The following is a 57,671-nucleotide window of genomic DNA, read 5'->3' on the forward strand; positions in this document are numbered from 1 at the left end:
TGGCCGCAAAAGAGGAAGTGTTAAATCCGAAGAGAAAACGCCCAAAGATAATCAGCAAGCCTGCTGACAACGTGGGCAAAAAACCTCCATAGTAAGCCATAATAATAATGGGAATATGACGTAAATCAATGATCGTGTTGCCGATATTCATGCTGTATTGCATCAATATATTACTCAAGAGTCCACCGAATAACCCTATAATAATTTTTCTGGTTCGACTCGAGCTCCGACTCAGCGGTGAGGTACTTGTTACTTGCGTATAAAGAAATAACAGAGAAGACAAAATCGCTAAGTCGGAGAGCAGTTCTTTCATAATAATCACTTGCATCACCATTGTTAAAATAGCATACAATTCCCCAAATAGAAATAAGAATGTTAACAATTTCACAGAGGGACTGACCCCAATAAGGGGTGGGGTCAGTCCCTAACACGTAGTTCCCTTACTGTTCGGGGACTGTCTCCGGGGAATTTACTTAACTGCTTTCCAAATTGTCCAGCGGTCTTTTTCAGTTATGGGCTGATTGGATGGTAAGGATTGATCCACGTAGGTAACAAGTTGGTTTAACTCCTGTCTATCGAGTTCGTGCAAGATACTTCTCCCTGTTCTATTACGCAAATCATCCAGTAGCTGATGTTTGGAGGCATACTCTTGTCTTGTTTCCCACAATTTTACTTCTTCAATAGAATGAAATCCAGCATCAATTAGACTGCTTGTGACTTTCTGGGTTGAGTGACGCCGCTTCCCCTCTAAATCCTGCAACCAGGGAAATAACTCAAACAAATAGCCTCTGACATGGTATGCACTGCCTATTTGAAAACAGTCTTCTGGTGTTCGGTCTTGGACAACTATATAGCCATTTGGCTCTAGAATACGATAAGCCTCTTGAAAACAAGCATCTAAATCCGTTAAATGATGGATCAATGCCCTCTCAAGCACCAAATCACATAGTTCGCTTTGTAATCCAGTTTGTAAAGCGTCTCCCTTTCGAAAAGCCAAATTAGAATACGCTCCACAATTTTCCCTTGCTCCTTCCAACATGGCTTCCGAGGAATCAACCCCGATGACGAAATTCACCCCCAAGTCAACAAGCGCCTGACTATAAATCCCGCCACCACATCCTATATCCGCTGCTAGTGAAACACTTTCAATGGGTACAAGACTCTCCACCGTTTTTCTCCAAGAAGAATCAGCATGTCTTGTGGTGTAAGCATGTCGATTACTACTGTCGTGAAAATCAATCCCCATCCTGCCTCATCCTTCCCTATATGTGTTTTTAATCCTAAATATTCTTGAAAAATTCAGTTATTTCTGCTTTGTCGCCAGCCTGTTTATAATCCATCCTTTGATAAAAAGCTTTCGTTCCGCTCCAGGCTTTATTTGTTTCCAGTACAATTTTTTTATAATCAAGAAGTCTAGCCCTTTTCTCCAGGAAAGCAACCATTTCCCTGCCGAATCCTTTACCCCAGAATTTATCCAGTACCGATATTCTGACGATTCTGCCAATCCTTGTTTCCTCCTCGACTAATCCACCAGTACATACAATCAACCCTCGATATATACCAATAAACAGGGTTCTGTCATTTCCTTGATAATAATCAATCGGACAAAATAAGTCTTCATTGAGCCCGTGATCGACATATCCAAAATAGTCATACAACCCTTCAAGGATAACTTGCTTGGCCATGAACTGGGTTTGCAGATTAATAGGAACTATTTTAAGATCACTTGTTCTCACTCACATACCCCCTTCAGCCATTCAATTCATTTTTTAAAGCTTCGATCGCCTCCATGGCTTCCGCATGGTTCTCTTCACTGTTCCGCTCATTGCGGGCGTAAAGGAGCACCGGTCTGACCGATTCGACAGAGCGGCCGAATGCATCCATCCATGGATAACGCGGCACCATCCAAGTATGGAAATGATGGGTGGTATCTTCGTTGTAAAAATAATATACAAAGTCAATTCCCAGTATGTCTCTCTGTGCTTTACGAATTCTGGCAAGCAAGTGAATATAATCCAGTTGCTCCTTTTCCGTCAGTTCATCCAGGCCCTTGATATGCCGCTTGGAAGCCAGGATAATTAATCCCTTGATCGGATAGGCCACATCCTGGTGCGCATGGAAAAATTCTGTTTCGACAATAACGCCCCCGTCTGGTTCAATTGCTCCACTGGTCAAGGCGCAGCTGAGACATTCCACTTCCACTGTCTTTCCGTTCGATAACGTGATGGTTGGCATGACACGTTTCCCCTTTTTAAAAATACATATTAAATTTCTGGCTGCTTACGCAAGGAAGGGATGATTGTTTTCAATTCCCCTAAACCGTCAATGACAACATCGGCTTGCGCCAGTTCTTCCTCACGAGCAAAATCGAAATCACACCCCACCGATAGCAATCCATTTTGCTTTGCAGCTTTAAAATCGGATAGCCTGTCACCAATTACCACTCCATCCTCTATCCCATATTTATCGACGATCTGTTTGACTAGTTCCCCCTTATTCAACGAGTCAATTTGTTGAATACTGCATGTCTCGGTCACCCAGCGATCAAGCTGATAAAATTCTATGATAGCGTGAAGATACTCTTTCAAGCCATTGCTTGCTATGTAAATACTGCAGCCCTCTTCCACTAATTGATGAAACACTTCCTCGACGTCTGGATACAAAGCTCCTTTGCCGCTTTTGATGTTGCTTATCAATTGACTGAGAAAGAAGGCATCTGTTTGCTCCCTGACAGGCTCAGGGTGGTTCGGCAATAAAGTCCTCCATACTTCTGGAAGCGGCACTCCCATAATGCTACGATACTTTTCAAGCGGTGTTTCCCCATTCCATAATGCCCTGCTCCGTAAATCCTGAAAAGTCTCTTCCAATGAAAGTGCCAAAATTCTCTCCGTTTGAAAAAGCGTACCATCCATATCGAAAATAACATGTTTAATCATCATTCCCCCTCCTCGCTCCCACCATTATAACATGTTTATCCTCTCACAGAGGGACTGACCCCAACCCGGGGTCAGTCCCCAAATAAATAAAGGGACAGTCCCCGAAACACGATCGGGGACTGTCCCTTGTCTGGTGGTTCTGTTTATGCTGGATTGGAGACGACGGTGAAGCGTTCGTTTGGATGTACTGGGTTTTCGATTTCGTCCAGCACTGCAATCGCAAAATCAGGGTAGCTGACGTAGCTGTCACCGTTTGCATTTTGAATAACTTGATCTTTTCCTTTTTGGTAAGTTCCAGTACGCTTTCCGTCCGGGTCAAAGAATGCTGCCGGGCTTAGGTAAGTCCATTGAATACTGCTGGTACTCTCTAAATCTTCTAGATTCCGACCTGCGTTTTTAGCTGTCGGCAAATAAGCGGCAGGGAAATCAGGTGTATCGAATAAGCGAGTTGTTTTCTCTTCGTCCACAAACAAGCTTCCTGCTCCTCCTACAACGAAAAGTTTTGTATCTGGAGCGCCTTTTGCTGCCTCGATTAGCACCCTTCCTGCTTCTACATGGTGATGTTCTTCGCCAGGAGCCGCGTTGAATGCATTGACCACCACATCAAATGGCTTGAAGTCATCTGCTGTTATATCAAAAATGTTTTTTTCGAGGACGGTAACCTCCGAATTGTTGATTTTTGCTGCATTTCTCACAATCGCTGTTACCTCATGCCCTCTGTCCAGCGCCTCCTTTAAGATCAAACCGCCTGCTTTACCGCTTGCACCAATAATTCCTATTTTCATACGAACCCCTCCTGTTTCTCTGAATTGCCATACATGTAATATAATCGATTACATGTAATAATTTTAGTTACATGTACTATTCAAGTCAACAAAAAGGGATTCTTCCCATGTTTGTCCGCTTTACGCTATAATGTAGGTGTAATCATCCTCATTACATGATCTATCTATTTTTTCCGTTCAAGGAAGGTGACGAGAAATGTCCATCAGCAGCCGTTTTGCTGTAGGTGTCCATATATTAGCACTGCTGGAAGTCAATAAAGGGGAAGCAAACTCTTCGGAATTTATTGCTGCCAGTGTCAATACCAATCCCGCGGTTATCCGGAAAATCATCGGGATGTTAAAAAAAGCAGGACTGGTTAACGTCCGTCCAGGAATTGCCGGCGCACAACCGGCAAGGGACCTTTCGGAAATCACCCTGCATGATGTTTATAAAGCTGTCCAGGTCGTACAGGAAAAAGAACTTTTCAGCGTTCATGATAACCCGAACCCAGATTGTGCGGTGGGCAGAAACATTCAGGATACGATTACACCGATGTTCTCCGCAGCCGAACAGGCCATGGAAAAAGCCCTTGGCAATGTCACCATTGCTGATGTAGTAGACGATATTCTAAGTAAAGAAGCTGCACAATAAAAGTGTCCAACGAAGCGTATCTCCACATTTGGTGAGATACGCTTCGTTTTTACTGGCGAGGTGCAAACAACGTCACCGAAACCCCGATCAAGCATATGCCAGCTCCCAGCCAATCATAGAGATCCGGTGTTTTCTATCGATACCCCCTCCCCATAAAACAGAAAGGACGATAAAAACACCTCCATTTGCAGCGTACACCCTGCCGAATGTCGGCAAGTTTTGAAAGTTAGCAATGATCCCATACAGAGCCAAAGCAATTCCGCCGCCTATGCCCAGTAGTAAGGCTTCCCTTCTCTTAACCATAACCAGATGAAATGTCCTCCCACGATTTCCGCTATGCCGGCAAACATAAATAATAAAAATTATTTTTAGCACTCTTGAAAAATCCCATGAAAGTTTTAAACAAATCAAATAGAAAAGTTGACGGAAAACCATACAATGCAATAACCAATAAACAGAAGGAAATAGGAGATACTGATAGTCCAAAACTGAAAATAGAATGTCCACTGATAAACACTTCGCTGCCCTTTTTTATCATCCATTGCCTTTGCAGCCAGTAAATTAATAAAGATAAACCCTGCAGAAAATAACAGTGCGGAAAAGAAAGGAAATAGAATGGGAGCAGCAAGTGGCAAAGCACCGCTTATGTAATAAAAGGGTAATCCTAACCAAAAAGGATAAAGAAAGACCATCAAAATGATTATCGCGATTACCAAAAATGAATTGTGCTTCGCTACCTTCAGCCAAATGAACAATGGTTTTTCCATCCCAGCCACCTCCCCGCTTAATCTAACTTAACACTACTTCCATTCTTCATCTATCCTTTTACCAAACAATAAAGTTAGTTTATTCAATGTACAAAGTAACAATTTTCCGCTATACTACTAGTGAAAGCATTTACATTAGATGGAGGGATAAAGCATGACGGAAAACGTTAAACCCAATCAACCTTTGGTGACGCATATTTTTACTGCAGACCCTTCTGCACACGTTTTTGAGGGAAAGGTATATATTTATCCTTCACACGATTTGGACCATAACGAACCTTCCAACGATAATGGTGATCAATATAAGATGAAGGATTACCATGTACTGTCCTTGGAAGATATGAACAGTCCGTGTGTAGATCACGGCCAAGTGCTCCACGTAGATGACATCCCTTGGGCAAGTCGGCAGCTTTGGGCACCAGATGCGGCTTATAAAAACAACACCTATTATTTGTTTTTTCCCGCGAGAGATCACGATGGCATCTTCCGCATCGGTGTTGCGACAAGTTCCAATCCTGCAGGCCCTTTCAAAGCCGAGAAAAACTACATACCTGGAAGCTTCAGCATCGACCCCGCTGTTTTCGTTGATGACGACGACAAGGCGTTTATCTATTTCGGCGGGCTTTGGGGAGGACAGCTAGAAAAATGGCAGACCGGTACATTCAAGCCGGATGCTGAGGGTCCCGCCCCATCTGAACCCGCATTGGGACCAATTGTCGCAGAATTAAGCGACGATATGCTCACCTTTAAACGGGAGCCAAAAGAAATTTCCATCGTGGACGAAAATGGCAATCCGATTCTCGCACGTGATGAAGACCGCAGGTATTTCGAAGGTCCATGGGTTCATAAATACAATGGACTTTACTACCTTTCCTATTCCACTGGAACGACGCACAAAATCGTGTATGCTGTAAGTGAAAATCCAGAGGGACCGTTCGAATTCAAAGGTACGATCCTGAAACCGGTCACTGGATGGACAACCCACCATTCGATTGTGCAGTTCCAGAATAAATGGTATTTGTTTTATCATGATTGTTCGTTGTCTGATGGCGTAGACCATAAGCGCTCCGTTAAGTTTACAGAATTGAAATACAACGAGGATGGAACGATTCAAACGATTGATCCTTACAGTGATCAGATTTAGAAAGCAACCGGCTTCTTCCAAGGAGCCGGTTGTTTTTTTGCATTTTTTTATTCAACCGTCTTGAAACAACGTCAGTCAGCAAACAGCCCTCTCCTGATCAAGTTTGCAGTAACAGGTTGCCTTCCTAATTCTCTCGACCAAATGGATAACTGACCTATATGGTGTATTTCATGGGCAATGACATGCCGCATAATCTCACCATGCGTAAAGCTTACTGTGTTCCCATCGACATCCATTTCCGAAAAAAGACGTGTCTCCATTTCGTATGTCCAGTTAGTTACGAATGGCTCGACTTCCCTGTGAAGTTTTTCCGAAAGCTCTCTAACTTTCTTTAAACTGTTATACCTCTCAAATGATAGATTCTCCTGCTCCCGATCGCCTTTCAAGTCTAAAATAAGCCAGCTGTGTTCGACTTCTATGATATGAAACAGAGTGTACAGGATACTGCCTACCCCGCCGACTCGATTCTTCAACAACTCTTCTTCCGGAACATTTTCACACCAATTAAACCAGTCATCACGAACTTGCCAGTTGTATTGAAAAAGTTTTTTCATAGCGAGGCCTCCCTAACATCTATCTGATTTAGAATAATCTTTATACCTACTGTGTAACTTCACGGAAAACAACACATTTTGCACTAATCCTTCAGTTTTCTAACTTTTTATTCGAGTTTCCTTCGTAACCTACTCCCCCTTTAATTCTTCATAAAGGGAGGTCAATCCTGCTTTTCAGGGTATCTCCAGCAAAGTGAATCTTGTTTTTGCGGGGCATTTGATCATCTTCTCTCGTAAATTGATCTTCTTTCTAATGTATTTGATCTTCTTCCCTCGTTAGTTGATCTTCTTTTCGGTAAAAATGATCATCTTTCATCTTCTTTCTCTCCCAGTTAAACCACCTCGTCAAGACACCAGCTTCAACCCAATCACAGCCCCCAAAATCATAATGATGAACAGGACCCGCTTCCAGTGTTTTGATTCTCCATATAAAACCATGCCAGTAATCGCACCACCTGCTGCGCCTATCCCTGTCCAGATAGCGTAAGCGGTACCCATCGGCAAAGCTTGCAAAGCATAAGCAAGGAAAAGAAAGCTTCCGGCAAACCCGACTAACAACAAGACAAATGGCTGCCAGCTATGATCTTTGTGCAATTTGTTGATCATGGTGACGCCAAACATTTCAAAAAGTCCTGCTACTACCAATGCTATCCATGCCATCAGGCTTCCTCTCCTTTCTTTTCATCTTCTACCAACTTCAAACCAATGACGCCTGCTAACAGAACGGCGATTAACAAAATCTTTTCCAGTTTAAACGGTTCGCCAAAAAAGACGATATCGGATAACACGGTCCCGGCAGTGCCAAGACCCACAAAGACGGCATAAGCGCTGCCAACCGGAAGCTTCTCCCCTGACTTCACTAGCAGATAAAAACTAATGACGATCGCTAAAACAGTCCCTGTCCAGGTCCATAGATCATCGGCGTGTTTCAAGCCTACCACCCAGCAAACTTCAAAAAATGCTGCGATGATTACTTTCATCCATTCATGATTCAATGCGATTCCTCCTAGCTGCGTATTTCCCTTCTCAAAACAAATAGCCCGGGAGATAACTGAACTGACAGTACCTCCCGGGCTTTTATCCCTCCGTGTCACAGCAAGGATGCTGTGTGTTTTCTCTCGGACCAGACCGGCAACCCTGCCGCGGAACCCTAGAAAACGAATCGTTATAATATTGCATTCATTTTACCAGAATTGTTTCATGAAAACAAAGCAACGGCAATGATGAAGGACGGTATTCCTGTTCTGAGAAAATGAACGAACCTACCGTTTTTCATCGGGATCTTCTCCTTCTTCCTCTATATACTCTAAAATATCTCCAGGCTGGCAATCCAGGGCTCTGCAAATCCCTTCCAACGTGGAAAAGCGGACTGCTTTTGCCTTTCCATTCTTCAGGATGGAAAGATTCGCCATGGTAATGCCCACTTTTTCGGAAAGCTCTGTGACACTCATTTTCCGTTTCGCCAGCATCACATCGATGCGAATGACAATCGCCATCTTTTCACCTCAAATCGTCAATTCGTTTTCTTTTTTAATTTGGAGCGCACTTGCCAACAATTCTTGTAATACGGCAGAGAAAACAGATATAACGAATGAAGCAAAAACGATCAATAACCCTATCAAAGCAATTCCCGGATGCAATGCATGTTGAGTAATAAGAAAAAGCATGCCAGCTATGTAGATGCAACCGATCACGATACCACAACCTTTAATTCGCTTCAAGGCTACAACCGCCCATCGGGAAAAAGCCTGTTTATGCTCGATATAGTGTAAAAGCTTCCACGCCTGATATAAAGCGATAAAAAACGGGATAACCGGGATATAAATGCCGATCAAAACAGGATATCTGAGATAAGCATATTCTGGATTCATTTCTGCCGCTTCTTTTGCCATGGTCGGGGCCCAAACACATAATGCAAGGATAATCAATCCAATGACGATGACTGCCAATTTTAAAAAGATGGTCGTTCCTTTTTTCATACAGCACCTCAATTGTTTTTTATACCTTTATATTAATACACCATTTATCGATTATCAATAAAAGTTTATTATATGTCATCTTTGCAACCCAATATTAAAACTTTAGCTATAAGCAACAGAAAGATCTAACTCAAGCATCATTAAATCTTGCCATTAAAATGGTGTCGTAAAACGCACCATCAGAGAGGAGCTTGTCTTTTTTCAAAATACCCTCCACTTCGAAACCAAGCTTTTGATAAAGCTGGATGGCCGCTGAATTGGTTTCCAGTACGCGTAACGTCATTTTGACGATTTTGTTCGCATCTGCCCAAGAAATCGATTCCTTCAAAAGATTTTTTCCGATTCCATGCCCCCAAAATTCCTTTCGTACTCCTACCCCAAACTCGACTTGATGTGCCATGCGCTTCAAATGGCTGCCAGCGCACCTGGAGAAACCGACGATATCCGGACCCACCTCTGCGACTAAAAAAAGATTGTGATTTGCTTCTCCATCCGCCTTGATGAGCTCCTTGAACCCAAGCGGATCGATAGAATCTTCCCCTTGCTCCCGATCCATATTTTCTGTTTCTCCATCAATTCGCAGCCTGACTTTCGCCAGTTTTTCCGCATCGGCTTCCTCTGCTTGCCTTATCCGGTATTGCAAGTATCGTGCGGAAAAATACTTTTCGCCTCTCATCCCATCCCCCCCTTATAAATACTTCCATTCTCACGACAAAAAGAAGAAGAAGCGATGTCTAACACCATCGCTCTAATAACTTTACTTCTTTCTGCAATTTATGAATTATATCACTTAAGAACGGAATATCGTAGCTAGGTATAGATAGCCTACGTTATTGAAAAAGGCAATCAGTGTCCTGCCACTTTTCTCTTCTCCATCAACCCCAATCCGACACCAGTAGGATCCACTAAATAGGCAAGAAAGAAAGAATCAAACTCCATCTTCTCCCTGACCACCATCGCCCCACACTGTTGGGCCAAAACCAGTGTCTCATCAATGGACTCCACCTCAATCTGAATCCTTGTCCCATGTGGAAAATCATTCGGCCCTTTACTGATCCCTCCGTTTATTCCGCTGTCATCCGTACCGATTTCAAAAGCTACCGGCCAATATTCCCAGTTGGGTTCGGCTATTTCCCAGCCAAATACCTTCCTATAAAATTCCACTGCTTTTTCCGGATCCTGACTGCTTATTTCAAATCCGACCACCTTCGCCATTCACTTCGCCCCCACTCTATAGACTAATTTCGTATTTACTGTGCTGCCCGTACACATTTGCTATACCAACCCGCCGGTACCTCTTTTGATAATAATGGTTCAACCCGCTATTGCTTGCCAGACAGTCAAAACGAATGCACTTTTTTTCTTTTTCTTTTGCAACTTCCCTGGCCCATTCGATCATCCGTCCGCCGATTTCTTTTCCGGCATAATCACGGTGTACCACCATACGATGCAAATAGAATGCAGGTGCTTCTCCTGCCTCCTCTCCCCATATGGAAAAATCCCACTCGCTTGGCGAATCTTCTAATGTAATCGAGGCTATTGCTTGCCCGTCACTCTCCAGAACATATGTATGATGGTTATCAATAGAATCTTTCACCTCTGCGGTATTTCCCTGCAAATCTGTTACATAGTAATCCCACTGTGTTGTATTTTTTGTCTGCAGCCACCGGCCAGCCTGTTGAAGCAGAGACAAAACGCCATTCAAATCACTTGTTTCCGCCTTCCTCCATAAAAAGTCCTGCTCATCTATCGTCCACTTCACCTTCCCCGCTCCTTTCATTTCCTTATTATCATTTCGATAATTTTTGTTCCATTCCTGCTTTGACTGCTTTGTTACAATAGAAAGAAAGATGACTTAGAAGGAGTTTGAAAAATGGGCGGCACGGATGGTTATTGGAAATTTCAAGTTGGCTATAACATCCTTATTCTGTTTGTAGCAGTTGGCATCACCATTAGTTATGGATGGTATGACTTTCATTTTTCCTACTTGTTTCTTGGTTCAGCTATACTGCTTGGCAGCGGGTGGCGATTGTTCAGACTATGGAAGCATGCCGTATCTGCCAGCTGACAGCTATATATACCATAAAAAAGCAGCTTGATCTATCGGGAAAGATACCCGGATCAAGCTGCTTTTGCCTATATAACATGCTGGTTTAACGCTGTTCCAAACGTGCAATTCGCTCATCCAAATCCGGATGGGAAGAAAACAGCTTGGCCATTCCGCTTTTTCCGTTGATTTTCATTGTCTGGATTGCCGCATCATCGGTGCGGTCATTATCAAGATGCGCTCTGTCTACATAGGACTTCAGCGAGCGTAAAGCATGGGCCATTTTGTCACGGCCTGCCAAATCGGCTCCACCTCGGTCGGCTCGATACTCCCGCCAGCGAGAGAACGCACTGACCACAATACTTCCGAGAATCGAGAACAAAATTTGAAATACGATAATCGCCGCAAACCGTACGACCATTTGCATTTCCGAACGGACCAAACGGGATACAACGATGGCCACGATTCTCGACAAAAATACGACAAAGGTATTGACTACCCCTTGCAGCAAAGTCATCGTCACCATGTCTCCATTGGAAACGTGCGCGATTTCGTGGGCAATGACACCTTCAACGGCATCGTCGTCCATTGTTTGCAATAATCCGGATGATACAGCGACAAGCGAGCGTTTTTTAGTCGGTCCGGTTGCAAAAGCATTCACTTCTGCCGACCGATAAATGCCCACTTCCGGCATATGGGCCAAGCCTGCAGCACGAGCCAGCCGGTGTACCTTTTCCACGACGGCACGCTCTTGCGGTGCCAAGGAACCGTCCGGGTCGAGAACTTTGACCTTCATCATTTTTTTCGCTACCCAGCGGGACATGGCTAGCGACATAAAGGAACCAATGAAACCGACGAGCAGACTGAATACCATCAGTGAACCGTAATCGATTCCCAGTCCGGAACCACCTGTTTCAAACGAACCGCCGATATCGGTAAAGGCAGTAATAATCGACCAGACGATGACAATGGTCGTCATGACCAGAATGTTGGTCAATAAAAAGAACAGAATCCTTTTTCCCATCTTTGCACCTCCTTTTTCCATCTATTTGTCCATTAGTTTAACATGTTTCCCCTTCCCATACGCTATAGAAACCTGCTGTCATGGAAAAAGATATGCTAGGTTTTCACAAAATCGTCATTTTCTAAACAAACAGCAAACGGTGATGGTCTCTGAACACAGTCCGTTCCGTTGTCACGGCAACTACCGTACTGGTTAAACGGACAAATGAACTCGTTTTCCTAGTCAGTTGTTAGCTTACGGAGAGGTAAAAGCTGATTTCGATGATCTTATTATTTACCATAATGAAAGCTAACATGAAAAAGCTTACCACAATAGTGGTTGCATGAAATTCCCTAAAGACACGCTAGTTAAAATCCGGATTCATAAAGAAACAGAAAAAGGCCGATTCAAGCGTGACTTTTTCTGTTTCTTGCAGGTTTAGATTGTAGACTTATAACGTTTCACAAACTGCTGCAATTCCGTTGAGAGTTTTTCCAGCTGTTCAAATCGGTTGGTTATTTCTTCCATGGAACTACTTGTTTGTTGTGTGCTCGCCGATGTTTGTTCAATACCGGCAGCAGATTCTTGCGCAATCGATGCAATTTCATTAATCGACGAACTCAATGCATCACTATCTTTGTTGATGGTACGCAAGCTTTCATTGACACTCATTACACTACCGACCATTTCCGATAAAGCGCTGCTGATTTTTTTGAAGTTATCCCCTGTTTTTCGGATTTGGGTCGTTCCTTGATCTACTTCTTCATATCCACTCATCAAGGAATCCGAAACAGCGTTTGATTCTGATTGGATACTGCCAACAATGCCAGTAATATCTGAGATAGAGTTACTTACTTGTTCGGCTAGTTTTCTGACTTCATCCGCAACAACAGCAAAACCTTTTCCTTGTTCTCCTGCCCTTGCTGCTTCAATCGCAGCGTTCAATGCTAACAGATTCGTTTGCTCGGCAATATCTTTAATAACGGACACAAGCTTGGTGATTTCTTGTGATTGATGGTCCAAAACCTGTACCTTCTCTACAGCGTTTTTAACAATGGATTCTATTTTTTCCATTTGTTCAACAGACGTATCCATCAATTGTGTCCCTTCACTCACCATCATAATAATTTGTTCTGCAGCATTAAAGATTACCTGTCCATTATCGTTCGCTTCACGGACTTTTGCGTTATACTGTTTCATGCCCTGCGAAAGTTTGCTAGAATGCTCTGCCTGCATGCCGGCGCCAGAAGCAAGTTCCTGCATGGTTGTGGCAACTTGTTCAGATCCCTGCTTTACTTCTAAAGATGATTGCGTCAATTCCTGGCTGTGCTTCGACACATGGTCAGAAACAGAAGCAACATGTTCAACAACCTCATTCGTTCTGTTTTTCATGTTATCTACTGAAGCGGCGAGTTGTCCAATTTCATCCGTCCGGCCATTTTTTAGATCAATTGATAAATCACCCTCTTCAACCTGTTTGATTTTGGATTGAAGTTGTTTGATAGGCTTGCTCACCCTGCTTGCCAACAATATGCTCAAGAAAGACGCAATAACGAGAGTCAGGACCAGACCTATCCCCATTGGAAGAATGATTTGATTTATCTCTGCCGTATTTACAGTATTCATGATAATCATACCCTGTAAACTAATGGCTAAGCCGGATAGAATCAGTACTACTATAAATGGTATCAGAATCTGTCTTTGAACCGTTTTGCCAAAAATACGATGCTTTACTTTCATTATTAAAACCCCTTACTTCCAAGATTGACAAACCTTTCATATTATATATCGGTAATTTTTAGCAAAGCATTATACCCATATAATAATTTTTTCTCATGGTGATAAAAGGAGAAACAAGGATAGTTGCGTGGAATGACGGAAGTGAGCATATTGGATAAACGATGAATGACAAGTTTTTTAAGTAGGGAAACCCGGAACTTCGGAATGAAAGGGATAGAGAGCATGTACCAGCAGGTCTTGAGGGAAGGAGTTTCTAATCAGTTGTGATAGTAAACTGGACTACGGTAACCCCAATGCTTTTAAATCGTTACACCAAAAACGCTTGGATATTTCATCCAAGCGTTTTTGTATTCTTCTAGCATTATTGGCCCTTTCCCGGATCAATCAATGCATCACATCGACCACAATCCTCGACGAAAACGATGGAGTTTCATAATTGACGCTGTCTGTCTTCAAATCAAAACGAGCCACAAACATATCGCCATTCCGCTCGTAGTCAATCTGTTCGATTACCGGACTGTTACTTATCCGGATGGTTCCACCACGGTCATCCAGCTCACCGCCAATTTCTCCATACGGAACTTCTAAGCGCAGCCTTCCGTCCTCTTCTTCCAACTGATAGTTCGTAATGGTTTTATTCAAATCAAAAACAACTCTTGTGTAATCCGCATGCACCCCATACCGGATATTTTCCAGCAAAGTGGTCGAGACATCCACCTGCCGTTTAGCCGTATATTCACCAAAACGAGCGTTCAATTCTCCTTTCCCTTCTTCCGAAGCTTGGAAAACACCATCGATAACTTCACCGATATCTCCTGTAACCGTCCAGTCAAGTTCGGCCGCATCGATATCGAGTTGTTCTCCATGCTCATCATATCCTTTTACCGTCAAGTCTACGCTTTCCCCAAGAGAGGCCGACACATCCAGCGGCAAAATCCCTAAAACACCTTGATCCGTGTAAGGTTTTGCCCCTTTCGGGTATGGATTGTACAACAAATACTGATTACGTACTTCTCTTGTCCATGTGTCCAATTCATCCTGCCACGAAGACATGATCTGCTCCACTGGCTGGTCGTCCAAAATCATGGCTGGTACATCCGGGTCACCGATCAAGTTGGCATAGCTGGACGTCATCTCAAACGCTTCCGGATTTTGATCGCGCATTGCATCGACCAGGTTCAGGCCAAGTGCCACCAAGTCGATTTCAGAAGGGGCGTCGATGTGAACCTGGACACCGCCGATCAGCTGTCCTTCATGTCTGCCGAACATCGGCGTATAATAAGCAGAACGGAAACTCACACCTGCCAAATCACGGTCGTTCATCTCGGCAGCCAATGCTTCCCCATCGATTCCTGGCCCACCGACCAGTTCAAACGGCTTTGTCGTCCCAAGTCCGGTAGACAGGTTAGTATCCTCGACCAATTCGGTGCCGGCGTATAAATAAGCCGACTCCTGCGTCGGAATATTCGGAGATGTCATGACCCATGGAAGGCCGGTATCTTCGTAATGCATGGTCCGTTTCCAGCCTTTCATTTTAGCCACCTTTAAATTGACGCCCATGCTGTATTCATGGTTCCACATCGTCGCCAGTTCTCCGACTGTCATTCCATGCCGAACCGGTAGTAAAAACCTTCCCATAAAGCTGACTGTCTCTTCGGAACGGAGCGGTCCTTCCACCCGGATTCCGCCAATCGGATTGGGCCTGTCCAGTACAATGACCTCTTTATCGTATTCAGCTGCTGCTTCCATGGCAAAGCCTAAGGTGTAAATGTACGTGTATACATTGGAACCAATATCCTGGATATCGAATAACAGGACGTCCACGTCTTCCAACATTTCTTCCGTAGGTTTCCAGGTCGGTCCATAAAGGCTATACACAGGAAGGCCTGTTTTTTCGTCAATATAAGACTCTACATACTCACCAGCTTCCTGGTCACCTCGGATACCATGTTCCGGACCAAAAAGCGCGGTCAGGTCAACATCCGGGTGTTCATACAGCAAGTCGCTGGTACTGACGAGGTTCCTGTCCACTCCTGTGGGATTGGTAATCAATCCTACCCGTTTCCCTTCCACCCAGTCCAGGTGTTCCTTTAAAAACACTTCTACTCCCGGTGTGACCTTCCCCTTTTTTCCTGGCTTTCCTTCCGCCTGGACAGCCGCAGCCGATACTGCCAGCAGCAACAGGAAAACGACAGCAGCTACCACAACTTTTCCTCGCTTCATCCAATTCCTCCTTGATTTAGTTTTGCTCCTGCATCTTCACGATTTCCAACAAACGATCAAGTTTTCTGTTCGTCTCGTGCTGCTGCTGATGCAACAAAATCAATTCTTCAATCAAATCTTTCTCCGACATCACCGTCATCAGATGATCTTGGGCATGCACCAGCAGGACTGGCAATACATCCAGCTGTTCAACCGCATCCTCCTGCAAAAAAGAAGTCTGAATTTTATGGGCCTTCAGCAATTCATCGGCGGCCTGTTTTCGCTTCGATTCAATCTCGTCGAATTGTCCATGTTTTGCAGCATGTAAGGCTTCATGTAAAAAAGCCTTGGCATTTCCCGCATACAAGATGATTTGCATGGAAAGATCCTCTATCTTCATTTACAACCCTCCATAATGGATCAAGCCTACTTCGTGTTGAATAAGCCAATCGCTGATTCGGCTGTCTGTAAGCAGTGCCAGTTCTTTTGCCCTAGTGAATCGATAACTGCTTTTGTTCCACAGCCACGTATCGATGAAAGCCGGATGGCACATCACTTCGGTAACACCCGGCTCCAGTTCTGAAAATAGCTGCAACAGATATTCAGCAGTTATATGGTCTTCTCCATAAAAGTCATAACGGAGATAATCGGTAGTGCTTATGAATTCCTTATTTTGCATTTCGCTGAATGTCCGGATCGGCAGTCTGTATTCCTTCGCTACTTCCGTCACTGCTTCGAGAGCGCACGGAATATGCAAATGCATATGATGATGACTGTCGATATGGGTTACCTCGATTCCTTGATCAAACAAAAACCACAGTTGTGCTTGCAATTCTTCTTTCACATCTTGCTTCTCTGCAGAGGCGATCAACGCCTCACCTTTCAAAAAATCACCATTTTCGTCTATAAGGCTTCCAGGACACGAAGACAGCGGACGGCCTGCGTCCAACACAAAATGCAAGCCGATCCCTAATGCAGGAAAACACTCCGCTGCTTGTAAAGCCTCATTGGCAAACTCCGTATTGACCATCACCGTCGTACTGGAGACAATGCCATGCTGATGTGCATAAAGAATACCGGCCGATACACCAGGAGTCAGCCCGAAATCATCGGCATTGACGATCAAATTTCGCTTGGTTTCCATGGTAAAAAACTCCTTACCCTTGTTTGGCAGTTGGGGTTGTAGTATCCTCCGCACCGCTTGCTTCCTCGTTTTGCTCCTCTGCCAGCAGCTGTTTGTCATACAAACGGAAGAAAGGATAATAGATAACCATGGCCATCAGGATATTGAAAAGCATCAGTACCCCTCCACGCCAGTCTCCGGTCGTGAGGATTCCAGAAATCGGCGGTGGCGTCGTCCACGGGACAATCACATAAGGCTTGCCGACCAAACCGAGTGACATGGAAAAATACGTGACGATCCCGACTGCCAGCGGTGCCAGAATAAACGGAATAAACAAGAGGGGGTTCATCACTACCGGAGCTCCGAATATGACAGGTTCGCTGATATTGAAAAAGCTGGCACCGATCGATCCTCTGCCAAGTCCTTTCAAATGCTTGGACCGTGCCCGCCAGACAAACAAAAGCGTCAAAGCAAACGCCATTCCAGAACCACCGACAGCCCACCAAATTGCCATAAATGGCTGGCCGATGATGTTTGGCAGCTCTTCACCGGCTTGGTGTGCCGCTACGTTTTCCTCTGTCAGGCTGTACCAAATAGGGGCCATGACACTGGCCACCACGGAAATACCATGAATGCCGAACGACCATAACAGGTGAATCAAAATAATCGCGATGATCGCTCCCCACAGACTGCCTCCAGCCATTTGCAGCGGTTCGCGCAAGACGGCGCCGACAACCCCGTGAAGTGATAGATCAAACGAAGCCTTTAACAGTAAATCGATGCCCCAGACAATCGCAATGATTGCCGCTCCAGGAATCAATGCGGTGAACGCACGCCATACGGAAGGCGGTACACTGTCCGGCATGCGGATGACGATGTTTCTTTTTTCAAAAAAACGATAGACTTCGACCGTGAAAATTGCCAGGAGGATAGCGATGAACAGACCTTCGCTCCCCATTAAGTTTAGCGGGATGTTTCCTTCCTCCGATAACGGTGTCGCCACGAAGAATGCCGCGATTGCGAGCACCCCGGCTGACAAACCATCCATTTCGTAGCTTACCGCCAAATTATAAGCAATTGAAAATACGGCAATCAGTCCCAACAACCCAAACGTGGCGTTGACCGGGATATTCAATACAGGAGCATATTGTGACATGAATTCTGCCCACGAGGGAATCGGCGGGGAACTGATGATGAGAAAAATACTGCCGATGATCAATAACGGCATCACAGCGATGATTCCGTCACGAATTGCTTTTAAATGACGCTGCTCTGCCATTTTACCGGCTACAGGCATAAAATAACGTTCCATAAATGCATTAAAACGGTCCATCTCATTTCCTCCCTTAAATGGATTGGTAGCTCTTCTTCAGTCTAGGGGGAATACCGCTCCCGCTGGTCTTTTATCGTTAAAAGGACAGCGCAAGCAATCATGGTGACAAGGCGATAGAGAATGCCTCCACAACGCTTATTGATCCAGAAGTTCCAGCGCCTGGTCGAGCACTTTTTCTCCGTCCCTGATGCCGTAGGCCTTCATATCAATGATGGCAATGGGGGTGTTTGCTGACTTTGCTTTCTTGAACAACTCGTTTTGTTTATAGCGGATCTGCGGACCGAGCAGAATGACGTCAGCCGTTTTCAATTGTTCATCCATATCATCTACAGAATAAGCGTCGACTTCCACTTCAATCGACCTGTCGGCCGCCGCCTTTTGCATCCGGTCCACGAGCAGGCTGGTGCTCATGCCCAGTGCGCATAGTAAAGCTATTTTCATCGGTTAACCTCCTGTTTGTCTTGGTAAAATTGTGGTAAATATGGTTGATTTACCTCCAGCATTTCCTCCAGCACCGCTTTTGCCTTTTCCGCGGAAGGAACCAAAGGATGAAGGGTGAGCGCCTGCAATGCAAGTCCACTATCCCCAGTAACCGCAGCATCCACTGTCAATTCCTCATAAGCCTTGACGACCTGCAGCAATCCTCTGATCTGCGGTGGGACATAACCAATTTGCAACGGTGTCACACGATGACTTTCCACCACACAGTTCACTTCGATACAAGCATCCTCCGGCAGACAGGAAATCGTTCCATCATTCCGGACGTTCAGCGTATGAATGTCCCGGGAATCAGTGTGGAGCGAAGTCATCAGCCGAACTGCTGCTTCCGAGTAATAAGCGCCTCCCCGCTGTTCCAGCGCCTGTGGTTTTTCATCAAGCGACGGGTCCCGGTAAAGCTCGAATAACTCCTTTTCCACCTTTCGAACTTGATCTGCCCTGGTCTCATGGTTGCGGTATTGTTCCAATTGCTGCTCCAGCAGCCGGTCTGTTTGGTAGTAGTATTTGTGGTAACCACAAGGGATGGCTTGCAGGGACTGCAGAAAGTCAAGATCCCAACCAAAGGACGGAATATTTCGCGCTTCATAGCTGTCGGAAACACCGGTTAGAATATCTTCTATTCTCGATTTTCCCTTCACGTATAACTCGGTGATCCAAATCAAATGGTTGATGCCGACGAAGGTGAGGCTGATGTCCTTCATGTTCACGTTGTAGGTTTGGGAGAACTTTTTGTAATAATTGATTGGATTGTTGCATAAGCCGACGACTTTGACGTTGCTGTGTTTCAAAATGGCCTCGGTGACAAGGCCGGCCGGATTGGTGAAATTGAGCAGCCACGCATCCGGTGCGAACTTTTCGATATCTTGGCAAATATCCAAAAGAACGGGGATGGTGCGCAGAGCCTTCATAAATCCACCTGCACCGGTAGTCTCCTGGCCGATCACTCCATGCTTGAGCGAAATGTATTCATCGCTCCGCCGCATTTCCAGTTGACCGACACGTATTTGGGTAATCACATAAGAAGCGTCCTTGATCGCTGCCTTCCGGTCGAGGGTAGCGGTCAGTTTTATTGGCAATCCAGCTTTTCTGATCATCCGCCTTGCCAGTTTTTCCATAATCGACAGCTTCTCTTGCCCTTCCGGAACGTCAACCAGCCATATCTCTGAAACTCCAAGCAGTTCCTGTTGCTCGATAATCCCTTCCAATAGCTCGGGTGTGTATGAGGATCCCCCTCCAATCACTGTGATTTTCATCGTTCCCATCCTTTCATCTGCAATGTTGCTTACTGCCATTCTACCTCCCTAGCCCATCCACTTGGAGAGAGACTTTTACCATTGGCAACGGTAAAAAGTTACTTGTAGCCGGTATCCCTTTAAAGGAAGAAAAAAAGCAAAGGGAATCTACACCTTTGCCTGTTCACAGTTTTTTTATTGTTTGCAGAAACGCTTTGTAGCTGGAACAATCTAACAGCTGAAGCAACTGCTTTTCATTATCGACAAGTTTGACCAAGGCCTGAAACATCGGCTTGACCTCCTGCTTTTTTTCTTTGTCGATGTTAAGCAAAAAAACGATTTGCACCAGTTTATCGGACCACTCAATTGGCTTTTTCAAGGTCATAACCGACCAGAAAGTCTGATCGGTCATCGGCTCAAGCGGGTGGGGAATGGCCACCAAGTTGCCAAAACTTGTCGGTGCATAGCTTTCCCGCTCCAGCACCGAGTCGATATACCCATCGCCAACCTTTCCGTCGGCAGTAAGGCGACGCCCCATAAAACGGATGACCTCTTCAGCGGAATTTAAATCATATTGAAGAAACGTGTACTTTTCAACCAGGTAGCGTTCGACCAGTTTTTTCTCTTTTGACAACATGTTGCGGATTTTGGTAAGATCACTATCCCCTAAAACCGTTCGCACGAGGACCACCGGGACAGGGAGTTTGCGTTTTATCGGAATGGTCGTTATCACAAAATCGATTCCTTGCAGCATTTGGTCGTTCAAGCTGTAATATTCCGTCGTCCCGGCAATTTCCAAATCACTCCCGAAGCAATCCTCCAGTTTATACAACAGTAGCTGGGCGCTGCCAAGTCCGGTGGCACAGACAATCAAACACCTGCGTGTCCGGGAAACCTTTCTTTTCGCCCGTTCTTGGGCAGCTTCCAGATGAAGTGCCAAATAACCTACCTCATGCTCATCGACCCTCACGCCAATAAAGGTTTGCAGTTCATCAGCAGCAACCAAAGCAGCCTCAAAGGAGAGCGGATAATTCTTTTTTATATCTTCAAGCAGTGGATTCCTAATATTCATTTGATGCCTGTGACGATTGATTGCCGGCTTTAAATGGAGGCAGATATGCAGCAAAAGCTCTTCATCTTCTGTGAGTTGAAAAGAATAAAGCTCATCTATTTTTTCCACCATCTGCTTTACCAACTGATACAATTCCGGGTCGACTGCAGAAGGTTCTCCCGCAATTTTGTGATCTGATCTGCTCCGCTTGGTACCCCGTAAATGAAGGGTAAGATAGATCACTTCCTCCTCCGGAAAATCCACATGCAAGCCATTTTCCACCGATTCGATGATTTCCCGGGCGACTTCGAACTCTTTTAGAGAACGCATTTCTTCCCCCTGCATTTTCGTCACTTCTACGTGGTTCTCACTCTGAATCCGCTTGCATGAGATAGCGAGGTGGGTTATAAGATTTTGCAGACTGATATCGGAAATCATGATACTATGCTTGCGAAGACTGGTTAAAATGGCCGTACGGATGTAATCCAAATCTTCCGGCGGCAAAATATCCCGCCAGTTTCCGGCCGCTTCGATGAAGGAGGACTTTTGATTGAATAAATACTCTGAAATGCAAAACCGGATGTTTGTTTCCTTGCCAATTACCTTGATGCCATAGCCAGGACGTTGGTCTATCTCCAGGTCATAGGTTTCTAAAATGGACCGGACATGCTTCAGATCGTTTTGCAAAGTCGACCGGCTGATATACAGTTCATCCGCCAACATTTCCATTTTTAGATAATCGGAATGAAATAATAGCTTCTCCATGACATAAACCGTTCTGGCTTGCGGATCATCGGGAGGTCGCCTGTTTTCTGTCTGTAGGTATTCCTGAAAAAGTTGTTGAAAAGAAGCTTCATCCTTTACCTGCAAGTGATAGCCTTTCCCTCGCTGGGACACGATGGACATGTTCTGACGGGAAAGCAATTGGTTCAACGCCTTGATTTCGTTTCGTACCGTTTTCGGACTGACCTGCAGGCTTGCCGAAAGCTCTGCACTAGTAACCGGTTCACTCGCGTCCAAAAACAAATCGAGCAATTCCTGCCAACGTTCCTTCATGGCAACACCCCTTTTTCAGAAAATTTCTACCTTTACTATAGCACGGCTGGTTTCTGCCAGGCAAAATAGAAAAGAGGAGGGTCAGTCCCTCCTCTTCTCGTTCATATATTAATACAAGCGGTGTTCTTTCAGCACTTGTCTGAACCGATCGGGATAGTTTGTGAATACTCCGGTTACCCCCCATTCCAGTGCTAGACGCATATCCTCTTCCGTGTTGATGGTATAAGGATGTATCAGCAATCCCTTTTCACGTACCTGACGGATATAGTTTGCTCCATTTTCCATTTGCTTGATGCGGTTAAAGCTTGGGCCGACTCCAATGGCATATTCCGCAATTTCATCCAGTCCGCTTGTCCCTTCCTGATCTGGTCGGCTGATCAATTGGACAAGCGGAATATCCGGATTTATTTCGTCCATTTTCAATAGGCTTTCCTGAGAGAACGACTGAATGATCACGTTGCTGGAACGTCCGTTAACACCGGTCAGTTTGTAATCCTCCAGCAGGTCGACAAGCTTTTCTTCCATTCCCGGATAGACATCAGGCGATTTCGTCTCGATGTAGTAATGCTTGCTTTTTCCGAAGTGGTCGAAAATTTCCCGTAGAGTCGGAACCTCTAAACCGGCATATTCAGGTTTGGCCAATTCCGGATACTGCTCATTAAACCAGGTCCCTGCATCCAGTTGTTTGATTTCTTCGAGTGTCATCTCTCCAACGCGGCCAGTACCATCGGTAGTCCGGTCGACGGTTTCGTCATGCATCGCAATCAGTTCACCGTCCTTTGTCATTTGCAGGTCGACCTCGATATAGTCCCCCTTCATTTCCACTCCAAGTTCATAGGCAGCAATCGTATGCTCAGGTGCATAACCGGAAGCACCCCGATGGGAAATGTTCAACATTCTTTCCTCTGGAAAAGGCAAATCTGCTTCACCCCCGGCGGCTTCCGCCTGGACAGTCCCGATTTGAGATGCTCCCCCCATCACGGCAGCTGATACAGCAAGATATGTTGCAAATTTTTTCATACCAATCCCTCCCGGATTTTTTAGCCACCGAAAAAAACAGAGAATCTCCATCAAACTTACTTCAGGTAAAAAGGATCGTTGATGTCGATTCTCTGTTTTCCACATTGCGATAGCTTAATAGATTCGGATTGGAAAACGAAATCCCTCTCACGATGCATCAACAATAGGTGGGTGTAGATGCGAACCACTGTAGATGAAATTACGCTTCCTGAACCTCCTCTTAAATCAAATCCTATCTGACTTTGTCATGCATCACAATGAGAGGCTGGTAGGAAAAAACTTCATAACATTTTTACATTCATTAGTAGAAAAGTAATGACTTGCATAGCCTTCCGGTAGATTCGAACTAACTTGGTCTCGCACCAGCTACTGTCTGTTTAATGGAAATGTCTCCTTATTATCGTTCCATTCCACTGTCACTTCTGCTTCCGTGTATTCCGTGACTTTGGCATTCGTCGGATTGGCTTCATTGCTATCGGTGAGTGTACCATTTTTCTCCAAAGTGGCACCGCTTCTTTCAAAGCCTCCGGGGATTCTACATAGTAGGGAATTTCCCCAACACTGAAAAACTGAAGTACTATGATAGATAGAATTTATAAAAATCGCCATCACACCTTGAAAACGCATGCCTTCGAAACCAGAAGAAGAGGCGATCTCCTTCCGGAAGAAACGCCCCGTTTTCTAGAAAAGAAAGCGACTTTCCATTATCTTTAGCAATTGATATCCTAATCTCGATTAGGAAGAGTATCATGTTACACCTGCATTAGCTGTATAAGGTTACCGCAAGTATCGTCGAAAACCGCTATAGTTACTTCTCCCATTTTAGTCGGTTCCATGGTAAACTTCACGCCTTTTTCCTGCAACCGTTTGTGCTCCTCATTAATATCTTGGACACCAAACATCGTTACTGGAATTCCGTCAGCAAATAACCTTTGTTGATATTCTTTGGCTGCAGGGTGTTCATTAGGTTCGAGCAATAGCTCGGTACCACCCTGATCCTCTGGTGAAACAAGCGTTATCCACCTATGTTCCCCAGTGGGAACGTCATGTTTTTTTACAAACCCCAGAGTCTCTGAATAAAATTCCAGTGCCTTGTCTTGGTCTTCTACGAAAATACTGTTCACTATGATTTTCATAAGTTTTTGCCTCCTTCGAACAATTGGTTAATTTCGGTAATACCGTTCGCTGCCGAACCCCATTTCAAATTAATCTATCCAACCTTTCAGTAAATTTTTCAATGGTTCGTTGTTGAATAGTAGTACCCGATATTTCCCCTTTCTTATGGAACTGACAAGCCCGGCATCTTCCAATACAGCAAGATGCTTTGCTATCGCTTGTCGCGAAATGGAAAGGTCATGCTTCATAATCAGACGTGTCGTAAGTTCATACAACGTCAGTTCGTTGCGTTCCGATAATTCATTTAAAATAAGCCGCCTATTCGAATCGGCCAGTGCTTTGAATATAGCGTCTTTATCCCAGTTCATATGGCTATTATAAGCAACTTGTTGGTTGCATGTCAATGATAAGTAACTATTTGGTTGCATGACATTTCACAAAGACCCTGCCTAACCACAAAAAGAACAATGCTTACTATTTCTTATGTTTTCGACTTTATACTCTAAAAAATCGCCCAAAAGGCGACTTAAAGCTTCTTTCATTATGTATTTGGTATGTTTCCTCGTATTGCTCGACAGTCCTGTAGTTAAAGCCTCCAAGGGGGAAGGTACAGTCTTAGGTTTAATTCGGCCTTTTTCTCCCAGAGGATGGGCCATCGCTGTGATAGACCTCACCTAGTTACTTTTCGGATAAATAGGGAGGTCTATTTTTTATTGGTCATTAGTACGACACATAGGATTCGGCCGTTTTTCTATTTCGGTTTGTTCTTATTAATAGAAACCGGACCTCTTAAAACAGATACTAAATTAAAAACCAGCAAAGGTCAGGTGAATCTGAAATAAAAATCGAACGTCTGACAAGATTATAAGCAGCTGAAAGATTCTCAACACCTTTGCATTAAACTCGATCACTCTTCCTTGAAAAATCTCCTTTTCTACTTCTGATCATTTCCTTTACCAAATCCTGATTAGGGCCCCCACTTACCCTTCTCCTTTCCACAAAGCATGCCGGGTCAATTATCTGCTGCCAATCTTCTTTTTTTAGCTGCACACCTTCAAGCCAGTCATTAATTTTCTCTAAAGAAATTTCATATAACTCCTTACCTGCTGTATCAGCCTTTTTTGCGATAATACTGGCTTGGCGATGCGCTTTTCGAAAAGATAGACCATAATCACGGGTCAGGACATCTGCAAGCTCTGTAATGGTGATCATGTTCTCTCTAGCTTGCTGAAAAGCTCTTTCTCTATTAAACTCCATCGTCAGCACGACAGCCCTCATCAAACGGAGCACCCGGATACCTTTTCGATAGCCCTCGTATAACATAAAAAAATATAGAAGGATCTCAAACCTTGACTTGTATATTTACTTATAAAACTATTACAAATGTATAAAAGAAAACTACTATATTAGTAGTAATTTTATGCGGAAAATTACTAGAAGTGGATAATTAATTTCCTGTTTTAGGAAAGTTTATTGAAAAAATAGGGATAAACAGAAAATAATGCCTACACTTTCCCAATATACTTCTTTTGGGAATTATAGTAAAATCAGGATTAAGAGTAATAATATTTTTAATTTTCAAATTACTCTTAATCCTAAATGATAGAGGTGATCTCCATTTAGTATTCTTTATATGTAACTTTTCCAAAGAATCTGTTTACTAATCTAAAATTTAAAGGGGGAGGATTTAAAGTGAGTAAAACTAAAAGTAAGATAGCTTTGCTACTATGTTTAGTTTCACTAAGTTCATTCATAGTAGGTGGAAAGGAAGCTAGTGCTGCTGATACTTGGAGAGGTCATTGGTCTAACGAGACTGCTATACCTTTTTTAAACAATGTGACGGGAAATACTACATTAAAAGGTCTTGTTAATACAGCCGCCATGGACAATTGGAATAATAATACATGGGTGATTGATTTTTACAGAACTTCTTATGCTTCTAATCGACAAATTAAAGTTGATAACGTAGACCTCTCTTCGGTTAGTTGGACAGGCAAAGCGGAAGGAGCTTCCTATAACTGGGATGGAAGTGGTCACTATTATGTTGTGAATATAAAGCTAAATGAGGGGAAAAACATCATGAATTATAGCCAGTCTAAGTTGAAAGGTTTAATTGCTCATGAATTTGGTCATGCAGTTGGCTTACAGCATAGAAACACTTCAAGTTATTTAATGTATCCCTATGATACTAGAAGGCAATACGTGCCAAATACAAATGAAACTTATTCTCTACAACTGCACTATGCACACCAAAAATAAAATGAAAGGGGAGAACCTGTTATGAAAATAATAAAAAGACGGTCGTTAGTTGTAATAGCTGTAGTATTAATAAGTATGTTTGCAGGTTATAATTTCTTGATAGAGGACAACATAAAAGCTAGCCCCTCTACAAATTCGAACAAAGTTGAAGTAGATGAAAGCTCTTCTATAGATCCAAACAAAGTTGAGGTGCATGCAAGCTGGGGAGATGAGTTCCCTGATGTTCAATCGTTAATCAAGTCTTCAGATATAATTTTAGTAGCTGAACTCGAAGAAAGCCTAAATTCTTACCAACCTTTTAATGGCTACGAAGATACATTTACGGATGCAACTATAAGTCCAATAGAGATGTTAAAAGGTGAAATTCCTAAAGAGCGACTAATTATATCCCAATATGGTGGGGTTAGAAAAGATGGGAAGTTTGAAGAGTTTCATGATTTTCCACTACTGGAAAAAGATAAAAAGTACCTTTTGTTCTTAGAAAAAATTGAAGATTCTACCGAAAGGAATGGTAAATACCAAGCTATTAGAGGTATTCAAGGCTTTTACACTCTTGACGAAGTTAAAAGTTCGATTAACAGTTCTGATGCTAAAAGCTTAAACATCAATGCACCAAACAAAAGTGGTATTACAAAGAAGGTTGTAGACTTAGAGTTAAGTGAATTAAAAAGTTTAATAAATGAATAAATAAGATAGAAACCCTTTTTACTAATTGGTAGTGAAAAGGGTTTCCTATTCGGTTTCATTGAACCTAATGATTATTCACTTACTAATATAATTTTAGCAACTACCTTTCCATCTGTTTTATTTTTCGTCCAAACATTCAAGCGATCATCAAGTTTTAAATCTTTAAAATTATTTACTCTGCCTCGGAAATCGGTATCTTTATCTATTAATATCTCGTAAACTGGATATGATGCTTCAGGATCTGTTGCCGGCGGAGCAATTAATATACTTGTTTCTTTAATCTCATACACAAGCATATCCACATAGTCAGGGTCTGTTGATATCTCATTCTTGCTTGGACTTTCCGTAACTGTATCCTTTGTTGTATCTTTATTTGAAGTTAATTCTATTTCCTCTTGATTACATCCTAAAAGAGTAACTATTACAAAAAAAGATAGCCATAAACTCTTTTTCACATTGAATCACCCCTTTTTTATTCAATATACAATAAATATATGAATTTAATAAGATTATATCATTACTTTGTCAAGAAATTAAAAAAGCCCATTTACCCTGTAGAGTAGAGAACTGATTTCTAGAGGGTAGCCTTTCGGCTATCTTCTTTACTTTCAGCTCCCCCACATCAAACCGTACGTTAAAACCTTGAAGTCTACGGTTCAATCCTTTCACTAAATCACGAACATCCATATATAACTTATGGCGTGGTTCGGTGTATTCCTTGATTTAGTGCGCATCTTTTTCATGGCCTTCTACACCTGTTTATTCGACTAGAAGTGACACCATTTCCTAAATCTCCTCCTATTCTATTCTTTCAAATCCATCCTTCTTCCCAAAAAGCGTATTGAAGGACGTTTCACCAGCCTTATCTGTACCGAAAGATTGGGAGATCAAAGGAGAAAAAGAAACTTTCACTCTACAGCCAGGTGAGAAAAAAAACATACCGCTTTCCGTAACAGCAGCGGAGGATGCTGATTATTATCAACCATACGGTGATTCAATTCTTCAAACCACTATTTCTTATCAAGTGAACCATGTTACCTCGACTATATCGCAAAATCCAGAAGAAACAATCGCAGTTTTACCAGAGGTTGGACTGAAAACGAATCCGGAGACATTAGCGATAAATAACTGCTCAATCGAGAGAAGCTGTAGATGTCGAGGTAGATGTTACAAACTATACGCAAGATTCGTTGGATACAACCATTTCCCTGCAGCTTCCCAAAGGGTGGGAACAAGCAAGCGGCAAAAACGTTTCCTTTGAGAAAGGAGAGACAGAAAAAACCGTTACTTTCTCCATTGAGCCACCAGAGGATTTAACAGATAAACCTTTTGTCATTACTCCAACTGCTGAGGTGGATGGAAAGCTTCTACAAAAACAAGTTCAAGAAATAGCTTATGAGCATATTGGCACCTTTTACAATATACAAAACGCAGATTTAAATGGGTTGGCGTTGAATTTAGAATTTCCACAAGATCTTCAAGTAGGATACATTGATTCAGGCTTTGACAAAGTAGCGGATAAGTTGTCAGAAGTCGGAATGGATGTAACCAAAATCGAGGATTTGGCAACCGAGGACCTGTCAAAATTTGATACAGTCGTAACGGGGATACGTGCTTATCTTTCGCGGGAAGACCTGGTACAACAGAACGACAGGCTTTTAGAATATGCCCAGAACGGCGGACATGTGGTGGTTCAGTATCATAAACCGGGAGACAACTGGAACCCAGAGAATACTGCTCCATATCCCCTTACCATAGGATCCCCGTCTATTGAATGGAGGGTAACAGACGAAGCATCCGACTATACTATTTTGCAGCCCGACCACCCTCTATTCAATCAACCAAATCAGATTACCGAACAAGACTGGGAAGGCTGGATTCAGGAAAGAGGATTATACTTTCCGATGCAGTGGAATGACCAATATGAAACTTTCCTAACAATGACAGACCTCGACGGAGACCAATTCGAGGGCGGTATTTTGCTGACTGATTATGGAGAAGGAACTTACCTCTATACAAATCTTGTCTGGTATCGACAAATCCAGAACCTCGTTCCAGGTGGATACCGGATTTTTACTAACTTAATTAGCTATGACGGAAATGAAGAATAACCAATTTGAACAGAAAGCTAATTACAAGGAATTAGTTCCGCAATGACTAACAAAAGAGAACGCTTTTTTGGAAGGACGTTTCCAAGCGTTCTCTTTTTTCAAATGACTAATATACAAGGGGGCTCTTGTAAACAATCAGGAGGTTTACTTTAGAAAAGAAACGTAACCGAGCAGCATTAACAAAGCGTATAAAGTAAATCCTGTACCAATAAACAGAATGATAAATCTCATGATAAATCTAACGATACGATTCAATTTAGAAGGCATAAAAAAATCTAAAGTCCCTACTGATAAGAATAAGATGCCTATCATCAAACTGATAAATAGCTCCAAATGAACTCACCTACCTAGTTATGCTCTATACTTTTTCCATCTGCTCATGAAAATACGCCTTGAACATCCCTTCCAATTAGTACAATTATAAAGATAATCCGAATACTTTTTATTTAGTGTATAGGATCAATAGACATTAACCAAGCATATCTCATGTAGCCCTATTAAAATCCCAGCATACTGAAAAGATATCCCCCAATCACCCCAATTATAACAATAAGCCAAGCTGGGACCTTCCATCTGTTCAATAAAGCAAATAAGATGACTCCAAGAGCGAAATCGGCCGCATCGAAAATCGAACTGTTGATGACCGGGTCATAAAATGCTGCTAATAAAATGCCAACCACACTCGCATTGACTCCCATCAGTATCCCTTGGAAGGCCGACCTCTGGCGCAAAGCATTTAAAAATGGCAAAGCCGCGATGATCAATAAAAACGATGGCAGAAAAATACCCACTGTCGCGACAATTGCTCCCGTTATTCCTTCCATCATGGTCCCCAGGTAACTAGAAAAAGTGAACAACGGACCTGGTACTGCCTGAGCCATTCCATAACCGGCAAGAAACTCGTCAGGCGACAACAACCCCGGCGGCACCACTTCCCTCTCGATCATTGGTAACACAACATGACCACCACCAAACACTAAAGACCCGACACGGAAAAACATGTCGAAAATATCCAACAACCGATTGTCGGTTGTACGTGTGATCAATGGCAAAAAGACAAGGCAGGTAATCAGGATTCCTAACGAAACAATGCCGGTTTTCTTAGAAATTGTCACAGAAAATGGTTCTACGTTAGATTCTGCTTTATCCTTGAAAAGTTTTAACCCCAGTAATCCGGCTGCGAGTATGATGGCAATCTGCATCCAGGCTGATGGATACAACAACATCACAGCTGCCGCAACAATAGCAATCGCCAATCTGGTTTTATCAGGTGTCAGTTTTTTCCCTAACCCTATCAATGCATGAAGAACAACGGCTGCAGCGACAATTTTCAAACTATGGATAAACCCTGCGTCGTCAAGCGTGAATGTTTGGTAAAGCATCGCAAAAACGACAAGTATGACAATGGACGGTACAGTAAACCCGAACCAGGATATCAATCCACCTAAAAGCCCGCCGCGTAGCATACCGATTGAAATACCGACCTGACTGCTTGCCGGACCAGGAAGGAACTGGCACAACGCGATAATATCCGCATAGGTTTTTTCAGTAAGCCATTTCCTGCGATCGATATATTCATCCTTAAAATAAGCTAAATGAGCTACAGGACCACCGAACGAAGTTAACCCTAGCTTGGTTGAAGCAATCAAAATTTGCAAGAGTGGGTGTAGATGATTTCGTTTCTTCAATTGTTTTGGCATTTCTTTTCACCGTCCCTATGTAATTTCTTTAAACAATTCATATGCTTTTGCACGAGCTTCCTGAAGCACAACATCTCCCTTACTTGTTATGCGGTAATATTTTCGTATCTTTCCTTCTACGTTTACCTCTTCTTTATTTAATAGTTGATCCTTTTCCATGCTGTGTAAAATCGGATACAGAGTCCCTGCGCTAATTTCATATCCATGCTCGTGCAATTCTTCCAGCATCCATGATCCATAAATCGCATCTTCTTTCGCATGGTGTAAAATATGAATTTGAATGAAACCTAAGAATAGTTTCCTTAATACTTTATTATCCACTTTGATTCTCCTTTTCCGATATGGAGGAACGACGAAAACGAAATTCAATATCGGTTTTCGATATTGATTATATAAAACAGGAAAAGTAGTGGCAAGCAGGTTGGGATAATTTTAGAGAAACTCAATTAATTTAACAAAGGTGTAATAAAGTCTTCCAAAGGGGGGAAGGGTGAAATTTTTAATGGCTGATACAACTGGTTTGCTATTTCCTATTCTACAAAATACGCCAGTAAGTGATTGGATAATAAATGAACAAAATGCATTCCAAAGAATGGTAAACCCTTCTGCCGACCTGCTCGTTTAAAAAACGTATTAAAAAAACACCCTTGAACGAGGATGTCCTCATTCAAGGGTGTTTGGTTTGCCTGGCGGCGTCCTACTCTCGCAGGGGCAAAGCCCCAACTACCATGGGCGCTGGAGAGCTTAACTGCTGTGTTCGGCATGGGAACAGGTGTGGCCTCTCCGCTATTGCCACCAGACATCGGTATGCTTTTAAGAAAGTGTACCTTCAAAACTAGATAAGAAGGAAGACATCAACGAACTTCACACGTTTGAATCCAGCTCTGCGGGCCGAAGCCCGCGACGCTTTTTGTTTTAATCCAGTTACGGCTCCTAACAGCTAGTGTATAGTTCATCCAGCTTTTCGTACGCTCAAAGCGGCGTACTACCATCTGGCTGATCTATCCATACGCTGTTGACCAGTCGCCTTCACTTTTTTATTTTAAGTTAAGTCCTCGATCGATTAGTATCCGTCAGCTGCACGTGTCACCACGCTTCCACCTCGGACCTATCAACCTCATCGTCTCTGAGGGATCTTACTCATTTAAAATGATGGGAAGTCTCATCTAGAGGTGGGCTTCATGCTTAGATGCTTTCAGCACTTATCCCTTCCACACGTAGCTACCCAGCTATGCTCCTGGCGGAACAACTGGTACACCAGCGGTGTGTCCATCCCGGTCCTCTCGTACTAAGGACAGCTCCTCTCAAACTTCCAACGCCCACGACGGATAGGGACCGAACTGTCTCACGACGTTCTGAACCCAGCTCGCGTACCGCTTTAATGGGCGAACAGCCCAACCCTTGGGACCGACTACAGCCCCAGGATGCGATGAGCCGACATCGAGGTGCCAAACCTCCCCGTCGATGTGGACTCTTGGGGGAGATAAGCCTGTTATCCCCGGGGTAGCTTTTATCCGTTGAGCGACGGCCCTTCCATACGGCACCGCCGGATCACTAAGCCCGACTTTCGTCCCTGCTCGACTTGTAGGTCTCGCAGTCAAGCTCCCTTCTGCCTTTACACTCTGCGAATGATTTCCAACCATTCTGAGGGAACCTTTGGGCGCCTCCGTTACTCTTTGGGAGGCGACCGCCCCAGTCAAACTGCCCACCTGACACTGTCTCCGGACCGGATCACGGTCCTGGGTTAGAAGGTCCGTACAGCCAGGGTGGTATCCCACCGGCGCCTCCACCGAAGCTAGCGCTCCGGTTTCTAAGGCTCCCACCTATCCTGTACAAGCTGTACCAACATTCAATATCAGGCTACAGTAAAGCTCCACGGGGTCTTTCCGTCCTGTCGCGGGTAATGCGCATCTTCACGCATAGTATAATTTCACCGGGTCTCTCGTTGAGACAGTGCCCAAGTCGTTGCACCTTTCGTGCGGGTCGGAACTTACCCGACAAGGAATTTCGCTACCTTAGGACCGTTATAGTTACGGCCGCCGTTTACTGGGGCTTCGGTTCAACGCTTCGCCTTACGGCTAACGCGTCCCCTTAACCTTCCAGCACCGGGCAGGTGTCAGCCCCTATACTTCGCCTTACGGCTTCGCAGAGACCTGTGTTTTTGCTAAACAGTCGCTTGGGCCTATTCACTGCGGCTTCTCGCAAAAGAAGCACCCCTTCTCCCGAAGTTACGGGGTCATTTTGCCGAGTTCCTTAACGAGAGTTCTCCCGATCACCTTAGGATTCTCTCCTCGCCTACCTGTGTCGGTTTGCGGTACGGGCACCTCTTTCCTCACTAGAGGCTTTTCTTGGCAGTGTGAAATCAGGAACTTCGGTACTTTATTTCCCTCCCCATCACAGCTTGAGATTGCCGGACGGATTTGCCTATCCGACTCTCTCACTGCTTGGGCGCACATGACCAGCAGTGCGCTTTCCTTATCCTTCTGCGTCCCCCCGTCGTTCAAACGGAAAGGAGGTGGTACAGGAATATCCACCTGTTGTCCATCGCCTACGCCTTTCGGCCTCGGCTTAGGTCCCGACTAACCCTGAGCGGACGAGCCTTCCTCAGGAAACCTTAGGCTTTCGGTGAAAGAGATTCTCACTCTTTTTTCGCTACTCATACCGGCATTCTCACTTCTAAGCGCTCCACCAGTCCTCACGGTCTGACTTCGCTGCACTTAGAACGCTCTCCTACCATTGTTCGCAAGAACAATCCGCAGCTTCGGTGATACGTTTAGCCCCGGTATATTTTCGGCGCAGAGTCACTCGACCAGTGAGCTATTACGCACTCTTTAAATGATGGCTGCTTCTAAGCCAACATCCTGGTTGTCTAAGCAACTCCACATCCTTTTCCACTTAACGTATACTTTGGGACCTTAGCTGGCGGTCTGGGCTGTTTCCCTTTCGACTATGAACCTTATCACCCATAGTCTGACTCCCAAGATCGAGTGGCTGGCATTCGGAGTTTGACTGAATTCGGTAACCCGATGAGGGCCCCTAGTCCAATCAGTGCTCTACCTCCAGTACTCAACTCTTGAGGCTAGCCCTAAAGCTATTTCGGAGAGAACCAGCTATCTCCGTGTTCGATTGGCATTTCACCCCTACCCACACCTCATCCCCGCGTTTTTCAACACGCGTGGGTTCGGGCCTCCAGTCAGTGTTACCTGACCTTCACCCTGGACATGGGTAGATCACACGGTTTCGGGTCTACGACCCCCTACTCTATTCGCCCTGTTCAGACTCGCTTTCGCTGCGGCTCCGTCTATCCGACTTAACCTTGCAGGAGATCGTAACTCGCCGGTTCATTCTACAAAAGGCACGCCGTCACCCATTAACGGGCTTCGACTACTTGTAGGCACACGGTTTCAGGTTCTCTTTCACTCCCCTTCCGGGGTGCTTTTCACCTTTCCCTCACGGTACTGGTTCACTATCGGTCACTAGGGAGTATTTAGCCTTGGGAGATGGTCCTCCCGGATTCCGACGGAATTCCTCGTGTTCCGCCGTACTCAGGATCCACTCCGGAGGAAACAATCTTTCAACTACAGGGCTCTTACCTTCTTTGGCTGATCGTTCCAGATCGATTCGCTTAAACTGTTTCTTGTTAACTCCGATGGAGTGTCCTACAACCCCAGAGAGCAAGCTCTCTGGTTTGGGCTGTTTCCGTTTCGCTCGCCGCTACTTGGGAAATCGCATTTGCTTTCTCTTCCTCCGGGTACTGAGATGTTTCAGTTCCCCGGGTCTGCCTCGCCTATCCTATGAATTCAGATAAGCGTCCTGCCCCATTACGGGCAGGGGGTTCCCCCATTCGGAAATTCCCGGATCAATGCCTACGTACGGCTCCCCGAGACATATCGGTGTTTGTCCCGTCCTTCATCGGCTCCTAGTGCCAAGGCATCCACCGTGCGCCCTTCTTCACTTAACTTATCGTTCGTGAATGACGTGTTACTTCAATGTCGTTGAATGTCTTGCATTTCTTATCTAGTTTTCAAGGTACAAGTAAGGGAATTGATCCCTCAAAACTGAACCAAACAACCAAGTATGTCCTGTGTTTAGCTCGTAAGAGCTATTCCTGTCCAGCTCCAGCACCCAGCGACTAGCACAACTTCCCTCACCTCCGTACGATAAGTCAACATCAGCTCACGATGTTCGCTGTGTTTCCTTTATCTCCTTCGGTTCAGTCCAGTTTGTACGTCGCTACCCGGGTGCTTTCGCCTTTCGTATATCCTTAGAAAGGAGGTGATCCAGCCGCACCTTCCGATACGGCTACCTTGTTACGACTTCACCCCAATCATTGGCCCCACCTTCGGCGGCTGGCTCCAAAAAGGTTACCTCACCGACTTCGGGTGTTGCCAACTCTCGTGGTGTGACGGGCGGTGTGTACAAGGCCCGGGAACGTATTCACCGCGGCATGCTGATCCGCGATTACTAGCGATTCCGGCTTCATGCAGGCGAGTTGCAGCCTGCAATCCGAACTGAGAATGGTTTTATGGGATTTGCTTCACCTCGCGGTTTCGCTTCCCTTTGTACCATCCATTGTAGCACGTGTGTAGCCCAGGTCATAAGGGGCATGATGATTTGACGTCATCCCCACCTTCCTCCGGTTTGTCACCGGCAGTCACCCTAGAGTGCCCAACTGAATGCTGGCAACTAAGGTCAAGGGTTGCGCTCGTTGCGGGACTTAACCCAACATCTCACGACACGAGCTGACGACAACCATGCACCACCTGTCACTCTGTCCCCGAAGGGAAACCTCTATCTCTAGAGGGATCAGAGGATGTCAAGACCTGGTAAGGTTCTTCGCGTTGCTTCGAATTAAACCACATGCTCCACCGCTTGTGCGGGCCCCCGTCAATTCTTTTGAGTTTCAGCCTTGCGGCCGTACTCCCCAGGCGGAGTGCTTAATGCGTTAACTTCAGCACTAAGGGGCGGAAACCCCCTAACACCTAGCACTCATCGTTTACGGCGTGGACTACCAGGGTATCTAATCCTGTTCGCTCCCCACGCTTTCGCGCCTCAGCGTCAGTTACAGACCAGAGAGCCGCCTTCGCCACTGGTGTTCCTCCACATATCTACGCATTTCACCGCTACACGTGGAATTCCGCTCTCCTCTTCTGTACTCAAGTTCCCCAGTTTCCAATGACCCTCCACGGTTAAGCCGTGGGCTTTCACATCAGACTTAAGGAACCGCCTGCGCGCGCTTTACGCCCAATAATTCCGGACAACGCTTGCCCCCTACGTATTACCGCGGCTGCTGGCACGTAGTTAGCCGGGGCTTCCTCGTCAGGTACCGTCAAGGTACCGCCTTGTTCAAACGGTACTTGTTCTTCCCTGACAACAGAACTTTACGATCCGAAGACCTTCATCGTTCACGCGGCGTTGCTCCGTCAGACTTTCGTCCATTGCGGAAGATTCCCTACTGCTGCCTCCCGTAGGAGTCTGGGCCGTGTCTCAGTCCCAGTGTGGCCGATCACCCTCTCAGGTCGGCTACGCATCGTTGCCTTGGTAGGCCATTACCCTACCAACTAGCTAATGCGCCGCGGGCCCATCTGTAAGTGACAGCCAAAAGGCCGCCTTTCAACCTTCCTCCATGCAGAGGAAGGGATTACCCGGTATTAGCCCCGGTTTCCCGGAGTTATCCCGATCTTACAGGCAGGTTGCCCACGTGTTACTCACCCGTCCGCCGCTCGTTCCACAGGCTTCACCCCGAAGGGATCTGCCTGCTTCCCGCGCTCGACTTGCATGTATTAGGCACGCCGCCAGCGTTCGTCCTGAGCCAAGATCAAACTCTCCATAAAAAGTGAGCTTGCTTGCTCGTTCAAAAAACTAGCTTGTATATCTTGCTTGACATACTGGTTGTTTTGTTCAGTTTTCAAAGATCAAATCGGTTACGCCGTCTCAATGACAGCTTATAATTATATCAGTTTACTAGAATGAAGTCAACAACTTTTTAATTGATTGTTGTTTCTTTCAAAACAGCAACTTAATTAATATAACATGATGCGGATAAAGAAGTCAATGTTTTTTCATCACGTTGTTGTGCATCTCAACCGCAACTTTATTAGTATAACATCACATCGCTAAAAAGTCAATGCTTCCTTAACGGCCGAACGAGAGAATAGAATTCGTATCAAACACTCATTTGCCGCTTCCCTTTTTTGAAGGGAGTTATCAATATACCACGGAGCAACGATGAAAACAACCCTTTTGGCGAGGTAATATTTTCCGCCATCCAACTCGTATCGAAGCCGATAAACATTACCCACAAAGACCAGTACTCCCTTAATAATAGAAGCAACTGCCAACTGTGTATCGTTAAAAGTGGATAGGAAGAAGACATCTCCTCTACCCACTTCGCTAGTATATAATAAGGAAAGCCTTTGACAAACTTTTGTTTTAGGAACTAGGATGCTTCACTTTCATCTTTTTAGTCGAACTGCCGATAACCAATTCTGCCGGCAGGCGGTCTTTTTCAAAACCAGTCTCCTCATAATACATATTCAACAGCCGTTCGACAGCAAGCTTTCCCAACTCTGCTTCCCGCTGCTTCAAGTGGGTGAAATTCCATTCTAGTTCATTCCATGGCGGACTGTCGAAACATAAAATCGAAATGTCTTCCGGCACAGAAAGGCCCAATTGTTCTACCGCAGTCTTTGCTAAAATCGCGATATTATACTCAAGGGCAAACAAAGCCGTGATTTGCGGATGTTCTTTCAGGTGCGTTTTGATCGAATCGATATCCGCTTCTTTGGAACCCAATGGGGTCGGCAGAGTACTTTTTAACGCTGAACACCATAGCTCCCGGTTGACTACGACCTGTTTTTCAGCAAATGCTTCGACAATTCCATCCAACCTGTCTTCGATTGTCGTGGTTTCAAAATTGGCGGGAGCCAGCACGCCGATTTGTTCATGGCCGAGCTCGAATAAATAATCGATCCCTGTTTTCGCCGCTTCTTCATTGGCTGTGGAAACCGATGTAGCTGCCACCCCTTTGAAGGAACGGTCGATCAACACCAACGGAAACTTATCTACAACCATCCGCAAAATTTCAGAGCTGTAGTGTTCCGCTTGAGCCGGAAACATAATCAAGCCATCCACTCCGTAATCAAGCAGTTCCTGGACGATTCTTTCTTCCTGTTCCGGATCTCCTAACGAGCACTTCAGTATAAACAAACACCTTTCGTCGGCGGCTCGTTCGATTGCAGCGATCAAACCACTTCCGAAACTATCATCGAATGTGGTGACAATTAAACCGAACAATGGCTTATCGTGCCGCCCGTTTCCGTTTCCTGCTGGCGACTCGGAAACGAACGTTCCTTTTCCGCGTTGTCGATATACATATCCTTCATTCATCAACTTTTCCAAAGCCTTTTTACTGGTAATTCGGCTTACGTGAAAAGCATCAGATAATTCTTTTTCCGAAGGCACCCGGTCGCCCGGTTTATATTTGGCAGCGATGATCTCCTGCTTTAACGACTCATACACCTGTTCATATAAAGACTTCATGTAGTCACCTCTGGGTATTAAGACCTTTAACATAATGATATACCATTTAAAACAAAAGGGCTAATCATCAAGTCGCATTGTTTTCCATTATTGGTGAATTCAGTAAGCTGCCCATGTAAGAATCCCCCGCCCTGCGATTTGCCGGCTGGCGGGGGTACACAACGGAACGCTTGGTTTTTACTTTTTCATGTCCACCAAAAAGGTTTTGATTTCATATGGTTTGATGGTGAAACGGAACGATTTCTCCCTTTCTAACGGTGAAGGATTGCGTTCCATCAGGTCACATTCCTGCCAGGAGATTACTTCATAGTCGCTGTCCATCTCTATCGTTCCTCGTGCTCCCGTATATTCATGAAGACGGACCACAACCCGATCATCATCCTCCGCTTTTTTTACGGCGTCAATCATTACATGATCACGACTCAACCGGAACAACGACTGGGATTCTGTCGCCCCTTGTTGAATCGTCAGTGGATTGTTTAATGTCCACGCCTGTTGCACAGTACCGGCTTCACGCCAGTCACCGTTGTGCGGCAGCAGGGCGTAAGTAAATCGATGCTCCCCTTGATCCTGTTCTATATCCGGATTCATCGAACTTTTCAACAAAGTGAGCCTCATCACATTGTCTTTGATGTCATGTCCGTACTTGCAGTCATTCAACAGACTTACACCATAGCCAGTTTCCGACAGATCGACCCACTGATGTCCCACCGACTCAAATCGGGCATAATCCCAACTTGTGTTCCAATGCGTCGGCCTTTTCACGTTGCCATACTGAATATCGTAGGTAGCTTCTGTCGAGCGGACATCGACCGGGAAGGCAACCTTGAGAAGCTGCTCCCTTTCATGCCAGTCGACATCTGTTACAAAATCGATACGCGGGCTATTTGCATAAACCATCATTCTTTGTTCAATCGTCGAGTTATCGTACGTCCATGCGAACTGGACGACCGCCCGGACAGGACCGTTTTCGATGACCTCGCAGCTGGACAGTCGGTCGATTTCCCACATCTTTTGCTGGTAGTACAAGTCAATATCCCATGCGTCAAAACGCATCGGTTTATCTTCAAATACTTGCAGAACATTAGCACGTTCATTTGTAGCCAGCACCTGGCGATCATGCCGTTTATCGAAAATGCCTGTAAGCTGTCCGCATTCATTCCAGGAGATCTGGTAGTACGGCGTTTCGATTTCATGTTCGCCGGGTTGGAAAACAGATTGACTTTGGGATACTCCTTTTTCCGCGTGAAGTATGCTCGCACCGAGGGAAGGAACATCTTTCGCTTGCACCAACCATTTCCCATCTACCGTGGGTTGCGATTCCAGCACTTCTCCACGGTGGTTTTTCCATTCCAAATCATCGCCGGCATGGTCCACGACCACTACTTCATTCCGGGCAAACGACGCACTGTTGAAAATGGTGAAGGTGTCTTCCTCCGATCCGGTCAGTGCGTCGGCTGCCTCTGCCCAGGTCTTGCTTGCCAGTTTTTCCGCTTGTTCATACTCCAATTTGCTGTCTTCGTAGACCTCGCGGATCGAGGACCCAGGGATGATATCATGGAATTGATTACGCAATACCGTTTTCCAGCTTTCCGTGAGCGATTCGGCCGGATACCCTGCCCACTTCTGTTGGTGGAGGCTTTTAAGTGTGTTTAACCACTCTGTTTCCCTCAGCAGCAACTCCATTTTGCGGTTCATCCGTTTATTATAAGCCTGGCTTGTATAAGTCCCCCGATGATACTCCAGATACAACTCCCCGTCCCAGGTGTGTACGTATTGGTCTGTCTCGTCGATGGTTTTGTGGAGACGCTGGAAGTATTCGTCCGCTCTTCCGGTTTTCACTTCCGGAAGGCCCGGCATTTTATCCAGTCGCCTGCGCATCTCCAGCATTTCCCGATTGACGCCGCCCCCGCCGTCTCCATAACCGTACGACAAAATCAGTTCCTGGTTGATATCTTTATCCCGGTAAGCTTCCCAGATCCCTTTTACCGTCCTCGGGGTGATTTTCCCATTATACGTATAGAACCAGCGATTTTCCTCAGGGGTCGTGATAAAATGCGTCAGGATTTCGGTTCCGTCTATGCCGCGCCATTTAAAGGTATCATGCGGCATTTGGTTATACTGACTCCAGCTTATTTTCGTGGTCATAAAGGTCTTGATTCCCGACTTGGTCAGGATTTGCGGCAATGCCCAGCTATATCCGAACACATCGGGCAGCCATAAGTATTCACATTCCTTGCCGAACTGTTCCCGAAAAAAACGGGTACCAAGCAACAGCTGGCGGACGAGCGATTCACCGGACGTCAAGTTGCAGTCTGCTTCAAGCCACATGCCACCCTCCGGTTCCCAGCGCCCTTCCTCGATCCGCGCTTTTATTTGCTGATAAATTTCCGGATAATCCGTCCGGATATAATCGTATAACTGCGGCTGTGTTTGCAAAAATACGTAATCCGGATACTGCTCCATCAAACGGAGCACGGTCGAAAACGAACGTGCCGCTTTTTCCCTCGTATGCTTCAGCCGCCATAGCCAGGCGACATCGATGTGGGTATGCCCGATTGCATTTACGGTCACCGGATAGTGGTTCGGTATCGCTTCGACTGCCTTATTCAATTGTTCCTGCGCCTGATAAACTGTTTGATAAAACGACTCACTTCCTGGCTGCGACCAGTCCACCAGCAGGAATGCCGCATCCAGCGCTTTAAGGAGCGCGATCCTTTCCGGCTGGTTTTCTTCTAAATACTTCACCGTTTCGATTGCCGCTGTAGCGGTATAAAACAAATCGTCTACCCGTTCATCCAATAAAGCGACAAACGCCGTTTTCAACTGATGCTCCTGAATGGTTCGCCTGCCGCCCCCTTCTAAACCGGACCAGAGGCGAAAACATAAATCGACCTGTTTTCCGGCAACGGACGGAGCAAAAAATACTTCCTGATGGTTCATATCCACCCCTTGATAGGGGGAGTCATCTACGTAAAGCAACGATTCAAAGCCGGAATTATGCCCCCCACCGGTTTTACCGAAATCGAATACGCCGACAATTTTCTGTTCCTGCCACTGACTCGGTATTTCCACTTTCGTTTTGAGCCATAAGTATTTATCTCGGCCTTCCCAGCGTTCGTGCAGCTTCATTTCCTGCCAATTCCCTTCAGCAGGAGGGCGTTCGCCGACTTTCCCTTCTGAATCAAGTTTCGCTTCAAATGAATGGATCGGTTGGGGATTGCGGTATCGATAAGAATCTAGTTCCTGAATCCGTCTTTCCAGCTTTTCAATTGTCCAAAACATGGCATGCACTCCTTTTTTGAAAAATTATCCTTTTGTAGCACCGCCCAAGCTAAAGCCTTGGGACATGAAACGCTGTGAAAACAGATAGAGTATCACAGCCGGCAACGTATAAATGATGGAAAATGCCGCAAGCTTTCCATATTCCACCATGCCATACGTGCCGAAAAATTGATAAATGGTGACCGAAGCCGGAAACTTATCCGGCGTCTGGATCAGAATATAGGGGACAAAAAAGTTGCCCCAGCTCATGGAAAAGGTAAAAATCGCCACGGTGCATATCCCCGGTATCATCAAGGGCGCCACCACCCGTCTTACCCCTTTCCATATCGAAGCACCGTCCACCCACGCGGATTCTTCCAGCTCCGGGGGAACCGCATCCATGAAGTTTTTCAACATCCAGATTCCATACGGCAGCCCGGAGGCAGTCAAAAACAACATCGTTCCGACAAGGGAATCCTGCAGGTTTAAGAAAATGAACAACTGGTAGACCGGCACCATGACCGCGGTTATCGGCAGTGAAGTCATAAACAAGATGGAATACATGAATGGTTTCTTGTATTTTTGCGTGTACCTGGAAAGCGGATAGGCCGCAATGACGCCGACGATCACGACCAAAAGTGCCTGACCACAAGACAAGAACAACCCGATAACGAAAGAACGGATCGTTGCCGGCTCGGATAAAATCGCCGTAAAATTGGCAAGCGTAAATTCTTCTGGTATTGTCAGCGCCTGCTGGGCATTGGCATCAAAAGAGGCAAACAACACCCATAAAAGCGGCAGTAAAAAACACGCGCCAATGATGGATAAAATGACATAAGGGATCGTTCTTTCCCATTTAAAACGATTCACATTGCTCCCTCCCCGCTAAATTTTCACTCTCATGGATCGGATGTAGAACAGGCTGGCAATAATTCCGATAACCAACAATACCAAGGAAATTGCCGTTCCATACCCTAATTGATAATTGACGAAAGCCTGGTTATACATGAAGATCGGCAGCGTCTGCGTCGACGTGCCAGGCCCTCCGCCAGTCATGGTGAAAATCAAGGTGAAAACACCAAGGGTTTGCAAGGTGACCAATATCATATTGGTGACAATCGATCCCTTGACCATTGGTAAAATGATCCGTATCAAAACCTGAAATCGGGAAGCACCGTCAATGGTTGCAGCCTCCTCGATCGTTTTTGGCACGTCATCCAGCGACGCCTGGAAAACCATCATAGAAAACGCCGTCCCATGCCAAATGTTGGCGATACACACACTGATCATCGGGAACGTGTACAGCCAGGTGATTGATTCCAATCCGATGGCATCGAGTATCATGTTTAGCGTCCCATTGTCATTTAGAAACGCCACCCAGCAAAAAGCAACGACAATTTCCGGTGTCACCCAGCCGGCAATCACGATGATCCCAATCAGTCTGCGGAAGGTTGGATTTTTTTCTTTCATCAAGATTGCCAGCAGGAAGCCCAAAATCTGTTGGCCAACGATCGCCGAAAGAAACAAAAAGACGATGGTTTTCATGACACTGATTCGGAAAGTAGGATCCTCGAACATGGAAACGAAATTTTGAAAACCGACAAATTCAATGTTTTGTGCCTGCGTCCCCGTCAACGCCAGGTTGGTAAAAGAAAAATAAAACGTCAGCAGGATAGGTCCGATAAAAAAGATCAGCAGCAAGATCCAGGAAGGAAGCAGGAACAAGACCGAACGCAAGGCGGTTGGATCCTTCTTTCTTTTGCCGATTGAAGAAGAGCCGATTTGATTCCGCTGTGTTTGAACATCTGCACGCACGTGAACACCTCTTTCCCTAGGAATGTGCAAGTGGGGCTCCCTGCCGCTACTTACCGGGAAGGGAGCACAATCAGCTACTTGGATGTAACCAAGTCTTCTCCGACAATTTCCGTGACTTCCTGCTTGTATTGTTCCGCCGCCTCTTCTGGCGTTATTTTATCGGAAACAACATTTTCGACAAGCGTTTGGATCACCGTGGAGACATTCGGATATTTGTCTACCGCCGGTCGGAAATGCGTGTTCTCCAGGAAGGAAGATGCTTCCTCAAACATCTCCATCTCCAAATATTCCGGTTCCTGTGCGACGTCTTCACGAGGAGTAAGGTTGCCGTCTTTCAGCTGCAGCTTCAGGTTGTTTTCTTTGGTAGAAGCAAGCTTGATGAATTCCCATGCAAGGTCTTTGCTGTTCGATTTGGCTGGAATCGAAAGCGCCCATCCACCGGACATCGAAGTTGTTCCTGGAGCTTCTCCATTCTGCGTCGGCATTGCTGCAAAACCTAATGTATCGAAAGCCTCAGGCCACGGAGCAGCACCGTCTTCACGCCAGTTCCCGGTTTGCCAGATGCCGTCCAGACCAATCGCCAGCTTTCCTTGCGGCATCAATTGCTGATAAGCGACCGTACCGCCCTGGCCGTTCAACACCTGGGAAAGCTCCGGCCCGAGATCCTGTTCATAAACGGTGTCGATAAATTTAAACGTGTCCAGCAGACCATCACTTTCCACGATCCACTTCTGGCTTTCGTGGTCATATAATGGGTCGTCCGTACCGTACAATAGCATTTGGAATGTTTGCATCGAAGTCGCTTCCCCTGTTGCTTTTCCTGAATTCATCCAAAGCGGCACCACATCATCCGGAAGATTCTCTTTCACAGCAGTGGCAGCTGCAAGGATGTCATCCCAGCTTTTCGGTTCCCATGGCACTTCGACACCTGCCTGCTTCAGTAATTCTTTGTTATACCAAAGACCGCGCGAGTCCGTGTTATAAGGGACGCCGTAAATTTTTCCATCCTGGGCGATCACGCCATTTTTCACGTTTTCTGTGATGCTATCCCATTCGTCCCAACCTTCAATCCGTTCATCCAAAGGCTCTAAGTATCCAGCGCTCGCATCCGAGTTGACCATGAAGGTGTCCTCTGTGACAATGTCAGGCGCTGTATTTTCAGATTGCAGAAGCAACGACACCTTGGCAAAATAGTCCCCTTCGTTAACTTCCAAAGGGGCCAATTTCACGTTGACATCCGGATGTTCTTTTTCGAATTGCGGAATCACTTCTTCATTGAGCCAGTCCGTCAAACCTTTATTGGTTCCACCGCCAGACCTGTAGGTAATACTGATTTCATTCTCAGCGCTTTCGCCGTCTGTTTCAGAAGCCGATCCATCTGAACAAGCAACCGCCACCAAACAAAACACCATTGCCATCATCAAGCCAATCATTTTTCTCCAAGAAAAAAACCTCATTGTCGATCGCCCCTTTTTATCAGAAATATCATCCCAATCTTAGTAAGCGCTTACAAATTTGGTGAAAAAAGAAAGCTCTAGCTGCAAAAGTCTGCCTCTTCCGTGATTTTTCAGAATGCCGCCCTCCCTTCCGGATGCCAAGTTGTTATATACACACCTTACTTGATATATATGTATAGGTCAATATATTAATTAAAATTATTAGAATATTCTTTTTTTAAATAGCGCATTTCTGCATTTTGTCCTCTTCTAACTTCCCCTTTCCCTCAAGAATGGGAATCGTATGAAGGAATGATCCTTCAAAAACGCTTCCCAAACACATCCTTTTGATATGAGAAGCGCGAACCGAAAACAGCTAATATGAGTGTACCGCGGAATAAACGATAAAGGCGCCTTTAGGAAACGAGGGCAAGGTGCACAAGGTTAGCAGTTTTGAAGAGGTCTTAGCCACTCACGAAAAAATGATTTATTACCTGATCAATAAATGGAACATCCGAGATCCGGAAAAGGAATTCTATCAGGAAGCAACCATCGCGTTATGGAAGGCATACGAATCTTACGACCCGGCACGCGGAAAATTTTCCACCTATGCTTATTTTTGCATGGAAAAAGCACTACTCAGCGTCATCCGCAAGCAAACTCGTCAGCAGGAAAAACAGAATATGTTCATCACCATGGAAAAATCAAACCCTAATCGCGCCGTCACCTTCTTGCAGGAGGGCATCGATCCCTATTTGCTGGCACGGTTGGAAAACGTGCTCACCGAAAAACAAATGACATGGTTCCAGTTATATGTACTCAAGGATTTATCGGTCAAAGCTATAGCGCAGAAGGAGCAGGTAACAACAGCCGCCGTAAAAAATTGGGCAAGAGCCGCTAAGCCGAAAATCAGACGGGTGCTTTGTTCGGAGAGTTGATCTTCTTCCGGGGCGAGTGATTTTCTTTGGTCGGGGGTTTATCTTCTTCCTCGGAGTTGATCCTCTTTTTCCGGGTTTCGCTCTTCTTTCGGATAAAGTTGATCTTCTTTGGACTGGATTTGATCTTCTTCCACCGAGTTGATCTTCTTTTTCCGGTTTTCGCTCTTCTTTCGGATGAAGTTGATCTTCTTTGGACTGGATTTGATCTTCTTCCACCGAGTTGATCATCTTTTTCCGGGTTTCGCTCTTCTTTCGGATGAAGTTGATCTTCTTTGGACTGGATTTGATCTTCTTCCACCGAGTTGATCCTCTTTTTCCGGGTTTTGCTCTTCTTTCGGATGAAGTTGATCTTCTTTGGACTGGATTTGATCTTCTTTCGCCGAGTTGATCCTCTTTTTCCGGTTTTGCTCTTCTTCCAGAACGATTTGATCTTCTTCCGTAAAATAAAGCAACTTTCCCAAAGTAAAATCCGGGCAGCAAGTGCCGCCCGGATTTCCACTATTCAAGAAACCACTGAATTACATTATAAAAAGCTATCAATGAAACAATGGTTATCAAGAAATTTTTGATTTGCCTCGGAACTTGTATAGGGACTATTTCCAGTAAAACTCCTACTATCATTCCCGCTAAAAACACGGTCCCTAACAGTTTCGCTAACTGCAATGCCATCTCGTTCATTTGAGATTGCATTGCGTCTTTTGCTGATCCGGAGAATATTTCCATCTTCCACCCCTGGTTTATTTCGGCGGTGGAGAAAGAGCTTTAAACTTCTGTTCCAGTAAATATTCTACCACTCAAACTCCCATTCATCCCGCAAAATCAAATACAAGACCAATAGAATATTCTCCAACTCTCTTACATCTTTTTTGTTTTTATCGATGCCGATTTTAGGCAGTAATGCTGCGGTCATTTGATGGGTGAGTTGGTATCTTTCCTCTAATGGGAGCTGATTAAAGCGGGTGACATAGGTTTTAAGCAAATCCCATTCTTTTTTTCCGAGGGAACGGATCGTCCACTCATCCAGATTCAAGTCGTTTTTGCTTAGTCCCCTGCTTTCGATTTCTTTTTCGATGCTTTTGACCTGTTTTTTATTTTTTCCTTTGCTTTCATGCACGACAATCGTGCCGGCCACGATGTCGCCGAGGCGCTTATGTTGCGGATGGAAAAATACCAGGACCATGCCGAGCAGGTAGCTGGCAGGCAGCATATCAATAATGCGCATCAAGTTGCGAATCAGGCTGGACAGCCAGGTAATGCTGTGCCCGTTATCCTGGACAACTCGGATTCCCATCAATCGTTTGCCGATTGTTTTCCCTCCAAAGAAAAATTCTAATGCGAAAAAGTAGCCCCAGTTCAACAAAAAGATGACAATGATCGCAATAGCCAGCGGCATGGTCGAACCAGTCATGCTCGCAATATTGCCGATCTGGGCATAATCAAGCAAGAATATTAGCAGGATGATAAGCAAATTTACCGTCGTTAAAATCAATTGATCAATGATCAAAGCCGCTGCCCGACTTCCCAAACCCGCTGTCGTAAACTGCAGGGAGACGTACTCCGGTGTTTTGATGTTTACCTGTTCCTGGTTGTTGATGATGACCTCCCCCTTTTTCTTCTATTTGGAAAAAATAAGCGCTGGACGGTTTCTATTTATTTACAAGATTATTATAATAGAAACAAAGAACGCGGTCGATTGGACCGTCAATCAGAGGTGAACCCATGCAAGTAAAACAATTTGTCAAACAACACCGCGAGGAATGGAAAGAACTCGAGGAGCTCGGTTCCAGAATACATAAACGTAAGCAAACGAACGGATCGGATATCGACCAATTTCACCAACTCTACCAAAAAGCAGCCCAGCACTTATCCTACAGCCAGACCTATTTCCCATCCGATGAGGTGACGATTTACTTGAACGGGCTTGTATCCAAATCGCATAACATCCTTTATAAAGACCAAACCTCCAGCGGTAAACAAATTCGGCAATTTTTCACGACCACATTTGTCGGACTGCTGCTCGAGCAGTGGAAAGCAGTAGTTGTCGCCACGTTCCTGTTCCTTCTCGGTGCCTTGGCAAGTTTTCTTGCTGTGGCTGATGACCCCATGCATCTATACACCATCCTTCCAGCCGATATGGTGCAAGGAGTAGAACCGGAGCAGCTGGGCGAAGGAAGCAATTCCGTCGATTCTTCCTATATGTCTGCGACCATTATGACCAATAACATCCAGGTTGCCATTTTGGCTTTTGCCGGAGGAGTTACATTCGGGCTATTGACCGTGTATCTGCTCGTCTACAACGGCTTTATCGTCGGTGCCCTAGCTGCCCTGTTCTGGCATTATGGAAAATCGTATGAGTTCTGGGCGTTTATTGTCCCGCACGGCATTGTCGAGCTGGCAGCCATTTTCATTGCCGGTGGCGCGGGCTTGTTGATGGGATATAAACTGTTCGTTCCCGGCAACTTTTCCCGCGGCAGGCAATTGAAGCAGCAGGCAAAACGCTCGGTGATGCTGATGCTCGGAACGATACCGCTGTTCGTTATTGCCGGTATCATTGAAGGGTTCATCACGCCTTCTGCCCTGCCATTGGAAATCAAGTATGCGGTGGCCGGCATTACCATCATTGGATTGGCCGCTTATATGATCATCGGCAAACTGCTGATGAGGCGGCAGCCCGAAGCTACAGCAATCCTCGATTGATCACGTCCATGTATTGGGAAACAGCAGAAGCCGCCAGCCGGTCTTCTTCCGTTTCTACTAGGGAAAGGCCTTGCCTTTCCCATTTTGTTTTTTGCTGCTTTGTATATAAAAGCTGTTTCTGCGCGATACTTTTCACCATGGCTTGCCGTACATCGTCCGATGACTGTTTCGCTCTCGCCCGCATGGTTTCATCCTCGATGCCGATCATGAAAAACAGATGGCGCTGGCGCAACCGTTTTAAATATACCAGTCCGCTTTCCTCCTGCAGAAAGGCAGTAACATCAGAAAACAGCAAAATCATGCTGCGTTTCTTCTGATGGTATTGCAAGTACTGTAAAACAGCTGCGTAATTCGATTCACTCGCTTCTACCCGCAAGTTATAAATCGCATGCAGAATCGTTTGCAAATGGGCCATCCCTTTCTCAGGCGGCACATATACCTGAATATCCTTGGAAAATCCGACAACAGATACATGGTCTCCGTTTTGCAAGGCAGCGGCGGCGACTGTCATGGCAGCTTCCAACGCTTTTTCCAGCCGGTTTCCTGTTTCAAGCTCCGCCCCCATCATCCGGCCGCAATCGATCAAAATCGCCACATACTTGCCGTGCTCCGGTTCATACTCATTGGTCATGACCTCTTGCAGCTTTGCGGTTTGACGCCAGTTGATCATTCTTGGATCATCTCCGACGACATAATTCCTGATTTTATCGAACTCGCCCTGTCCGCGTTGCCTTTTGCGGACGGTCATTCCTTCATACAACAAAAATTGCTGTGCACCTTCTAAATATTGTTTCGTGGCAGTTAGATCCGGGATGACACGGACCGTATCCGCCAGCGCCGGCGTGACTTGCTTTTCCCACAGCCCCAACATTCCTGTATAACGCACGTATAATTTATCGATCAGGTACTTTCCCCGCTCAGCGGCTGTCGTCTGATAATCGACACGAACAGTGCTCTCTCCTTCTATCCCGCCTGTTAAGGGAAATGGCCGCTCAAAGACTGCCGGGATATGATCGATCATACGGAAAGCCGCAGCTCGTTGCGAGCGATTTTCTACCTGGATCGTTATCGTGTAACGGATTCCCCGCTCCATTTCCTCCGGCATTTCCCGGCTGAATGACAAATCGCTTTTTCCCGGTGCCAGCAATAAATCAAGCAGGCTGACAGCCAGGAATAGCACATTGCACACCGCCAGATAACTCCAGGCGAGTCCGCCGACCGCCAGCAGCGTCATCGCAAGCGAAAAGAAAGCATACAAAGCTAACAGCCGTCTGGTCGGCAAAACCCCCCTATCTCGGAACAGCAACCGACCCAATAAGCTCTTGAATGACCTGGTCAACAGTCGCTCCCTCCAATTCTACGTGCGGGGCTAATTGAATCCGGTGCCGCAGTGCAGGCCGAGACACCATTTTGACATCATCAGGTGTTACGTAGTTCCGATCCGACAAATAGGCCCAAGCCCTGGCCGCTTTGCCGATGGAGATCGCTGCCCGTGTACTGGCTCCAAAGCGTATCGATTCGGTCTCACGCGTCCTTCTGACCAGCTCCATCGTGTAATGCAAAACGTCGTCACTGATCGTGACTTGCTCGATTTCACGGCGGATTGCCAAAAACGTCTCAACATCGAGCAACGCCTCTGCCTCCTGCTGGGCAGACCGTTGCTCCAAGGCCTGTTTGACGGCCAGTTTTTCTTCCTCTAATTCCGGAAAAGCGATGTCCAGCTTAAACAAAAACCGATCCTGCTGTGCTTCCGGCAATGGGTAGGTCCCTTCGTATTCAATTGGATTCTGCGTGGCCACCACGAAAAACACTTCCGGCAACGGATAGGTCTCGCCCTGGATCGTCACTTGTTTTTCTTCCATTGCTTCCAGCAGTGCGGCCTGGGTTTTAGCCGGCGTTCGATTGACTTCATCCGCCAGCAGGACATTGGTGAAAATTGGACCTTTCAGCGTTTGGAAGTTTCCATCTTTCATGCTGTACACCATGCTGCCGGTAATATCGCTCGGCAGCAAATCCGGTGTGAATTGAATCCGGTTGAAGTCGCCGCCGACCAGTTTCGCCAGGGTTCGGACCATTTGGGTTTTACCGGTCCCCGGGACCCCTTCAATCAATACATGTCCTCCTGCCAGCACAGCAGATAAAAGCAACTTCAAATTGGTCCGCTGTCCGTATATGTATCGTTCATAGTTTTCCAATAAAGTGATCAATTCTGTTCTCATCTATGCTCCACCTCTTCCCGTAAGCGATCAAGTCTTTTCGACCATAGTAAATATTCCTGTTTGCTGATACTTGGTTTTTCGACTACTTCTGCTATTCCTTCGGTATATTCCTGGATTTCGTCAGCCGGCAAATACCTGGCTCTGCTGCTCAGCTTATCTGCCGCCACTTTCCAATCCCCATTGAAAACAATGCCTCGCCGTTCCAGCAACAGCTGCTGTACGTAGTCAGCCTGCACTGCCAGGGAATCACGATAATAACGGCCGCGCTGATACCAGGCAGCAACGGCCTGGATTTGTTCGTCGCTGAAACGCACCGTTTCTTCTCTCGGAATGTCGATCGGCCCGAACCGCTTGCCGCGATTCCAAAGCCACAGAATCGTGACGAACAATGCCTGCACTACCAGCACCAGCAGCCACTTCGGATACAGCGTCGTCACGCCTGCTCCATTTTCGCCAGCGTGAACATACTCATCAAACAACAGGCTGCTGTCTCCATTTGTTGTTGCATCATCCAACAATTTGGTTAAAAGCGCCGCATGGTCCTTTTCTGCTATCAAGCTATTCATCGTCCACTCCGGTGTAACCGCGACAATCAGTGCCCCAGCACCCAGCCTTCGCTTCAGCGCAATCACGCCTGCTTCATCCTCTAACAATACATCGTCTGTATCCCGCTCCTGCAGCCGAAAAACCGAAGTCACTTCCGCCCGGTAATCCTCCCCGTCCAGATCGTTCACGGTCGTCGTTCCGGCCGGATTCGGCATTTGCTGTCTTGTCTGCAAATCAAACAGTCCATCCGGATTGTCCATCCATAAAAACAGCGTATTTCCTGCTTCCACAAAATCCTGATAAGCAGCCAATTCCTCTTGGTCCGGCATGAAAGACGGTTCCATCATCATCAACATGCTCCCGCTATTTTCCGAAGGCAGCCGTTCGGGTGGTGCAGACCAACGGCCCGCCGTTCCCTGCTCATTTTCCAAATAGGTATAAATGGCTTTGGTACCAGTCGGTGACGGAGAAGTGGAAAGATACGCCGGGTATTTTTCCGGCTGTTGTCCCTCGATTACATAACTGAGCCCGACAAACAACAGGAGAAAGGCAGCCAACGTCAGCCAGGTTTTTCGGTATGATTGTTTTTGCAAGCTTGCTTCCTCCTTCTCCGCTATCCATTCTTGCTGGCATAGTATTCCGTTGATTCCAGCCAGTTCATCGCCTGGCTGCGGTACGCTTCGTACTCGTCTTGTTCCAACTGCCGATTTCCATAGGTTACTTCTTCGAACAAAAGGGCCAGCTGATAAAATTGTTCTGCTTTTTGCTGATCACCTTTCCGTAACTCTTCATAATAATCCCAGTTGGTTTTCCATATCCGTGCCTCCAGCCATTTCCGTTCGTGAAAATACAATAGTACGGCTAGAAACAAGTGGCGAGCGGCTTCGGGGTAAGCAGCCTCCCCCTCCTGTTTCCGAACCTCTGACAAATGACGCCGGTAAGACCATTGCCGTCCATTCATCCCTTGCAACGGGGCAATGTCGCGGAATGTCTGGCTACGCTTTACACGGCCGCTCCATAATACAATGCCGATTACAATGCCGACCACCACGACAACAATCATCAACAGCAGAATGGCATCTGCCGCCCCGCTAGCTGGAGTAAGGGACTGAAACCAGTCACTAAGATGGCCGGCTACCCATTCTTTCACTTTTTCCCACCATACCTGCAGGAAGTTTTTCGACTCTTCCTGGTATGCCTGGTATTCATCCTGCTGGAGGATTTTCTCCAGCTCTTGTTTTGCGTTTTCGGTATTCTCCATTCCCTATCACCTACCTGCTGTCTTCCCAAGCACTACTTGATTGCGTATCTATCAACGGGGCTGCTGTTCTTCCTGGTAATCATTGAGCATTTCCTGCAAATCCTCGCCAGTGTTACGTGTCTTGCTATCCAAAAACATCACGGAATAGCCAACAGCAAAAATCATGGACGTGATCAGGGAAAATAAATTGACGAGAATGGTAAAGAGGACACTGGCACCAAGGACAACACCAAAGATGGACTCCACGGCTGTACTTACGATACCCGTAACCAAATACAAGATGAGATATAACCCGAAAAGCTTCCACGTCTGCTTACGCGTCAAGTTCCAGCTTTGGGATAATCCCGGCGACTCCTTATCCAGGACGGTGCTCCCAAGGTAGAATCCCCAGCGGGTGGCCAACAACCCAACACCTAGCGTGAGGCCGAGCATGAAAACGATGACGAAAATAATTCCGGTAACTGGTTCAATAAAGGAACCGGCCATCCCGCCAATAATGATGATGATGAGCGGAATGATGAACAGGCCGAAAAGGATGACTCCGAATAACAGGCTGCTGCCCAAAATCCCCCAGAACCTTGAAAATGCCTGCTTAATCACAGAGCCAACTGTGTAAGATTCTTCGTTTTTAATGTGATTGATGGCAAACAGGATCGCTCCATAGGCAACCGCCGTCAAAATCATGGCAATCAAGCTGACGAATATCGAGCTGATATCCTCCCCGATCGATGCCGTCTCCACATTGCTTTGGTCGAATGTGGCGAATAACTGTTCATACCAGGTGTCTCCTGTCTCGAATTCTCGGAAAAAGCCACGCCCAGAAAGCAGTTGGACGATTGCCTGCAGTAAGAAGACCGGCCCGACGATAATCAAAAAAATCGTAAAAAATTCCACAAAGCGGTTTTTACTAAGTCGAAAGGTTTGATCGAGAATCTCTCCAAACCCTTTTGGCTTCCTAAATTGCTCGTTCATGTTTCATTCCTCCAATAGACTCTACTCTACTTTCAACATACCTAACGACTATTTTAACATTGATGTGGGTCTTAGCGAACAAACATTGTAAATTTTTTGAATTGATTTTACATTGCCTTTTCGTCCACTTTGACTTACTGTTACTACACCAAAAAGGGAGACTTCCCAAATTGCAGCACTCAAGATGTTAAAATGAATACAACAGCAAAGGGCATTTATAAAAGAAGGGAGTGGGCGTATGCTTACAGATATCTTATGGATCCTGTTCCTAGTCGTTATTACTGGAATAATGGTGTTCAAACGGAAAAAGAAACGGGAAAGATACCTGTCGGACAAAAAAGAAGTGGAGATAGCCTTTGAAAGGGAAAAATCTCGAAAAGGCGTTCCGCCAATGGGTGGAGGGGACGGCTTTTAATTACCAGTGAAAGCATGGATTCTTTACTCGAACCGCCGTGGTAATGCGACGCTGTGGAAAAATACTCGATTTACGTGGAGAACGTTTCACCCAGGTGTTGCATGAATCAGCTTCTTCGCTCCCTTAGGTAGAGGAAGCCTTGCCGTGGGCCTTAAAGCTATCTTAACCCAAGTTACTTCAATGAAGCTAGTATCCTTGTTTCTAAACAGGCAGCTGTTCAAAGCGGAAATACCCCAAGACTCCTCGTAAATACAACCCAATTTTCTTCGAGCGATGTCTCGCTGCCACAGCTTTCCTTGAGAATGCGGTTAATCGTACAACCGAACACACCTGTCCTGTGTGAGGAGAAGCATCGGGGAGATCCGGAGAGCGCAAGCTAGAGGAAGCTCACCAGCGGAAAGCACAGGGTATTTCCGCAGCTCCATGCTCCAATTCCATTTATGTAGGGGGTTAGTAAAATTCTTTCAAGCTATCTCGCAGCATTTCTATCAAAGGTAGAAATGCTGGAAGAAAAACAAGGTCTGCAAAAAAGAGCCTGATAGGAAAATCCATCTTGAAAATTTTCAAAGCATGGTGATAAGATAATAAAATCAGTGTGTGGAGATATTGGTCCGGCTATAGGATCAAAAATATATGTCTCATGAGATACGTCCGCCATCTGAAATTTACTATTTCGGAGGTAAGAAGTATGCATGAGGAAACAAGACTGCCACGAAACGGAAAGGAATTTGTATTGTTTTTAGCCATCATATCCATCCTTTCGGTGAATTTGATTGCACCTTTGATTATGGGATTTGAATTCGGCTTTACGAAAGATGTTTACATGGAAACGTTACAAGCACTTCCCTTTATATGGACTTGTGTCGTTTTATTGGTGACGCTTGTTGTAAATCCTGTCGTCGAAAAGCTGGTAGTAAAGTTCACTGCACCTACGGACGGATTCAATGCGAGAACATTGTTCACGATTTTATTCAGTGTTACCATCTTGTCCATCTTACTGACCATACTAGGAGCTTGGATTGGCATGCGGGAAATAAGCATGGATCCGATTCGGTCTTTCTTTACCCGTTGGCCGCGTAACTTCTTCATCGCATTCTGGGTGGAAGTGTTGATTGCACAACCGGTAGCAAGATTTGCCATGAAAAAATTACATGCCGGCCAGGAGCGTAAAGCTTTAAATCCTTAACAAGTAAACATCTATTTTTCGTATCCGGCTGTCAGTGACTAACACCCCCCATCCGTCTCGCGAAGATAATCGCCGACAATAAGTGGGGAGTGTTTTTTATTCGCATCTTGTCACCATTTATCCAGATCGAACATAACATTCATCACTTCACCATTCAATAGCTGTCTAAATTAACGAATTAACGACATTCTCCCGACTTCCTATTCCCAATTCCCCAATTTTTTCAAAAAAAGTTACTTTAGTACCTTTATTTTTCCAATTTATAGGAAGATAATAGAAAAAAGGAGGGGAGTGGAATGGAAGAAAAAGTCGTTTTTAAAAGACTTTTAGGAGAATGGTTGAGGCAACGAAGAACAGAGCGAAATATGACACTTCGTGAATTGGGCAACATGGCAGACTTGGATGATAACTACATAGGAAAAATTGAGCGAGGAGAGAAGATTCCTTCCTTGTACACTTTTTACAAGCTTAGCGATCCGCTTGAATTGAATTTCCAGTTTTTCCTGCATGAAGTGAAAGAAGCCATGGACACTGAACTTTATTAGTTTTGGAAGCGTATTCAATCTTACTTCATCTATGATTCAGCACAAATTCTAAAAAGGGGTGTGTTGAAGATGAAAAAAGTACAAAGAGATTACAAAATTAACAAACAGACGATGGCCCTGCTGACGGCCTGCCAGATGGAATACGAAACCGTGGTAATTGAACGGGATCGCCAGCTATACATAAAGCGGCCACCGTTGCAATTGATCAAGAATGCTTGCCTCAGTGCAGGTTCCTCCTATGACGGACGCCGTTCAGCCGTGATTTACCATACTGGTTCAAAGAAAAAGGTGCCAATCCCGGTCAGTCCGGAAAATAACATCTTTGCCTTTCCTACCTGTTCTCCGGATACAATTCCCTGCCACTGGATCTTTTTTGAACACATCTTCGACATCAAGTCCATTCCGAAAAAAGAAAAAACTGCTATTCAATCCATCATTGTCTTTCATAACGGCGTACAACTCCAGATGACAGAATCCAAGCGAGTTTTGGAAAAGCAATTCCAACGTACTGTTTTTGCCAACATCAAGCTTTCCAGCCATATGAAAGCTGCACAGGACATAGCACCTGATCACAATTTTGATCCACCAGACGAACTCACTACACCCTCCTGATAGGGAAAAGCCCGGCTTGCTCATAAATAATGATTCATATCGGTTGGGGTCAATAAATCCGTATCGACTGGTGTATATCCAAGCTGACGGGCCATCGTGACAATTTGACCCTTATGGTGAAATTCGTGGGTTACCGTATGGGTGAACAACCAGAGGGCGGAAAGACGTTCCTCCTCTTCTTGCCATGGTACAGAGCCAATTATCTGCTGGGAATCGTCTTCGTGATAGCAGTCTAAAAATTCGTCAACTAGCTGATTCACCAGAATAAATTGTTTCCGCATTCCCGCGACGTTCGTGATTGTTTCCGGGTTGACTCTCTCCCTGTCTTTTTTCAGGGCAAAATGGGCGAGCCATGCCTGGTAACAATCCGCAACGTGAACATGCAGTGTCCGGATCGATTCCCAACCGAAACCGTTTAGTTCTTTTGTATAGTCTTCGGCTGTCAGCTGCTCACAAAAGGAAAACAAACTTTCTCTTGTGTACCGGACAAGTTTATATTGTTGCGTCAAAACGGACATGGGCGTTCCTCCTTTATTGGAATAATGGTTCTCTACTCGAAACAGCCTTAAGAAAAGTGTACTGTATTCTGCAGTGCTGTTCCATAACGATTCACAAACTTTTCTGTTAATAGTATATTGGGACTAGGGAGGTAATTCCTAATACCATTGCGCATCCATTTTTGAGAGCGCATTCAACCTATGAAAGAGAGAGGGATTCGCTATGAAAAAAGCCCTTGTTTTCGGAGGTACCAAGTTTTTCGGAATCCATTTAGTCAACCAGCTGCTCGATAAAGGATTTCATGTGACCATTGCCACCAGAGGGAAAACGCCTGATCCGTTCGGAGAATCCGTACGCCGGGTGGAGGTGGACAGAACGGACAAGCAAAGCCTGTCCCGTGCATTCAAGTATGAAACATGGGATGTCATCTATGACCAGATTTGTTTTTCATCCCAGGATGCGATGACCGCCATGGAAATTTTCAAAGGAAAAACATACAAATATATTTTCACTTCGTCTTTGTCTGTGTACGACATGGAGAAAAGTACTCCTCCCGTAACAGAGGAAGATTTCGATCCAACGAAAGAAAAGCTGGTGGTGGCCGGAAGTGACGCTTTCAGCTATCAAGAGGGGAAACAACAGGCAGAAGCTGCTTTTTTCCAGCATGCTCCTTTCCCGGTAACTACCGTGCGATTCCCGATTGTACTTGGAGAAAACGATTATACCGGACGGTTGGCGCTATACATAAAAA

At 45.4% G+C, this 57,671-nt stretch carries 60 protein-coding genes, 3 rRNA genes, 1 pseudogene and 1 riboswitch (2 of these 65 running past the window's edge); of the genes and pseudogenes, 13 read left to right on the top strand and 51 right to left on the bottom strand.

The window, feature by feature from the left end; all coding sequences use genetic code 11:
- The 6 genes from ERJ70_RS16250 to ERJ70_RS16275 all read right to left on the bottom strand — a co-directional run.
- Window positions 1-388, bottom strand: partial view of a GGDEF domain-containing protein gene (locus tag ERJ70_RS16250; protein ID WP_245208033.1) — the start only. 758 nt of this gene lie to the left of the window's left edge; only the first 388 of its 1,146 coding nucleotides appear in the window; the start codon lies at window positions 386-388; its stop codon lies beyond the left edge, outside the window.
- A gap of 81 nt (window positions 389-469) precedes the next feature.
- On the bottom strand, window positions 470-1,246 hold the full coding sequence (locus ERJ70_RS16255; protein ID WP_209365826.1) for a class I SAM-dependent methyltransferase: 777 nt from the start codon (window positions 1,244-1,246) through the stop codon (window positions 470-472).
- A gap of 34 nt (window positions 1,247-1,280) precedes the next feature.
- Window positions 1,281-1,736, bottom strand: coding sequence for a GNAT family N-acetyltransferase (locus ERJ70_RS16260; RefSeq protein WP_209365827.1), 456 nt, complete (start codon window positions 1,734-1,736; stop codon window positions 1,281-1,283).
- 13 nt (window positions 1,737-1,749) lie between these two features.
- Entirely contained in the window at window positions 1,750-2,235 is a 486-nt protein-coding gene (locus ERJ70_RS16265; RefSeq protein WP_209365828.1) for an HIT family protein, read from the bottom strand.
- A 29-nt stretch (window positions 2,236-2,264) separates the two neighbouring features.
- Window positions 2,265-2,936 carry an HAD hydrolase-like protein gene (locus tag ERJ70_RS16270; protein WP_209369463.1) on the bottom strand — a complete coding sequence of 224 codons (672 nt, stop codon included), beginning with the start codon at window positions 2,934-2,936 and terminating at the stop codon, window positions 2,265-2,267.
- Between the two features lie 143 nt (window positions 2,937-3,079).
- The gene (locus tag ERJ70_RS16275; RefSeq protein ID WP_209365829.1) at window positions 3,080-3,721 is read right to left on the bottom strand and encodes an NAD(P)-dependent oxidoreductase; all 642 of its coding nucleotides are present in this window, start codon (window positions 3,719-3,721) and stop codon (window positions 3,080-3,082) included.
- Window positions 3,722-3,917: 196 nt separating this feature from the next.
- Between ERJ70_RS16275 and ERJ70_RS16280 the strand changes: the two genes are divergently transcribed.
- Window positions 3,918-4,352 carry an Rrf2 family transcriptional regulator gene (locus ERJ70_RS16280; RefSeq protein WP_209365830.1) on the top strand — a complete coding sequence of 145 codons (435 nt, stop codon included), beginning with the start codon at window positions 3,918-3,920 and terminating at the stop codon, window positions 4,350-4,352.
- Between the two features lie 49 nt (window positions 4,353-4,401).
- Here the strand turns inward: ERJ70_RS16280 and ERJ70_RS16285 are convergent.
- Both ERJ70_RS16285 and ERJ70_RS16290 read right to left on the bottom strand, forming a co-directional pair.
- Window positions 4,402-4,702, bottom strand: a pseudogene (locus ERJ70_RS16285) (YnfA family protein).
- Window positions 4,703-4,759: 57 nt separating this feature from the next.
- The gene (locus ERJ70_RS16290) at window positions 4,760-5,119 is read right to left on the bottom strand and encodes a hypothetical protein (RefSeq protein WP_209365831.1); all 360 of its coding nucleotides are present in this window, start codon (window positions 5,117-5,119) and stop codon (window positions 4,760-4,762) included.
- 154 nt (window positions 5,120-5,273) lie between these two features.
- On the opposite strand from ERJ70_RS16290, the gene ERJ70_RS16295 reads away from it, so the two are divergent.
- A complete protein-coding gene (locus ERJ70_RS16295; RefSeq protein WP_209365832.1) occupies window positions 5,274-6,263 on the top strand; it encodes a glycoside hydrolase family 43 protein in 990 nt (329 codons plus the stop codon).
- 71 nt (window positions 6,264-6,334) lie between these two features.
- On the opposite strand, the gene ERJ70_RS16300 is transcribed toward ERJ70_RS16295, so the two are convergent.
- The 8 genes from ERJ70_RS16300 to ERJ70_RS16335 form a co-directional block, all read right to left on the bottom strand.
- A complete protein-coding gene (locus ERJ70_RS16300) occupies window positions 6,335-6,817 on the bottom strand; it encodes a DinB family protein (protein ID WP_209365833.1) in 483 nt (160 codons plus the stop codon).
- A gap of 345 nt (window positions 6,818-7,162) precedes the next feature.
- Window positions 7,163-7,477 carry a DMT family transporter gene (locus tag ERJ70_RS16305; protein ID WP_209365834.1) on the bottom strand — a complete coding sequence of 105 codons (315 nt, stop codon included), beginning with the start codon at window positions 7,475-7,477 and terminating at the stop codon, window positions 7,163-7,165.
- Window positions 7,477-7,812 (bottom strand): DMT family transporter, encoded by a 336-nt coding sequence (locus ERJ70_RS16310; protein ID WP_309507098.1) that lies wholly within the window; start codon window positions 7,810-7,812, stop codon window positions 7,477-7,479. Before ERJ70_RS16310 ends, ERJ70_RS16305 begins: the two co-directional genes overlap by 1 nt.
- Window positions 7,813-7,881: 69 nt before the next feature.
- A riboswitch (guanidine-I (ykkC/yxkD leader) is annotated at window positions 7,882-7,982 on the bottom strand.
- Window positions 7,983-8,079: 97 nt separating this feature from the next.
- A complete protein-coding gene (locus ERJ70_RS16315) occupies window positions 8,080-8,313 on the bottom strand; it encodes a helix-turn-helix domain-containing protein (protein ID WP_209365835.1) in 234 nt (77 codons plus the stop codon).
- Between the two features lie 9 nt (window positions 8,314-8,322).
- A complete protein-coding gene (locus ERJ70_RS16320; protein ID WP_209365836.1) occupies window positions 8,323-8,796 on the bottom strand; it encodes a DUF2975 domain-containing protein in 474 nt (157 codons plus the stop codon).
- Window positions 8,797-8,926: 130 nt separating this feature from the next.
- Window positions 8,927-9,472: a GNAT family N-acetyltransferase gene (locus tag ERJ70_RS16325; protein ID WP_209365837.1), complete on the bottom strand. Its 546-nt coding sequence runs from the start codon at window positions 9,470-9,472 to the stop codon at window positions 8,927-8,929.
- Between the two features lie 170 nt (window positions 9,473-9,642).
- Window positions 9,643-10,011, bottom strand: coding sequence for a VOC family protein (locus tag ERJ70_RS16330; protein ID WP_209365838.1), 369 nt, complete (start codon window positions 10,009-10,011; stop codon window positions 9,643-9,645).
- A 16-nt stretch (window positions 10,012-10,027) separates the two neighbouring features.
- Window positions 10,028-10,558 (bottom strand): GNAT family N-acetyltransferase, encoded by a 531-nt coding sequence (locus tag ERJ70_RS16335; protein WP_209365839.1) that lies wholly within the window; start codon window positions 10,556-10,558, stop codon window positions 10,028-10,030.
- A 111-nt stretch (window positions 10,559-10,669) separates the two neighbouring features.
- On the opposite strand from ERJ70_RS16335, the gene ERJ70_RS16340 reads away from it, so the two are divergent.
- On the top strand, window positions 10,670-10,864 hold the full coding sequence (locus ERJ70_RS16340; protein WP_209365840.1) for a hypothetical protein: 195 nt from the start codon (window positions 10,670-10,672) through the stop codon (window positions 10,862-10,864).
- Window positions 10,865-10,949: 85 nt separating this feature from the next.
- Here ERJ70_RS16340 and htpX read toward each other — a convergent pair whose 3' ends face one another.
- The 14 genes from htpX to ERJ70_RS16405 all read right to left on the bottom strand — a co-directional run bounded on the left by htpX (window position 10,950) and on the right by ERJ70_RS16405 (window position 25,474).
- Complete coding sequence (htpX, locus tag ERJ70_RS16345) at window positions 10,950-11,867, bottom strand: protease HtpX (RefSeq protein ID WP_209365841.1); 918 nt, start codon at window positions 11,865-11,867, stop codon at window positions 10,950-10,952.
- A 417-nt stretch (window positions 11,868-12,284) separates the two neighbouring features.
- A complete protein-coding gene (locus ERJ70_RS16350; RefSeq protein ID WP_245208034.1) occupies window positions 12,285-13,586 on the bottom strand; it encodes a methyl-accepting chemotaxis protein in 1,302 nt (433 codons plus the stop codon).
- A 384-nt stretch (window positions 13,587-13,970) separates the two neighbouring features.
- Window positions 13,971-15,809, bottom strand: a complete 1,839-nt coding sequence (locus ERJ70_RS16355) for an exo-beta-N-acetylmuramidase NamZ family protein (RefSeq protein WP_209365842.1) — start codon at window positions 15,807-15,809, stop codon at window positions 13,971-13,973.
- A gap of 16 nt (window positions 15,810-15,825) precedes the next feature.
- Window positions 15,826-16,188, bottom strand: a complete 363-nt coding sequence (locus tag ERJ70_RS16360; protein ID WP_209365843.1) for a PTS lactose/cellobiose transporter subunit IIA — start codon at window positions 16,186-16,188, stop codon at window positions 15,826-15,828.
- Window positions 16,189-16,932 (bottom strand): carbohydrate deacetylase, encoded by a 744-nt coding sequence (locus tag ERJ70_RS16365; RefSeq protein ID WP_209365844.1) that lies wholly within the window; start codon window positions 16,930-16,932, stop codon window positions 16,189-16,191.
- Window positions 16,933-16,945: 13 nt separating this feature from the next.
- Window positions 16,946-18,244, bottom strand: coding sequence for a PTS cellobiose transporter subunit IIC (gene celB, locus ERJ70_RS16370; RefSeq protein ID WP_209365845.1), 1,299 nt, complete (start codon window positions 18,242-18,244; stop codon window positions 16,946-16,948).
- A gap of 135 nt (window positions 18,245-18,379) precedes the next feature.
- Complete coding sequence (locus tag ERJ70_RS16375; protein ID WP_209365846.1) at window positions 18,380-18,685, bottom strand: PTS sugar transporter subunit IIB; 306 nt, start codon at window positions 18,683-18,685, stop codon at window positions 18,380-18,382.
- Window positions 18,682-20,004 carry a 6-phospho-beta-glucosidase gene (locus ERJ70_RS16380; RefSeq protein ID WP_209369469.1) on the bottom strand — a complete coding sequence of 441 codons (1,323 nt, stop codon included), beginning with the start codon at window positions 20,002-20,004 and terminating at the stop codon, window positions 18,682-18,684. Before ERJ70_RS16380 ends, ERJ70_RS16375 begins: the two co-directional genes overlap by 4 nt.
- Window positions 20,005-20,158: 154 nt before the next feature.
- Window positions 20,159-22,081, bottom strand: coding sequence for a BglG family transcription antiterminator (locus ERJ70_RS16385; protein WP_209365847.1), 1,923 nt, complete (start codon window positions 22,079-22,081; stop codon window positions 20,159-20,161).
- Window positions 22,082-22,189: 108 nt separating this feature from the next.
- Window positions 22,190-23,101: a glycerophosphodiester phosphodiesterase gene (locus ERJ70_RS16390; protein WP_245208035.1), complete on the bottom strand. Its 912-nt coding sequence runs from the start codon at window positions 23,099-23,101 to the stop codon at window positions 22,190-22,192.
- A 366-nt stretch (window positions 23,102-23,467) separates the two neighbouring features.
- A complete protein-coding gene (locus ERJ70_RS20130) occupies window positions 23,468-23,602 on the bottom strand; it encodes a hypothetical protein (protein ID WP_256439054.1) in 135 nt (44 codons plus the stop codon).
- Window positions 23,603-23,853: 251 nt separating this feature from the next.
- On the bottom strand, window positions 23,854-24,237 hold the full coding sequence (gene glxB / locus ERJ70_RS16395; protein WP_209365848.1) for a methylglyoxalase: 384 nt from the start codon (window positions 24,235-24,237) through the stop codon (window positions 23,854-23,856).
- Between the two features lie 69 nt (window positions 24,238-24,306).
- Window positions 24,307-24,585, bottom strand: coding sequence for an ArsR/SmtB family transcription factor (locus tag ERJ70_RS16400; RefSeq protein ID WP_209369473.1), 279 nt, complete (start codon window positions 24,583-24,585; stop codon window positions 24,307-24,309).
- Between the two features lie 529 nt (window positions 24,586-25,114).
- Complete coding sequence (locus ERJ70_RS16405; RefSeq protein ID WP_245208214.1) at window positions 25,115-25,474, bottom strand: hypothetical protein; 360 nt, start codon at window positions 25,472-25,474, stop codon at window positions 25,115-25,117.
- A 435-nt stretch (window positions 25,475-25,909) separates the two neighbouring features.
- On the opposite strand from ERJ70_RS16405, the gene ERJ70_RS16410 reads away from it, so the two are divergent.
- Both ERJ70_RS16410 and ERJ70_RS16415 read left to right on the top strand, forming a co-directional pair.
- Window positions 25,910-26,476 (top strand): M57 family metalloprotease, encoded by a 567-nt coding sequence (locus ERJ70_RS16410; RefSeq protein WP_209365850.1) that lies wholly within the window; start codon window positions 25,910-25,912, stop codon window positions 26,474-26,476.
- Window positions 26,477-26,497: 21 nt separating this feature from the next.
- Window positions 26,498-27,163, top strand: a complete 666-nt coding sequence (locus tag ERJ70_RS16415) for a hypothetical protein (RefSeq protein WP_209365851.1) — start codon at window positions 26,498-26,500, stop codon at window positions 27,161-27,163.
- Between the two features lie 71 nt (window positions 27,164-27,234).
- Here the strand turns inward: ERJ70_RS16415 and ERJ70_RS16420 are convergent, their stop codons facing one another.
- The gene (locus ERJ70_RS16420) at window positions 27,235-27,618 is read right to left on the bottom strand and encodes a hypothetical protein (protein WP_209365852.1); all 384 of its coding nucleotides are present in this window, start codon (window positions 27,616-27,618) and stop codon (window positions 27,235-27,237) included.
- Window positions 27,619-28,353: 735 nt separating this feature from the next.
- Between ERJ70_RS16420 and ERJ70_RS16425 the strand changes: the two genes are divergently transcribed.
- Window positions 28,354-29,274 (top strand): DUF4350 domain-containing protein, encoded by a 921-nt coding sequence (locus tag ERJ70_RS16425; RefSeq protein ID WP_209365853.1) that lies wholly within the window; start codon window positions 28,354-28,356, stop codon window positions 29,272-29,274.
- Window positions 29,275-29,771: 497 nt separating this feature from the next.
- On the opposite strand, the gene chrA is transcribed toward ERJ70_RS16425, so the two are convergent.
- From chrA to ERJ70_RS16480, 11 genes are all read right to left on the bottom strand, one after another.
- A complete protein-coding gene (gene chrA / locus ERJ70_RS16430) occupies window positions 29,772-30,974 on the bottom strand; it encodes a chromate efflux transporter (RefSeq protein ID WP_209365854.1) in 1,203 nt (400 codons plus the stop codon).
- Between the two features lie 15 nt (window positions 30,975-30,989).
- The gene (locus ERJ70_RS16435) at window positions 30,990-31,295 is read right to left on the bottom strand and encodes a PadR family transcriptional regulator (RefSeq protein WP_209365855.1); all 306 of its coding nucleotides are present in this window, start codon (window positions 31,293-31,295) and stop codon (window positions 30,990-30,992) included.
- A gap of 363 nt (window positions 31,296-31,658) precedes the next feature.
- Window positions 31,659-31,774: ribosomal RNA gene (gene rrf, locus ERJ70_RS16440) — 5S ribosomal RNA — on the bottom strand.
- 243 nt (window positions 31,775-32,017) lie between these two features.
- Window positions 32,018-34,935, bottom strand: a 23S ribosomal RNA gene (locus ERJ70_RS16445).
- A gap of 307 nt (window positions 34,936-35,242) precedes the next feature.
- Window positions 35,243-36,808 (bottom strand): 16S ribosomal RNA (locus ERJ70_RS16450).
- The 16S, 23S and 5S rRNA genes sit together here, the layout of an rRNA operon.
- Window positions 36,809-37,140: 332 nt before the next feature.
- A complete protein-coding gene (locus tag ERJ70_RS16455; protein WP_209365856.1) occupies window positions 37,141-37,278 on the bottom strand; it encodes a hypothetical protein in 138 nt (45 codons plus the stop codon).
- Between the two features lie 128 nt (window positions 37,279-37,406).
- A complete protein-coding gene (locus tag ERJ70_RS16460) occupies window positions 37,407-38,516 on the bottom strand; it encodes a GntR family transcriptional regulator (protein WP_209365857.1) in 1,110 nt (369 codons plus the stop codon).
- Window positions 38,517-38,693: 177 nt separating this feature from the next.
- Window positions 38,694-41,801 (bottom strand): alpha-mannosidase, encoded by a 3,108-nt coding sequence (locus tag ERJ70_RS16465; RefSeq protein WP_209365858.1) that lies wholly within the window; start codon window positions 41,799-41,801, stop codon window positions 38,694-38,696.
- Window positions 41,802-41,825: 24 nt separating this feature from the next.
- A complete protein-coding gene (locus ERJ70_RS16470) occupies window positions 41,826-42,650 on the bottom strand; it encodes a carbohydrate ABC transporter permease (protein WP_209365859.1) in 825 nt (274 codons plus the stop codon).
- Window positions 42,651-42,665: 15 nt separating this feature from the next.
- Window positions 42,666-43,562: a carbohydrate ABC transporter permease gene (locus ERJ70_RS16475; protein WP_245208215.1), complete on the bottom strand. Its 897-nt coding sequence runs from the start codon at window positions 43,560-43,562 to the stop codon at window positions 42,666-42,668.
- 107 nt (window positions 43,563-43,669) lie between these two features.
- Entirely contained in the window at window positions 43,670-45,052 is a 1,383-nt protein-coding gene (locus ERJ70_RS16480) for an extracellular solute-binding protein (protein ID WP_245208036.1), read from the bottom strand.
- 413 nt (window positions 45,053-45,465) lie between these two features.
- On the opposite strand from ERJ70_RS16480, the gene ERJ70_RS16485 reads away from it, so the two are divergent.
- Window positions 45,466-45,969, top strand: a complete 504-nt coding sequence (locus ERJ70_RS16485; RefSeq protein ID WP_209365860.1) for a sigma-70 family RNA polymerase sigma factor — start codon at window positions 45,466-45,468, stop codon at window positions 45,967-45,969.
- A gap of 224 nt (window positions 45,970-46,193) precedes the next feature.
- Here the strand turns inward: ERJ70_RS16485 and ERJ70_RS16490 are convergent, their stop codons facing one another.
- The 3 genes from ERJ70_RS16490 to ERJ70_RS16500 all read right to left on the bottom strand — a co-directional run bounded on the left by ERJ70_RS16490 (window position 46,194) and on the right by ERJ70_RS16500 (window position 47,473).
- Window positions 46,194-46,430, bottom strand: coding sequence for a hypothetical protein (locus tag ERJ70_RS16490; protein ID WP_209365861.1), 237 nt, complete (start codon window positions 46,428-46,430; stop codon window positions 46,194-46,196).
- A 37-nt stretch (window positions 46,431-46,467) separates the two neighbouring features.
- A complete protein-coding gene (locus tag ERJ70_RS16495) occupies window positions 46,468-46,692 on the bottom strand; it encodes a hypothetical protein (protein WP_209365862.1) in 225 nt (74 codons plus the stop codon).
- A 64-nt stretch (window positions 46,693-46,756) separates the two neighbouring features.
- Window positions 46,757-47,473 carry an RDD family protein gene (locus ERJ70_RS16500; protein WP_245208037.1) on the bottom strand — a complete coding sequence of 239 codons (717 nt, stop codon included), beginning with the start codon at window positions 47,471-47,473 and terminating at the stop codon, window positions 46,757-46,759.
- A gap of 215 nt (window positions 47,474-47,688) precedes the next feature.
- Between ERJ70_RS16500 and ERJ70_RS16505 the strand changes: the two genes are divergently transcribed.
- Window positions 47,689-48,666: a stage II sporulation protein M gene (locus ERJ70_RS16505; RefSeq protein ID WP_209365863.1), complete on the top strand. Its 978-nt coding sequence runs from the start codon at window positions 47,689-47,691 to the stop codon at window positions 48,664-48,666.
- On the opposite strand, the gene ERJ70_RS16510 is transcribed toward ERJ70_RS16505, so the two are convergent.
- Genes ERJ70_RS16510 through ERJ70_RS16530 form a run of 5 tightly spaced genes read right to left on the bottom strand, consistent with a single transcriptional unit; the run spans window position 48,647 to window position 53,664 of the window.
- The gene (locus ERJ70_RS16510) at window positions 48,647-49,948 is read right to left on the bottom strand and encodes a DUF58 domain-containing protein (RefSeq protein ID WP_209365864.1); all 1,302 of its coding nucleotides are present in this window, start codon (window positions 49,946-49,948) and stop codon (window positions 48,647-48,649) included. The genes ERJ70_RS16505 and ERJ70_RS16510 overlap by 20 nt on opposite strands.
- A 7-nt stretch (window positions 49,949-49,955) precedes the next feature.
- Window positions 49,956-50,885, bottom strand: coding sequence for an AAA family ATPase (locus ERJ70_RS16515; RefSeq protein ID WP_209365865.1), 930 nt, complete (start codon window positions 50,883-50,885; stop codon window positions 49,956-49,958).
- A complete protein-coding gene (locus ERJ70_RS16520; RefSeq protein ID WP_209365866.1) occupies window positions 50,882-52,024 on the bottom strand; it encodes a DUF4350 domain-containing protein in 1,143 nt (380 codons plus the stop codon). Before ERJ70_RS16520 ends, ERJ70_RS16515 begins: the two co-directional genes overlap by 4 nt.
- Before the next feature lie 20 nt (window positions 52,025-52,044).
- Complete coding sequence (locus ERJ70_RS16525) at window positions 52,045-52,692, bottom strand: DUF4129 domain-containing protein (RefSeq protein ID WP_209365867.1); 648 nt, start codon at window positions 52,690-52,692, stop codon at window positions 52,045-52,047.
- Window positions 52,693-52,743: 51 nt separating this feature from the next.
- Entirely contained in the window at window positions 52,744-53,664 is a 921-nt protein-coding gene (locus ERJ70_RS16530; protein ID WP_209365868.1) for a DUF7847 domain-containing protein, read from the bottom strand.
- A 238-nt stretch (window positions 53,665-53,902) separates the two neighbouring features.
- Here ERJ70_RS16530 and ERJ70_RS16535 point away from each other — a divergent pair, with 238 nt between their 5' ends.
- The 4 genes from ERJ70_RS16535 (at window position 53,903) to ERJ70_RS16550 (ending at window position 56,422) form a co-directional block, all read left to right on the top strand.
- Complete coding sequence (locus ERJ70_RS16535) at window positions 53,903-54,079, top strand: hypothetical protein (RefSeq protein ID WP_209365869.1); 177 nt, start codon at window positions 53,903-53,905, stop codon at window positions 54,077-54,079.
- Between the two features lie 688 nt (window positions 54,080-54,767).
- The gene (locus ERJ70_RS16540) at window positions 54,768-55,265 is read left to right on the top strand and encodes a hypothetical protein (RefSeq protein ID WP_209365870.1); all 498 of its coding nucleotides are present in this window, start codon (window positions 54,768-54,770) and stop codon (window positions 55,263-55,265) included.
- Between the two features lie 296 nt (window positions 55,266-55,561).
- Window positions 55,562-55,810 (top strand): helix-turn-helix domain-containing protein, encoded by a 249-nt coding sequence (locus ERJ70_RS16545; protein ID WP_209365871.1) that lies wholly within the window; start codon window positions 55,562-55,564, stop codon window positions 55,808-55,810.
- A gap of 69 nt (window positions 55,811-55,879) precedes the next feature.
- The gene (locus ERJ70_RS16550; RefSeq protein ID WP_209365872.1) at window positions 55,880-56,422 is read left to right on the top strand and encodes a competence protein ComK; all 543 of its coding nucleotides are present in this window, start codon (window positions 55,880-55,882) and stop codon (window positions 56,420-56,422) included.
- A gap of 20 nt (window positions 56,423-56,442) precedes the next feature.
- Here the strand turns inward: ERJ70_RS16550 and ERJ70_RS16555 are convergent, their stop codons facing one another.
- Window positions 56,443-56,940, bottom strand: a complete 498-nt coding sequence (locus ERJ70_RS16555; RefSeq protein WP_209365873.1) for a DinB family protein — start codon at window positions 56,938-56,940, stop codon at window positions 56,443-56,445.
- 202 nt (window positions 56,941-57,142) lie between these two features.
- Here ERJ70_RS16555 and ERJ70_RS16560 point away from each other — a divergent pair, with 202 nt between their 5' ends.
- Window positions 57,143-57,671, top strand: the 5' portion of a protein-coding gene (locus tag ERJ70_RS16560) for an NAD-dependent epimerase/dehydratase family protein (protein WP_209365874.1). Its footprint extends 347 nt past the window's final position; only the first 529 of its 876 coding nucleotides appear in the window; it begins with the start codon at window positions 57,143-57,145; the stop codon falls past the right edge of the window.

The organism is Sediminibacillus dalangtanensis (genome assembly GCF_017792025.1).
GTDB lineage: Bacteria > Bacillota > Bacilli > Bacillales > Amphibacillaceae > Sediminibacillus > Sediminibacillus dalangtanensis.

Bases quoted from the DNA above. Each gene is read 5' to 3' on its own strand.
- ERJ70_RS16385 (WP_209365847.1), bottom strand. From the start codon at position 22,081: ATGAAGGAACGTTGGCAGGAATTGCTCGATTTGTTTTTGGACGCGAGT.
- ERJ70_RS16320 (WP_209365836.1), bottom strand. From the start codon at position 8,796: ATGAAAAAAGGAACGACCATCTTTTTAAAATTGGCAGTCATCGTCATT.
- ERJ70_RS16340 (WP_209365840.1), top strand. From the start codon at position 10,670: ATGGGCGGCACGGATGGTTATTGGAAATTTCAAGTTGGCTATAACATC.
- ERJ70_RS16300 (WP_209365833.1), bottom strand. From the start codon at position 6,817: ATGAAAAAACTTTTTCAATACAACTGGCAAGTTCGTGATGACTGGTTT.
- ERJ70_RS16315 (WP_209365835.1), bottom strand. From the start codon at position 8,313: ATGGCGATTGTCATTCGCATCGATGTGATGCTGGCGAAACGGAAAATG.
- ERJ70_RS16535 (WP_209365869.1), top strand. From the start codon at position 53,903: ATGCTTACAGATATCTTATGGATCCTGTTCCTAGTCGTTATTACTGGA.
- ERJ70_RS16325 (WP_209365837.1), bottom strand. From the start codon at position 9,472: ATGAGAGGCGAAAAGTATTTTTCCGCACGATACTTGCAATACCGGATA.
- ERJ70_RS16365 (WP_209365844.1), bottom strand. From the start codon at position 16,932: ATGGAAACCAAGCGAAATTTGATCGTCAATGCCGATGATTTCGGGCTG.
- ERJ70_RS16280 (WP_209365830.1), top strand. From the start codon at position 3,918: ATGTCCATCAGCAGCCGTTTTGCTGTAGGTGTCCATATATTAGCACTG.
- ERJ70_RS16305 (WP_209365834.1), bottom strand. From the start codon at position 7,477: ATGGCATGGATAGCATTGGTAGTAGCAGGACTTTTTGAAATGTTTGGC.
- ERJ70_RS16380 (WP_209369469.1), bottom strand. From the start codon at position 20,004: ATGGGAACGATGAAAATCACAGTGATTGGAGGGGGATCCTCATACACA.
- ERJ70_RS16355 (WP_209365842.1), bottom strand. From the start codon at position 15,809: ATGAAGCGAGGAAAAGTTGTGGTAGCTGCTGTCGTTTTCCTGTTGCTG.
- ERJ70_RS16495 (WP_209365862.1), bottom strand. From the start codon at position 46,692: ATGGAAATATTCTCCGGATCAGCAAAAGACGCAATGCAATCTCAAATG.
- chrA (WP_209365854.1), bottom strand. From the start codon at position 30,974: ATGCCAAAACAATTGAAGAAACGAAATCATCTACACCCACTCTTGCAA.
- ERJ70_RS16530 (WP_209365868.1), bottom strand. From the start codon at position 53,664: ATGAACGAGCAATTTAGGAAGCCAAAAGGGTTTGGAGAGATTCTCGAT.
- ERJ70_RS16545 (WP_209365871.1), top strand. From the start codon at position 55,562: ATGGAAGAAAAAGTCGTTTTTAAAAGACTTTTAGGAGAATGGTTGAGG.
- ERJ70_RS16480 (WP_245208036.1), bottom strand. From the start codon at position 45,052: ATGAGGTTTTTTTCTTGGAGAAAAATGATTGGCTTGATGATGGCAATG.
- ERJ70_RS16295 (WP_209365832.1), top strand. From the start codon at position 5,274: ATGACGGAAAACGTTAAACCCAATCAACCTTTGGTGACGCATATTTTT.
- ERJ70_RS16375 (WP_209365846.1), bottom strand. From the start codon at position 18,685: ATGAAAATAGCTTTACTATGCGCACTGGGCATGAGCACCAGCCTGCTC.
- ERJ70_RS16555 (WP_209365873.1), bottom strand. From the start codon at position 56,940: ATGTCCGTTTTGACGCAACAATATAAACTTGTCCGGTACACAAGAGAA.
- ERJ70_RS16505 (WP_209365863.1), top strand. From the start codon at position 47,689: ATGCAAGTAAAACAATTTGTCAAACAACACCGCGAGGAATGGAAAGAA.
- ERJ70_RS16400 (WP_209369473.1), bottom strand. From the start codon at position 24,585: ATGAACTGGGATAAAGACGCTATATTCAAAGCACTGGCCGATTCGAAT.
- ERJ70_RS16525 (WP_209365867.1), bottom strand. From the start codon at position 52,692: ATGGAGAATACCGAAAACGCAAAACAAGAGCTGGAGAAAATCCTCCAG.
- ERJ70_RS16550 (WP_209365872.1), top strand. From the start codon at position 55,880: ATGAAAAAAGTACAAAGAGATTACAAAATTAACAAACAGACGATGGCC.
- glxB (WP_209365848.1), bottom strand. From the start codon at position 24,237: ATGAAAATCATAGTGAACAGTATTTTCGTAGAAGACCAAGACAAGGCA.
- ERJ70_RS16330 (WP_209365838.1), bottom strand. From the start codon at position 10,011: ATGGCGAAGGTGGTCGGATTTGAAATAAGCAGTCAGGATCCGGAAAAA.
- ERJ70_RS16390 (WP_245208035.1), bottom strand. From the start codon at position 23,101: ATGAAAAAATTTGCAACATATCTTGCTGTATCAGCTGCCGTGATGGGG.
- ERJ70_RS16415 (WP_209365851.1), top strand. From the start codon at position 26,498: ATGAAAATAATAAAAAGACGGTCGTTAGTTGTAATAGCTGTAGTATTA.
- ERJ70_RS16405 (WP_245208214.1), bottom strand. From the start codon at position 25,474: ATGGAGTTTAATAGAGAAAGAGCTTTTCAGCAAGCTAGAGAGAACATG.
- ERJ70_RS16270 (WP_209369463.1), bottom strand. From the start codon at position 2,936: ATGATTAAACATGTTATTTTCGATATGGATGGTACGCTTTTTCAAACG.
- celB (WP_209365845.1), bottom strand. From the start codon at position 18,244: ATGGACCGTTTTAATGCATTTATGGAACGTTATTTTATGCCTGTAGCC.
- ERJ70_RS16275 (WP_209365829.1), bottom strand. From the start codon at position 3,721: ATGAAAATAGGAATTATTGGTGCAAGCGGTAAAGCAGGCGGTTTGATC.
- ERJ70_RS16465 (WP_209365858.1), bottom strand. From the start codon at position 41,801: ATGTTTTGGACAATTGAAAAGCTGGAAAGACGGATTCAGGAACTAGAT.
- ERJ70_RS16540 (WP_209365870.1), top strand. From the start codon at position 54,768: ATGCATGAGGAAACAAGACTGCCACGAAACGGAAAGGAATTTGTATTG.
- ERJ70_RS16290 (WP_209365831.1), bottom strand. From the start codon at position 5,119: ATGGAAAAACCATTGTTCATTTGGCTGAAGGTAGCGAAGCACAATTCA.
- ERJ70_RS16360 (WP_209365843.1), bottom strand. From the start codon at position 16,188: ATGAAGATAGAGGATCTTTCCATGCAAATCATCTTGTATGCGGGAAAT.
- ERJ70_RS16265 (WP_209365828.1), bottom strand. From the start codon at position 2,235: ATGCCAACCATCACGTTATCGAACGGAAAGACAGTGGAAGTGGAATGT.
- htpX (WP_209365841.1), bottom strand. From the start codon at position 11,867: ATGGGAAAAAGGATTCTGTTCTTTTTATTGACCAACATTCTGGTCATG.
- ERJ70_RS16515 (WP_209365865.1), bottom strand. From the start codon at position 50,885: ATGAGAACAGAATTGATCACTTTATTGGAAAACTATGAACGATACATA.
- ERJ70_RS16460 (WP_209365857.1), bottom strand. From the start codon at position 38,516: ATGAAGTCTTTATATGAACAGGTGTATGAGTCGTTAAAGCAGGAGATC.
- ERJ70_RS16350 (WP_245208034.1), bottom strand. From the start codon at position 13,586: ATGAAAGTAAAGCATCGTATTTTTGGCAAAACGGTTCAAAGACAGATT.
- ERJ70_RS16255 (WP_209365826.1), bottom strand. From the start codon at position 1,246: ATGGGGATTGATTTTCACGACAGTAGTAATCGACATGCTTACACCACA.